The sequence below is a fragment of the Streptomyces sp. NPDC019890 genome (assembly GCF_044903445.1).
Taxonomy (GTDB): Bacteria; Actinomycetota; Actinomycetes; order Streptomycetales; family Streptomycetaceae; genus Streptomyces.
This window is the reverse complement of sequence record NZ_JBJDQK010000007.1, coordinates 345,492-400,426: the sequence shown is the minus strand read 5'-3', so window position 1 is coordinate 400,426 and position 54,935 is coordinate 345,492. Positions and strand designations below refer to the sequence as shown.

Genomic DNA, 54,935 nt, shown 5'->3' with positions numbered 1-54,935 from the left:
CGGGCGGCCGAGCCACTGCCGCGCCCCCCAGGTCGTCGCCGACAGGGCCTGCAGCGGCGGGATTCCGGCCTTCACAAGCTCGGCGACCTCGGCCGCCACCAGGCCGTGGGCGAGCGAGCCGCCCGCGTCGGTGCCGACGAAGACCGGGATGCCCGCGTCGTACGCCGCGCGCACCGTGTCGTAGCGGCGCTGGTACAGCCGCCGCATATGGGCCGACCACCGGGGGAACTTGGACTCGCCGCCCGCCGCGAGATCCGGGAACGTGGCGATGTTGACCAGGGTCGGCACAATCGCGACGCCGCGCTCGGCGAAGAGCGGGATGGTGTCCTCGGTGAGGCCGGTGGCGTGCTCGATGCAGTCGATACCCGCCTCGACCAGGTCCCGCAGCGAGTCCTCGGCGAAGCAGTGCGCGGTCACCCGCGCGCCGAGCCGGTGCGCCTCGGCGATCGCCGCCTCGACGGCGCCACGCGGCCAGCAGGCGCCCAGGTCACCCGCTTCGCGGTCGAGCCAGTCGCCGACGAGCTTGACCCAGCCGTCCCCGCGCTGTGCCTCCCGCGCGACATGGGCGACGAGCTCGTCCGGCTCGATCTCATGGGCGAAGTTACGGATGTAGCGGCGGGTGCGCGCAATGTGACGGCCGGCCCGGATGATCTTCGGCAGGTCCTCGCGGTCGTCGATCCAGCGGGTGTCGGCGGGAGACCCCGCGTCCCGGATGAGCAGGGTGCCCGCGTCCCGGTCGGTCAGCGCCTGCTTCTCGCTGGTCGCCTCGTCCACCGCGCCATGGGCGTCGAGCCCGACGTGGCAATGCGCGTCGACCAGGCCGGGGAGCGCCCAGCCCTGCACGGTGACGGCCTCGGCACGCGGCCGCTCGTACGAGATCCGGCCGTCCACCACCCACAGCTCGTCCCGCGCCTCCTCGGGCCCGACGAGCACTCGCCCCTTCACATGCAGCACCACGTGATCGCTCATAGCCAGCACTGTACGAGGCCCCCGGCGCCCGCGGCCGAGCGGCTGCGCGGTCACCGGCGCCCGGCGCCGGACCGGCCGCGCTCCCGGTGAACTCAATTCCTCAGGCCATAAAAGTCCGCGTTAATTAAAGAATGCCGGAAGCTGCTTTATTACGGGCAGCTTCCCGTATTCTTCTGCCCCCGTTCCCGGATCCTAAACGCCAAGATTTCAACAAGATCAGACGGCATAATTCGAGCGGGTCTCGCGACAGTTACGGATATGTGACCGACCCCACAACGCGCCCGGTTCATCGCTTATTTCCGCTGCAAATCGCCCGAAAAGGCCGCCGTCCACCACTAGCGCACGCGCCCGCGCGATAACACAGAGAGCCGCTCCACCCAACCCCTTCCGGCAATGCAATTTCAGAATTAGCTCGGTAAATTACCTCGGCATGACCGCCGCACAGGAAGACCTTGTACGAACCAGCACGCCGAGCGAATTCACGACGATTGACACCCCACGAGTGGAGGACGGAGCCGCGATCTGGCGCATCGCCCGCGACTCCCAGGTCCTGGACCTCAACTCCTCGTACAGCTATCTGCTGTGGTGTCGCGACTTCGCCGCCACCTCCGTGGTGGCGCGCGACGTCGACGGAGCACCCATCGCCTTCGTCACCGGCTATGTGCGCCCCGAGCGCCCGCAGGCCCTGGTCGTCTGGCAGGTCGCCGTCGACCACGCGCACCGCGGCCGGGGCCTGGCCGGTGTGCTCCTCGACGCGCTGACCGCCAAGGTGACCGGCAAGAGCGGGGTGCGTGAGGTCGAGACGACCATCACCCCCGACAACACCGCGTCCGACCGGCTCTTCACTTCGTACGCGAAGCGCCACGACGCGCCCCTTGCGCGCGAAGTCCTCTTCGACGGCGGGCTGTTCCCCGAAGGAACCCACCAGCCCGAAGTCCTGTACCGCATTGGCCCCCTCTCCGCCTGACACCCCCCACCTCTGGAGACTTGCTGTGACCATCACCCCGCCCGCCCTGAGTGTCTTCGAGACCCTGGAGTCGGAGGTGCGCAGCTACTGCCGCGGTTGGCCGGCCGTGTTCGACCGCGCGCAGGGCAGCTACCTTCACGACGAGGACGGCCACACCTACCTCGACTTCTTCGCCGGCGCCGGATCACTCAACTACGGACACAACAACCCGGTGCTGAAACGCGCGCTGATCGACTACATCGAGCGCGACGGCATCACCCACGGCCTGGACATGGCCACCACGGCCAAGCGCGCCTTCCTGGAGTCGTTCCAGAACGTGATCCTGCGGCCGCGCGACCTTCCGTACAAGGTCATGTTCCCGGGCCCGACGGGCACCAACGCGGTCGAGTCCGCGCTCAAGCTGGCCCGCAAGGTCAAGGGGCGCGAGTCCGTCGTCTCGTTCACCAACGCCTTCCACGGCATGTCGCTCGGCTCACTCGCCGTCACCGGCAACGCCTTCAAGCGGGCCGGCGCCGGCATCCCGCTGGTGCACGGCACGCCGATGCCGTTCGACAACTACTTCGACGGCCAGGTCCCGGACTTCCTGTGGTTCGAGCGCCTGCTGGAGGACCAGGGCTCCGGCCTCAACAAGCCGGCCGCTGTGATCGTCGAGACCGTGCAGGGCGAGGGCGGCATCAATGTCGCCCGCGCCGAGTGGCTGCGCGCGCTCCAGGAGCTGTGCCACCGCCAGGACATGCTGCTGATCGTCGACGACATCCAGATGGGCTGCGGCCGCACCGGCGGCTTCTTCTCCTTCGAGGAGGCGGGCATCACGCCGGACATCGTCACTCTGTCGAAGTCCATCAGCGGCTACGGACTTCCCATGTCGCTCTGCCTGTTCAAGCCGGAGCTGGACATCTGGGAGCCGGGCGAGCACAACGGCACCTTCCGCGGCAACAACCCCGCGTTCGTCACCGCCGCCGCCGCGCTCGACACCTACTGGGCGGACGGGCAGATGGAGAAGCAGACCCTCGCCCGCGGCGAGCAGGTCGAGCAGGCGCTGCTGGCCATCGTGGCCGAGAGCGCCGAGGACGGGGTGAGCTTCCGGGGCCGTGGCCTGGTGTGGGGCCTGGAGTTCCAGGACAAGGCGCGCGCCTCGGCCGTCTGCGCCCGCGCCTTCGAGCTGGGGCTGCTGCTGGAGACCTCGGGCCCGGAGAGCGAGGTCGTCAAGCTGCTGCCCGCGCTCACCGTCACGCCCGAGGAGCTGGACGAGGGGCTGCGCATCCTGGCCCGCAGCGTCCGCGAGACGGCCTGACGCCCCCGTAGGACAAGGAAAGGCAACAACTCACCGTGATCGTCCGATCGTTCAAGGACATCGAGAACACCGAGCGCCATGTGAAGGCCGCGTCCGGTACCTGGGAGAGCAAGCGCATCGTGCTCGCCAAGGAGCGGGTCGGCTTCTCGCTGCACGAGACCGTGCTGTACGCAGGTACGGAGACGTCGATGTGGTACGCGAACCACATCGAGGCCGTGCTCTGCGTGGAGGGCGAGGCCGAGCTCACCAACGACGAGACCGGCGAGACCCACTGGATCGAGCCCGGCACGATGTATCTGCTGGACGGCCATGAGCGCCACACCATGCGTCCCAAGACCGATTTCCGCTGTGTCTGCGTCTTCAACCCGCCCGTCACCGGACGGGAGGACCACGACGAGAACGGCGTCTACCCCCTGCTGACCGAGTCCGAGGAGGGCTGAGAGATGACCACCGCCGCTGTACGCGCCGACCTGTACCCGACCCGTGGCGTGGGCGAGGTGACGACCCCGCGCCAGGACCCGGTCGTCTGGTCCGCACCGGGCGCGCCGGGGCCGATCGTCCCGTCCGACCTGATGGGCTTCGAGCGGGACGGCTTCCTGACCGTCGACGAGCTGATCACGCAGGACGAAGTAGCCCTGTACCGCGGCGAGTTGGACCGGATGGTCGCCGATCCCGCCGTACGGACCGACGAGCGCTCGATCATCGAGCCGAAGTCCCAGGACGTCCGCTCGGTCTTCGAAGTGCACAAGCTCAGCGAGGTGTTCGCCTCGTTGGTGCGCGACGAGCGGGTGGTGGGCCGGGCCCGGCAGATCCTCGGTTCCGATGTGTATGTCCACCAGTCCCGGATCAATGTGAAGCCGGGCTTCGGCGCCTCGGGCTTCTACTGGCACTCGGACTTCGAGACCTGGCACGCGGAGGACGGACTGCCGAACATGCGCACCGTCTCGGTCTCGATCGCGCTGACCGAGAACCGTGACACCAACGGCGGCCTGATGATCATGCCTGGCTCGCACAAGACGTTCCTGGGCTGCGCGGGCGAGACGCCGAAGGACAACTACAAGAAGTCGCTGCAGATGCAGGACGCGGGCACACCGTCGCACGCGGCGCTGACGCGGTTCGCCGACCGGCACGGCATCCGCCTGTTCACCGGCAGGGCCGGGTCCGCGACCTGGTTCGACTGCAACTGCATGCACGGCTCCGGGGACAACATCACCCCGTATCCGCGCAGCAATGTCTTCATCGTCTTCAACAGCGTGGAGAACCAGGCGGTGGAGCCCTTCGCGGCGCCGGTGCCGCGTCCGGACTTCATCGGGGCGCGCGACTTCACGCCGGTGCGCTGACAGCGCGAAGGGGGCGGGGCCGGTCCGGTGGACCGGCCCCGCCCCCTTCGCGTGCGGGTCAGCTCGCGCTCAGCGCCGGGTAGTCGGTGTAGCCCTTGTCGTCACCTCCGAAGAACGTCGCCGTGTCCGGGGTGTTGTACGGGCCTTCGGCCTTGAGCCTGGCGGGCAGGTCCGGGTTGGCCAGGAACAGCGAGCCGAAGGCGAGAATGTCCGCGGTTCCGTCCTCGATGAGCCCGAGCGCCCCGTGGTCGGTCGGGCCCTCGGTCGCCGGGTTGAGGATGAAGGTGCCGCTGAAGTGCTTGCGCAGCGCGAGCGTCACGTCCCGGTGCCCGGAGGTCATCTCGACGACGTGCAGATAGCCGATGCCCAGCGGCTCCAGCTCCTTGACCAGCGCGGGGTAGGTCGCCTCCGGGTCGGTCTCGGCGATGTCGTTGTACTGGTTGCCGGGAGAGACCCGCAGTCCGGTCCGCTCCGGTCCGATCGCCGCGGCCACCGCCTTGGTCACCTCGACGGCGAACCGGATGCGGTTCTCGACGGAGCCGCCCCACTCGTCGGTGCGCCGGTTGGTGTTGGGGGCGAGGAACTGGTGGATCAGATAGCCGTTGGCGCCGTGCAGCTCGACACCGTCGAAGCCGGCCTCGACGGCGTTGCGGGCCGCCTCGACGAAGTCGTCGACGATGCCCGGTATTTCGGCCGCGGTCAGCTCGCGCGGGGCGATGAAGTCCTTGGGCCCCTCGTGCGTGAAGAGCTGGCCCGCGGCGGCGACGGCGGACGGAGCCACGCTGAGAAGTTCCTGGTCCGGCCAGAGCACCGGGTGGCCGATGCGGCCGGCGTGCATGATCTGGGCGAAGATCTTCCCGCCCTTGGCATGCACGGCGTCGGTGACCTTGCGCCAGGCGGCCACCTGCTCGGCGGTGTGCAGGCCGGGGGTGTCCGGGTAGCCCTGGCCCACGACGGAGGGCTGGATGCCTTCGGTGACGATCAGGCCGGCCGACGCGCGCTGGCCGTAGTACTCGACGGTGGAGTCGGTGACGGTGAGGCCGTCGCCGTACGCCCTGCTGCGGGTCATGGGCGCCATGGCGATCCGGTTGACGAGCTGCGTACCGGCGAGGTCGATCGGGTCGAATGCGGTGGTCATGGATAGCCCCTCGAAACTTATGTGGTCGGCCAAGTAATCACGCCGGGGTTACTGTAGCCCATTACTTGGTCGACCAAGGTAAAGTTTTTGGAGACACTGTTCCGGACCCCGACCGGTCAGCCAGTCACCCCTCCTGAGGAGGCCCGATGAAACCCGAGACCGCGGCCGACCCGGCCTGTACCGAGCCGCTGCCGAGCGCCGCGCTCGGCGGGCCCCTCAGCCATGCCGTCTCCCGGGTCGCCCGGCTGCACCGCATGGCCGCCGGCAAGGTGCTCAAGGGACTCGGCCTCTACCCGGGCCAGGAATTCGTGATGATGCATCTGTGGGACGCGGGCCCGGTGCGCCAGTCGGAGCTGATCAAGGCTGTCGAGCTCGACCCGTCCACCGTGACGAAGATGCTCCAGCGCCTTGAGCAGGCCGGACACGTCCGCCGCCGCCCCGACCCGGGCGACCGGCGCGCGGTTCTCGTCGAGGCCACGGAGGAGAGCTGCGCGCTGCACTCGGCGGTGCAGGCGGCGTGGGCGGAGCTGGAGGAACACACGCTGACCGGGCTGGACGCGGACGAGCGCCGCGAGCTGACCAGACTGCTCGCCAAGGTCGAAGCGAATCTGTGCACCCAGACGGCGGGCTGCCCGGAGATGGCCCACCGGGCCGCGGCCGAGGTCTGACGGGACCCGCCCGGCGCCGTCGGGCGCCAGGCCGGACGGGACCCGGCGCCGTCACCCCGGATCAGGTGGACAGGAGTTCCAGCACCCGGTCCACGTCCGCCGACGAGTTGTAGAGGTGGAACGAGGCCCGCAGATTGCCCGCACGGTCCGAGACGATGACCCCCGCAGCGGCCAGTTCCGGGGCGCGGTGGCCCAGCTCCGGCACGGCGACGACGGCCGAATCCCCCGGCACCGGCGCGTACCCCAGCTCCGTCAGGCCCGCCCTGAACCGTGCGGCGAGCGCCGTGTCATGCGCGTGCACCGCGTTGATGCCGATCTCTTCGAGCAGCGCGAGTGACTCCTTGGCCCCGTGGTACGAGGGGAAGGCCGGAGGTTCGTCGTACCGGGCGGCCGAGCGCGCCAGTTCCTCGATCGGACCGTACGTGGTCGCCCACAGATCCTCCGCCGCGAAGGTACCGGCGTGGATCGGCGTCACGGACTCCTGCGCCTCCTCGCTCAGCGTGAGGAACGAGACGCCGCGCGGGCAGAGCAGAAACTTGAAGCCGCCGGTGACCGTGAAGTCCCACGCGCCCGCGTCCAGCGGCAGCCAGCCCGCCGACTGGCTGGCGTCGACGAGCGTACGGGCCCCGTGCGCCCCCGCTGCGGCGCGTACCGCCGCCAGATCGGCGATCCGGCCGTCCGCGGACTGCACCGACGAGAACGCCACCAGCGCGGTGCCCGGACGCACCGCGTCGGCCAGGCGCTCCAGTGGCGCGTACCGCAGCTTGAGATCACCGCGCACGAGGAAGGGCGTGATGACCGAGGCGTACTCCCCCTCCGGAAAGAGGACTTCCGCGCCCGGAGGCAGTGAGGTCGCGATCAGTCCGACATGCACGGACACCGAACCGCCGACGGCGACCCGCGACTCGTCCACGCCGGTCAGCCGGGCGAAGGACTGCCGGGCGGCAGCCACCGCCGAGTACTCGCCGGCGCCGCCCGGACGCCCGGCAGCGAGCTCGTCGGCAAGCAGCTTCACTGCCGCGACGGCCCGGCGGGGCAGCAGCCCGCAGGTGGACGTGTTCAGATACGTCATCTCCGGCGCGAACTCGGCGCCGCCCAAGGTCTCCATGTGATCACCCTGCGGTGCCCTCAACGGCAGGTCAATCGCGAATCGTTGAGGGACACCTCTCAGCAACGCTTATGCATGGGCCCCGGGCTGCGGGACCTCGCAGGCTCCGTCGGCGTCACAGGCGGCGGCATCCGCGCCGATGGGGGTGAGGATCCGGCCCTGCCACGCCTGCTCCAGCGCCTGGGTGAACAGCTCGGCCGGCTGCCCGCCCGAGACCCCGTACCGCCGGTCGAGTACGAAGAACGGCACGCCGGTCGCGCCCAGCTCGGCGGCCTCGTGCTCATCGGCCCGTACCTCGTCAGCGTACGCGCCCTCGTCGGCGAGCACCGCCCGCGCCTCGTCCGCGTCCAGACCCGCCTCGACCGCGAGATCCACCAGGACCTCGGGGTCGAATACGGACCGCTCCTCGGCGAAGTTGGCCCGGTAGGCGAAGTCCAGCAGCTCACTGTGACGGCCGCGGGCCTTGGCCAGGTGCAGCAGCCGGTGGATGTCGAAGGTGTTGCCGTGGTCGCGGCCGTCGGTGCGGTAGTCGAGCCCCTCGGAACGCGCGTTGGAGGCGACGTGCTCCTCCATCGCCTGGGCTTCCTCGATGGTGCGCCCGTACTTCTTCGCCAGCATGGGGACCACCGGGCCGGTCTCGCCCTTGGCGCGGTTCGGGTCGAGCTCGAAGGAGCGGTGCACGACCTCGACCTCGTCGCGGTGGGCGAAGGCGGCGAGCCCCTTCTCGAAGCGTGCCTTGCCGATGTAGCACCAGGGACAGGCGATATCGCTCCAGATCTCGACGCGCATCTTCTTCATCACTCCAGGGTCGTGCGGGACAACGGGGTGCGGAGGCACCCTCCGCCGGCAGGTCAACGCTCTGCGGCACCCGCTCATTCCCATAGCCGCGGGCCTGCCACCCCATCCGATATCCGCAGCTGCAGTGGAGCACAGCCGGGAGGACGGGACGAACCGGTCGGCCTCTTCCTGCCGTCGTCCGGGACCGCCAAGTGATCCGCTCACTGGGCCGGGCCCTGCAGCAAGGGAGGTGAACCCAGGACCGCACCGCTGAATCCGCAGATCTCCTCCACCCGGCAACGCCAACCGAGTTCCCCGCGATTGAGACGGGGGGTGTGAAGCGGGCGATGGTGTGGTGCCACCACGCCCGATCGCCGTCCTGGCAAGATAGCGGCATGGAACGTGTGCTTGGAATCGGTGGATACTTCATGCGGTCCGCCGACCCGGCTGCCCTGGGCGCGTGGTATCGCGATTGCCTAGGCCTGGACGCCGATGAGAACGGCCTGTGGCGTCAGGGAGCCGGGCCGACGGTGTTCGCGACGTTCGAGTCCGAGACCGACTACTTCGGGTCCCGCGCCCAGCAGACCATGCTCAACTTCCGGGTCCGCGACCTGGATGCGATGCTCGCGCAATTGCGCGCCAAGGGAGCGGACGTGGCCAAAGAGACGCAGGACATGGAGGGTGTCGGTCGATTCGGCTGGGTCACCGATCCTGAGGGCAATCGGGTCGAGCTGTGGCAGCCCGCGTGACCGCGTCTTCACACAGGCAGTGACGTGCTGGTGGCCCACGAGGTGGTGACTCATCCTCGTAGACGCAGAATGTCTGGCAGGAGCGACACCGCCGAGCAACACGCGATCGCGTAGCGCGTCGCCCCCCAGCACGCGGCCGAGATCGACTCTCGGGTTGTCTATGTACACTCACGCCCATGGCATGCCGCATCAGTGAGCTGGTCATCGACTGTGCCGGCCCCGACCGGCTCGCCGCATTCTGGAGCAAGGTCCTCGGCTACGTCGAACTCGGCCGGGAGGACGACGGAAGCATCGCGATCGGGCCGCCCGATGCCGGCTTCGGCGGCCCGCAGCCCACCCTCGTCCTCAGCCCCAGCAGCGAGCCGCGGACCGGGAAGCTCCGACTGCACATCGACGTCAACGCCACCGACCGCGACCAGGGCGCCGAGCTGGAGCGGCTGCTCGCTCTCGGCGCCAGGCCCGTCGACGTCGGCCAGACCGGCGCCGAGAGCTGGCACGTCCTGGCCGACCCGGAAGGCAACGAATTCTGCCTCCTGCACACCCGGCTCCAGCCCCTCTGACGTGGACCATCTCGACGGACGACCTGCCGCGCTACCCCTAGCCGGTGCTCACCGGCGCGCCCAGCGGGTGGGGACAGCAGCGACCACGGCCGTGGCGACGGCGAGGCCGGGGCTGGGGCTGGCCCAATGACCGACCGCTGATCGGCGACGACCGGCCCGCAGCTCAGCCAGTACGCCGTCGGTACTGGCCCGGTGCCATCCCGTACTCCCGCTTGAACGCCTTTGCGAAGGCGAACTCGGAGGTGTAGCCCGCGCGCTCGGCCACCGTGCGCAGCGGGGCGTCGTCCGCCCTGAGCAGCCTCCCGGCGCACGTCATGCGCCACCAGGTGACATACGCCAGCGGGGGCTGGCCGACGAGTGAGGTGAACCGGCGGGCGAAGGCGGCGCGCGACAGACCGGCCGCGGCGCCCAGCTCCCCGACGGTCCAGGGCCTCGCCGGATCGCGGTGGATGGCGTGCAGCGCGGCGGTGACGGCGGGATCGTTGAGGGCCCCGGCCCAGCCCGTCGGCTCGTCGGCACGCTCCCGGAGCCACCAGGCGCGCAGCAGATACAGCAGCAGGGTGTCGAGGAGTGCGGGCACGATCGCGTCGGATCCGGGCTGCGGGTCGGCGAGTTCGGCGCCGAGCAGCTCGACGGCGGAGCGCAACGATGCGTACTGGCCGACCCGGGCCGGGAAATGGATCACCGGGGGCAGATCGGTGAGCAGCGGATGGGCGCGCGCCTTGCTCAACTGGTAGGCGCCGCACAGCAGCACGGTCGCCGGGTGCCCATTGCCGGATCGCGGCTCAGGGGCGGCGGGCCAGCTCCCGTCGGGCTCCGGCTCGACAGGGTCGAGCGGTGAGTCGGGGTGGTCGGCGAGGGCATGGTGGTAGCCGTGGGCGAGGAAGACCACATCGCCGGGGCCGAGCAGGACGGGATCGGCGCCCTCCGGAGGCAGCAGCCACGCCGAGCCCTGGAGTACGACATGGAAACCCGCACCCTCGCTGGTCGGGAACCGGACGCCCCAGGGCGCGTACTTGACGGTCCGCGCGGAGTGGGGCCGCCCGGTGCGCATCGCGGCGATCGCATCGCTGAGTACGTCCATGTCCGCACCGTACACAGGAGAGACGATCAGACATGAACCCGAGGTTCTGAGACATGGATCGTCCCGGAAGTGGTCCATAGCGTCGTACCCATGACAACTACCCCCTTGGCCAAGGCAGTTCTTTTCCATGAGCTCGGCGGCCCCGACGTTCTGACGATCGAGGACGTCGCACTGCGCGAGCCCGGCCCGGGCGAAGTCCGCTTCCGTGTGGAGGCGATCGGTCTCAACAGGGCCGAGGCACTCTTCCGCGCGGGCACCTATTACTACCCGCCGACCCTGCCCGGCTCGCGGCTCGGCTACGAGGCGGCCGGTGTCGTCGACGCGGTCGGCGCAGGCGTGACCGAGTTCGCCTCGGGCGACCTTGTGATGGCAGCCGCCAACTTCGACTTCGGTGTGCACGGCGTGTACGGAGAGCGGGTCGTCCTGCCCGTCGATTCGGTGGTCCGCCGTCCCGAGGGCGTGGATGCGGTGACATCGGCGGCCGTGTGGCTGACGTACTCCACCGCCTACGGCGGCCTGTTGGAAACCGCCGGACTGCACCCCGGCGACCATGTGGTGATCACCGGCGCCTCCAGCGGCGTCGGCACGGCGGCGATCCAGACCGCCGCCCGGATCGGCGCGATCCCCATCGCCACCACCCGTACCGAGGCCAAGAAGCAGCAGCTGCTCGACCTGGGCGCGGCCCATGTGATCACCACCGGGAGCCAGGACCTGGTGAAGGAGGTCAAGCGGATCACCGGCGGGCGCGGTGCCGATGTGGCCTTCGATGCGATCGGCGGGCCGGGCTTCCGGGCGGTGAGCGACGCGGTCGTGCCCGGTGGCACGGTGGTGCTCTACGGCTGGCTGGACCCGCGGCCGATCGAGTTGTCGATGAACTGGCCGCTCACGGTGCACACCTACGCCAACGGCGTGCCCACCGGCACCGAGGAGTACAGGCGCCGGGCCACGGCCTTCATCGGCTCGGGTCTGCGCGACGGTTCACTGGCCCCGGTGATCGCCGAGACCTTCGACGGTCTGGAGCGGATCGTGGACGCCCACCGGCTGATGGAGACCTGCACCCATACCGGCAAGATCGTGGTGCGCCTCTGATCCTCAGCTGCCGTCCCGCAGGCCCTCCGGCCAGCCCGGCCGGAACTCGATCCGGTCGAACGTCACCACACAGCCCTCGCCCACCGGCGACTGCGCCAGGAAGCCGACCAGCGCGGCCCCGGCCTGCTCCTCGGTCCCCAGCGCGAAGATCCGTACGAAGGTCCACCGCTCGCCGTCCGTCGACGCGTGGAAGGCGAAGGCCTTGCCGGTGCGGCTGATCCGCAGCCACACGCTGTCGCCGTCCACCACAAAGGAGTTGGCGTCGTCGGAGTGGCCACGGGTGACGACCGTGCAGATGGTGGGCGTGTCCGGGGAGAGCTCCAGACAGAGCTTGGCCCACTCCCGCTCGCCGACGTGCAGATAGAGCACGCCCGCGTCGAAAGCCGCGGCAAAGCCCACCGTGACCCGCGCGATGAGCTGGAAGTCGCCCGCCGGCGCGCCGAGCAGCCGGGGCGCGTCGGAGGCGGGCTCCAGGGCCTCGCCCGCGGGCGGCACGAAGCGGTCCTGCCGGGCGCCGGCCCAGCCGGTCAGCACGCCCTCGTCGTAGGACCAGTTGGCCTCGGGGCCGTACGGCCGCAGCGGGAAGGGGAGTTCGGGCAGTTCGATCTGGTCGCTCACACGCTCAGCTTCCCGGAGTCTCCCGGCGGCCGTCCACCCGACGCGGCACTGAGAGCGGATTGTCGTCGCGCAGCTCGGGCGGGAGCAGCGCCTCGGGGGTCGTCTGGTACGTGACCGGGCGCAGCCAGCGCTCGATGGCGGTGGCCCCGACCGAGGTGGCGGTGGAGGTGGTGGCCGGGTAAGGGCCGCCGTGGTGCTGGGCGGGGGCGACGGCGACGCCGGTCGGCCAGCCGCCGACCAGGACGCGGCCCGCGAGCGGGGTGAGCTCGGCGAGCAGTTCGGCGCCCCGGCCCTCTCCCGCGGCCTCGCCGTCGGAGAGGTGCAGGGTGGCGGTGAGATTGCCGGGCAGCCGGCCGAGTACGGCGGTGATCTCGGCGTCCGACTCGTAGCGTGCGACGACGGTGACCGGGCCGAAGCACTCCTCGAGGAGCAGGTCGTGCGGTCCTTCGGCGGCCAGCAGCCGGGCCGGTACGGACAGGAAACCGGCGCTCACGGTGTGCTCACCGCCCGCGCCGGGGGTGATCGGGGCCTGAACGTCCGGCAGTGCGGCCCTGACCCGTACGCCCTCGACGAAGGCCGAGCGCATCCGCTGGTCGAGCATCACACCGGGCTCGGTCTCGCTGACCGCGGCCGTCAGTGACGTGAGCAGCCGGTCGCCCGCGTCGCCCGCGGGTGCGAGCACAAAGCCGGGCTTGGTGCAGAACTGGCCCTCCCCGAGGGTCATCGAGCCCGCGAGCCCGGCCCCGAGCTGCTCGGCACGCTCCCCGGCCGCCGCCTCGGTGACGACGACGGGGTTGAGGGAGCCGAGCTCGCCGTGGAAGGGGATGGGCGCGGGCCGGGCGGCCGCGGCGTCGAAGAGCGCGCGCCCGCCGCGTACGGATCCGGTGAAGCCCGCCGCGGCGACCAGCGGGTGCCTGACCAGCCCGACGCCCGCATCGAAGCCGTGCACGAGAATCACGACGTCGTCGGGCAGGCCGACGCGGCGGGCGGCCCGGCGCAGAACGGAGGCGCACAGTTCCGCGGTGGCGGGGTGGTCGGGGTGCGCCTTGACGACGACCGGGCAGCCGGCCGCGAGGGCGCTCGCGGTGTCGCCGCCGGGCACGGAGAAGGCGAGCGGGAAGTTGCTGGCGGCGTAGACGGCGACGACACCGAGGGGGATCTTGTAGCGGCGCAGGTCCGGCCAGGGCGGGGTCCGCGTGGGATCCGCGTGGTCGATGTGGATGTCGAGGAAGGCGCCCTCGTCGACGACATCGGCGAAGGCGCGCAACTGGGCAGTGGTGCGGGCGAGTTCACCGGTGAGGCGGGTGGGGCCGAGCGCGGTCTCGGCGTCGGCGGCCTCGATGACGTACTCGCGGGCCTCGTCGAGCAGGTCGGCGGCGGTGCGCAGCAGGAGCGCGCGTACACTCCGGTCGGCGAGCGCGGGGCGGGCGGCGTCCGCCGCGCGGACCGCACGGTCGATCTCTTCGGCGGTGGACTCCACCGCAACCTGCTCACGCGGGTTCCCGGTTCGGGGGTCGACACTCCAGACTGGTGCTGCTGCCACCGCGGCTTCCTTCCCGGTCTACTGCCACCCAGGAGTTGTTCGGTATTCTGAACAGCGTTCCCGATGGTGAATGTGTGGGGACTCTATTTCCGGGCGTTCTGCGCGGTCAAGAAGGTCAGCGGGTCAAGAAGGGGCGAAGAGCAATGTCGACTGCCGATTCCGGTGGGGCACAGGTCAAGTCCGCGGTGCGGACGGTGGAGTTGCTCGAGTACTTCGCCGGACGCCCCGGCATGCACTCGCTCGCCGCGGTCCAGGAGGCCGTCGGCTATCCCAAGTCCAGCCTCTACATGCTGCTGCGCACGCTGGTCGAGCTCGGCTGGGTGGAGACGGACGCGACGGGCACGCGGTACGGCATCGGCGTACGGGCGCTGCTCGTGGGCACCTCGTACATCGACGGCGACGAGGTGGTGGCGGCGGCCCGCCCCACCCTGGACCGGCTCTCCGACGACACCACCGAGACCATTCACCTCGCCCGCCTCGACGGCACCAATGTCGTCTATCTCGCCACCCGCCAGTCGCAGCACTATCTGCGCCCGTTCACGCGCGTCGGCCGCCGGCTGCCCGCGCACTCCACCTCGCTGGGCAAGGCGCTGCTCGCCACCCACAGCGACGAGCAGGTGCGCAAGATGCTGCCGGAGACCCTGGCGTCGCTGACCGAGCACACCATCACCGACCGCGAGCAGCTCATCGAGGAGCTGCATGTGATCCGCGAGCAGGGCTATGCCGTGGACCGCGAGGAGAACACGCTGGGGCTGCGCTGCTTCGGGATCGCGATCCCGTACCGCACCCCGGCGCGCGACGCGATCAGCTGCTCGGTGCCGGTGGCCCGGCTCACCCCCGGCCACGAACAGATGATCAAGGACGCGCTCTTCGACGCGCGCGACCGGCTCACACTGGCGACCCGGAGGCTCTGAATGTCTGTGCACGTCACCCTGCGCGAGGTCGTCGACAGTGATCTGCCGGACTTCTTCCGGCACATGAGCGACCCCGAGTCGAACCGGATCGCCGCCTTCACCTGCGAGGACCCCACCGACCGGGCCTACTTCGACGCGCACTGGGCGCGGATCCGCGCCTCGGACGCCGTCATACGGACCGTGCTCGCCGACGACGTGGTCGTGGGCCACGCCTCGGTGTACGGACCGCCCGAGGAGCGCGAGGTCACGTACTTCATCGACCGCGCCCACTGGGGCCGCGGTGTGGCCACCGCCGCGCTGCGCGCGCTGATCGAACTCGTACCGCAGCGTCCGCTGCACGCGCGCGCCGCGGCCGACAACGCGGGCTCGATCAGGGTCCTTCAGAAATGCGGCTTCACCGTCACCGGCACAGACCGGGGGTACGCGCATGCCCGCGGCGCGGAGACCGACGAGGTGCTTCTCACCCTGGCGGGCTGACACCTCTCCCCCGCACGGCGGAGAGGGATCGTCGCAGCGCAGGAGGTGCGAGGCTCCGGGAGCCGGGAGCGTAAGCGGCATGAGCCCGCACAGTGTTCCCCGATCCGGCCCCTTCCCGAAGGCGGGGGCAAGCCCCCGCACCCCCGAGCGCCGACTTCGCGGCGCGCCCGAGCGGCACGGCCCCGCACACCGAGTGCTGCGCGCCGTCGCGATCGCCTCCTGCGTTCCCTATCTCTCGCTCAAGATCGCCTGGATCGCGGGCAGCCGGATCGGCATCCCCGACGCCAGCGTGCTGCTCGACAACCGGGCCCTGATGGCCGTGGCCAACAGCGTCACCGTTCTGATGGACGGTGCCGTCATCGTGCTGGCGCTGCTGCTCACCCAGGGCTGGGGCAGGCGGGTCCCCGCCTGGCTGCTCGCAGTCCCCATGTGGGTCGCGGGCGGACTGCTGCTCCCGATCATGGTCGGCTTCCCGGTCCAGCTGCTGGTCAAAGCCTTCACCGACGGTGGGATCGAGCGCTCCACGAGCGAGCCCTTCCTCGACGAGTGGGTCTTCGGCGTCGTCTACTCCGGCTTCATCGTCCAGGGTCTGACCCTCGGCACGCTCTTCGTGCTCTATGCGAAGGAGCGCTGGGGGCATGTGTGGCGGGGCCGGGTCTGGGATCTGCCCTCGGCCGCCGCCGGCCGGCCGCTGAAGGTGTGCGCGGTGGCCGCCGCCGTGCTCGCGCTCTTCCCTGTCACGATGCGTCTGCTCTGGGCGGGCGGCGCGGCGACCGGTCTGAGCCGGACGGGCATCGAGCGGCGCACGGCCGACTTCTATGTACTCGAAGGGGTAAGCGCCCTCTTCGTGGCCGTCGCCGTGGTGGGAGTGCTGCTCATCGCCTTCCGCCCGGCCCCGGCACTGCCGCTGAAGGCGCCGCTGGCCATGGCCTGGCTGGGGTCGGGCGCGGTGGGCTGCTGGGGCATCTGGCTGCTGATCGCCGCCGTACTGCCCGGGCCCGAAGACGGTGAGCAGGCAACAGGGTTGATGGCCCTGACCTACGCTGTGGGCATGATCGTCGGGCTGCTCGTCGCCACCGGCACCGCCTCCTTCCTGCGCCGGCGCGGCGCATGAGGAAAGTGCCGTGAGGAAAGTGCTCGGGGCGCTGCTGGGAGCGCAGGCCAGACTACGCTGGCTCCATCTGATCCTGGGCGGCGCGCTGTTGATGCCGTACTGGCTGGTGGGCACCGTCGTTGTCGGGCCCCTCGTCGGCGCGTCGAGCATCTTCTCCGACTCCCTGGCCATGCAGTTCGGTGCGTACGGCGTCGCCCTGCCGCTGGCCGCCATCAGCGCACTGTTCCCGCTGGCCAGGCCGCTGTCGGTGGCCGCGGCCCGGGCGTTGTGCGGGGTGCCGGCCGAGCTGTTCGCGGACGGGCCCGCGCAGTCGAGGGCCGCGCGGTCGCGGACCTCGGGCTGGTTCACCCTGCATCTGGGGCTCGGCGCGCTGGTCAGCGGGGCCTCCCTCGCGCTGCCGCCGTTCGCGGTGAGCCTGATCGTGGTGCCACTGCTCCCCCCGGTGCGGGACCTCCTCCGGGTGCCCCACTTCCCGGCCTGGCAGCTGGCCCTGTTCCCGCTCGCCGGGATCGCCATGCTGATCGCGCTCGCCGGCTGCGCGGCCGCGGCCGGGGCACTGCTGGCCCGCCAGGCCCCGGTTCTCCTCGGCCCGACGCCCTCGGACCGTCTTGCCGCCGCCGAACGCCGGGCCACCGAGCTGGCCGAGCGCAACCGACTCGCCCGCGAGTTGCACGACTCGGTGGGCCATGCCCTGAGCGCCGTCACTCTCCAGGCGGGTGCGGCCCGCAGGGTCCTGGACAGCGATGTGGAGTTCGTGCGCGAGGCCCTCGCCGCGATCGAGGAGACCACTCGGCGCACGGTGGGCGAACTCGACTCCGTGCTGGGCCTGTTGCGCCAGGACGAGGACGGAGCGGCCCGGCTCACCGGGCCGACCCTCACGACCCTGGACGGTCTGATCGCCCGCAGCGGCGTGCCGGTCTCGCTCACCGCCGACGGCGACCTGGCCGCCGTCCCGGCGCCCGTCTCGCGCGAGGCGTACCGCATCGTCCAGGAGGGGCTGAGCAATGCCCTGCGCCACGCCGGGGCGGCCCCGGTGTCCCTGTGGATCGCCCTGCACGGCGAGGAGTTGGAGATCACGATGGAGAACCCGCTGCCCGACAGGGCCCCGGTGGTCCGCCCGGGAGGCGGCCGCGGAGTGCGCGGCATCGCCGAGCGTGCCGCGCTGCTGGGCGGACACGCGCAGGCGGGCCCGCAGGACTCGGTGTGGCGGCTGTCCGCGCGCCTCCCCCTGGGCGGCGGACGGTGAGCGCGATCCGGGTCGTCCTCGCCGACGACGAACGGATGGTCCGTACGGCGCTGCGCGTGATCCTCGACGCCGAGCCCGACCTGGAGGTCGTCGGCGAGGCGTCGACCGGTGCCGAGGCGGTGTCGGTGGTCCGCGAACTACGCCCCGACGTGGTCCTGATGGATGTGCGGATGCCTCAGATCGACGGCATCCGGGCCACCGAGCAGATCCTGGGCACGCTCGCCGAAGCGCCACGCATCGTGGTGGTGACGACCTTCGAGAACGACTCGTACGTGTACGACGCGCTGCGTGCCGGAGCCGCCGGCTTTCTGCTCAAGCGGGCCGCGGCGGAGGAACTCGTCCAGGCGGTACGGCTGGTCGCCCGCAGCGATTCGCTGCTCTTCCCGTCCGCGGTGCGTTCGCTGGCCGCCGAGTACGGCAGCCGCCGGCCCGCCGCTCCCCCGCCGTGGGCGGCCCGGCTGACCGAGCGCGAGGCCGAGGTGCTGCGGCTGATGGCGACGGGTCTGACGAACGCGGAGATCGCCGGGCGGATGGGCGTGGGTCCGGCGACGACGAAGACGCATGTGGCGTCGGTGCTGGCGAAGACGGGCGCCAGGGACCGTACGCAGGCGGTGATCGCCGCGTACGAGTCGGGGTTCATCTCGCCGGGCTGACGCGGGGACGGCGCGTCTCGCGGATGAAGGTTTCCTGAGAAGGAAGATGATGGCCGCGTCCCTGAGGTCCTGATGACCGGCTCGTGACGCCCCCGGGGCCCAGCTCCTCGCGCTGCGGCGGTCAGGCCAGGCCCGACAGCTCGTCCGCCACCGTCGCAAGGTCCGCGTCGGACGCCAGCCCCGCGTGGTAGAGCCGCAGTTGGTTCGCGCCGAGCCCGGTGGCTCGGGCCGCGTCCTCCGCCAGCGTGCCTGGGCTGCCGCCCATGCCCCGCACGACGGTGAGGTTGGCGGCCAGCACCGCCCCGTCCACCCGGCGCTCCGCGAAGGGGGTGAGCAGCCGGGCGCCGCCCGTGCAGGGCACCACCACGCCGTCCGCGACGGACAGGATGTGCGCCGGGTCGACGCCCGCGTTCGCCCCGCAGTGGTACGCGACAGGGTCGGCGTGCAGCAGCACCTGGAAGCCGTCGGGAGCCGCCGCCCGCACCGCGGCGACGGCCGCTTCCTGGAGGGTACGGGCCGTGCGCGTCCGGAACTCCAGCGTGGCTGCGGTCAGTTCGGCGCCGAGCAGCTTCTCGACCGGGGCGTCGGCCGGGGCGGTGCCCGCCCAGACCGGCTCCAGCGCGCCCCGTACCGCTGCGGCCAGCAGGTGCGGTTCCAGGCCCTGTTGTCCGTACCCCTGGCGGCAGGCGGGGCAGAAGCACAGCGACATCAGATACTGCGCGGCCTCGCCGATGCCGATACCGGCGATCTTGTCGTGGGCGTGCAGATGCGCGAGGCCGTACCAACCGCAGGACTCCAGCTCGGTGCCGTACGCGCCTCCTCTGGTCGCCGCCTCGGCGGCGAGGTCCAGCAGCAGGGCGCGGACGGCCGGCTGGGCGATGCAGGGCGCCCAGGGGTAGCGGTCGCCGTAGGCGTTGACGACCGAGGTGTCCGGATGCTCGGCGCCCAGGCGGGAGTTGTGGGCGAGGACCACCCAGGTGTGGACCTCGAGTCCGGCGTCGGTCAGGGCCGCTGCGGCTTCTGCGTAGGTGTCGCCGGGGGCCCAGTCCCCGGCGGGATACGGCCGCAGCTCGCGGCCCGCCCAGCGCTGCTGGTCCACTTCGTAGAGCACGGCGGCGTGCTGCGCGGTGACGATCCGGTGCCGGGGGTGGCGCGGGGTCAGGGCCCGCGTCGAGTGGTAGGCGGCGGCCAGGGTGACCTGCTGGACGCCGAGGCCGGCGATACGGGCCGCGGCGTCCGGGTCCCCGGTGATGTCCCAGGGGTAGAGGTACGCGGAGACCTTCACGCGCCCTCCGCCAGCAGGGCGCGGCCGCGCTCGATCAGCGCCGCGAGTGCCGTGATGTGGATGTCGAGGGGCTCGCTCAGCGGCGGCCGCACCTCGCCCACGTCCAGGCCGCCGAGGCGTACGCCCGCCTTGACGAGCGATACGGCGTAGCCGCGGCCGAGACTGCGCAGTTCGACGAGCGGCACGAAGAAGCCGTCGAGCAGCCGGCTCACGGTCTTGTCGTCGCCCGTGGCCAGCGCGCGGTGGAAGGCGAGCGCGATGTCGGGGGCGAAGGCGAAGACGGCGGAGGAGTACAGGGTGATGCCGATGGCGCGGTAGGCGAGGCCGGTGAGCTCGGCGGTGGGCAGCCCGTTGAAGTAGAGGAAGTCCTGATCGGGCAGTCCGTGGCGGACGGCGCTGACGATGCGCTGCATCAGATCGAGGTCGCCGTAGCCGTCCTTGAGGCCGATGATGCCGTTGACCTGGGCGAGTTCGACAACGGTCTCGGGGGTGAAGACGGCGTTGTCGCGCTGGTAGACGATGACGTCGAGGGAGGTGCCCTCGGCGAGCGCGGTGTAGTGGCGCAGAAGTCCGGGCTGGTCGGCGACGACGAGGTAGGGCGGCATGGCGAGCAGCCCGTCGGCGCCCGCGGCCTCGGCGATCCTCGCGTACTGGAGGGCGAGCGCGGTGCCGTAGCCCGTGCCGGCGACGACGGGCACCTCGCCGGCCGTCTCCGTCACGGCCGCGGCGACGCACTCGCCGAACTCCTCGGGGGTCAGCGCGTGGAACTCGCCCGTTCCGCAGCACGCGAAGACCGCTGCCGCGCCGGAGTCGATGCCGTTTCTCACATGGGCGCGGAAGGCATCGAGGTCGAGGACGCCGTCCGTTCCGTATGCGGTGACGGGAAAGAACAGCGGTCCTTGGACCCGGGTGAGCCGGGCGGCGAGCGGGGCTGAGGTCACGGGCGCTCCCTGGGCCGTGCACCGAGCCTGCAGACTCGTGCACAATTCTGATCGACGTCCATATTTCTGAACGCCCGTCACGCTAGGGCAGCCACACGGGACAGGTCAAGACGGAACGCCGCAACTCAGGGGCAGATTCGGCCCCTCCGCGGGACACTTGACGGTGTGCGGACCACTCCCTAGCGTGTCCATACATGTGAATGCCGTCCACGGACCTGAGCAGTTCAAGGAGATCCATCCATGCCCGCTCCCCGCACCGTCCTGCTCACCGGCGCCGCCGGCGGCCTCGGCACACTGATGCGGGGGCTGCTGCCCGCGTACGGCTACGAGCTCCGCCTCTTCGACGCCACCCCCATCGAGGGAGTGCCGGACGCGATCACCGCCGACCTCGCCGACAAGCAGGCGCTGCGCGCAGCGGTACGGGGCGTCGACGCGATCATCCATCTCGCGGGCATCTCCCTGGAAGCCTCCTTCGAGAAGATCCTCCGCGCGAACATCGAGGGGACCTACAACCTCTACGAGGCGGCCCGCGAGGAAGGCATCCGACGCATCGTCTTCGCCTCCAGCAATCACGCGGTCGGCTTCACGCCGCGCCCGCACGGCCGGCCGCCCTTCGCGCCGGACCAGCTGATCCCCATCGACACCCCGCGCCGCCCCGACACGTACTACGGACTCTCCAAGTGCTTCGGCGAGGACCTGGCCCAGCTCTACTGGGATCTGCACGGTCTGGAGACCGTCTCCGTCCGGATCGGCTCCTGCTTCATGGAGCCGACGTCGGTACGGATGCTCTCGGTGTGGATGAGCCCCGGCGACGGCGCGCGCCTCTTCCACGCGGCCCTCACCGCCGAGAACGTCGGCCACGCCGTCGTCTACGGCTCCTCCGCCAACACCCGGCTGTGGTGGGACCTCACGACGGCACGCGCCCTCGGCTACGAACCGCAGGACGACTCGGAGCAGTACGCCGAGAAGCTCATCGCGGAACAGGGCGAACTCGATCCGGACAATCCGGACCACGCATATCTGGGCGGCCACTTCACGACCAATCCGCCCCGGTGGCCGTACTGAGCGCCACCGGCTCGGCAAGACGGAGCGGCAAGGTAAGGGAACGGTAAAGCGCCCTCGCTCGTTACGTCTGGCATGACAGCTATGACCCCCGGCTCGAACATCCCTCTCACCGCCGCCCGCGTGGCGGTGGACGTCGCCGCCCCGGTGCGGCTCGACGTATCGGGCCTGCTGCTCACCGCCGACGGCAAGGTGCGCTCAGACGACGACTTCATCTTCTACAACCAGCCGGCGGGCCCCGGCGTCAGCTATCGCTCGGGCGGCGGCACCGCCCCCGACGCGATCGTGGTGGACACCGCCGCCGTCCCGCCCGGCATCGAGAAGATCGTCGTCACGGCGAGCCCGGATGCCGCGGGCCAGACCTTCCAGGGCATCGAACCCACCGCCACGATCCGTAACGCCGACGACGGAAGCGCGCTCGCCACCTTCACCCCGCCGCGGCTCGGCGCCGAGACCGCGCTGGTCGTCGTGGAGATCTATCTGCGGGGCGGCGCCTGGAAGGCCCGCGCGGTCGGCCAGGGCTATGCGAACGGCCTGGCGGGCATCGCCACGGACTTCGGCGTCTCGGTCGACGAGGAGCCCGCAGCCGCTCCGGCCGCGCCCGTGCCCCCCGTCCCTGCGGCCGCGCCCGCCGACCCGCGGATCGCCACTGCCACACCGCCGCCACCCGCCGCGCCCCCGGCCGCACCCGCCCCCGGCGCCGGGAAGATCAACCTGGACAAGGGCCGGGTCAGCCTGCAGAAGAACCAGACGGTCTCGCTGGTCAAGGGCGGCCGCCCGCTGCTCTCCCAGGTCAAGATGGGCCTCGGCTGGGAGCCCGCCTTCCGCGGCAAGGACATCGACCTCGACGCCTCCGTCATCGCCTACGGCCCGAACCGCAACCACCTGGACAGCTGCTACTTCGGCAAGCTCTCGATCCTGAACGGCGCGATCAAGCACTCCGGCGACAATCTGACGGGCGAGGGCGCGGGCGACGACGAGGTGATCGTCGTCGATCTGGGCCGGCTCCCGGCCGATGCGACGGGCCTGGTCTTCACCGTCAACTCCTTCTCGGGACAGAAGTTCACCGAGGTCGCCAAGGCCTACTGCCGACTGCTCGACGCGGCGACCGGCGAGGAGCTGGTCCGCTTCGACCTGACCAGCGCCGAACCGCAGACCGGCGTGATGATGGCCAAGCTGATCAAGCAGTTCTCGGGTGAATGGGAGATGACCGCCCTGGGCGACTTCGTGAAGTCCCGCACCGTGCGAGGCATGGTGAAGCCCGCCGCCCAGGTGCTGTGACGACGCCGCCGGGCCCCCCATCGACCCCGATTCAGGTGATGGCGGGCCCGGTGGCCACGGTCCTCAGAGTTTGGCCAGCTTCGAGTAGGGGCTCAGGATTCTTCCCTGACGCCCGGAGAAGTCGACCAGTACGGCGGCATTGTCACCTTCGACTGCGATGACTCTGCCGAGCCCGAACTGGTCGTGCGAGACCCGGTCACCCACTTCGTACTGCTCGATCGGCGGCGCAGCTGCGGCCGGTCGGTTGAAGGGGCTGGAGGGCAAATGGCGGCGGGATCCGGCTGATTTAGTCATTACCTGGAGTATGGGGCCTCGGGACCCCGCCACGCCACGTCAGAACAGCGCGCTGTAGGCATTGAGTGCGGGCTGCCCGCCGAGATGGGCATAAAGAACCCTTGCCCCGGAACCGATCTCACCGCGTGTGACCAGGTCGATCAGCCCCGCCATCGACTTTCCCTCGTACACGGGGTCCGTCACCATCCCCTCCGTACGGGCCGCGAGCCGCATCGCCTCCAGCGTTGTTTCGTCCGGAATGCCGTACGGCCCCGCGTGGTAGCGCGCTCCAGTTCGATGTCCGTATCGCGCAGTTCACGCTCCACTCCGATGAGTGAGGCGGTGTTGCGCGCGATACGCCCGATCTGCTCCCTGGTGCGCTCCGGCGCCGCGGACGCGTCGATGCCGATCACGCGCCTCGGCCGGCCACCCGCCTCTTCGAGCGCGGCGAAGCCCGCGACCATCCCGGCCTGGGTACTGCCCGTCACCGAGCAGACCACGACGGTGTCGAAGAAGATCCCCGACGCCCGCTCCTGCTCGACCACTTCGTACGCCCACTGCGCAAAGCCGAGCCCGCCCAGCGGATGGTCTGAGGCACCGGCCGCGATGGCGTAGGGCCGCCCGCCGCTCTCCGGATCAGGCTCGGATCAGATGACCGAGGCTTCGTCCGCAAGCTCTTCGAGTGCGCGCCAGATCCGGGCGGTGATACGGGCCGCCTCGTCGGCGTCCGGTCCGGCGCAGGCGTCGATGAGCCGCTCATGCAGCTCGGCCGACTCCAGGGCGGTCGCCTGGGCGAACTGCCGCCACTCCAGTCGGCGGATCAGCGGGGTGTAGCGCGCGATCGTCGCCGCGACGGCCCGGTTGCCACAGGCCCTCACGAGCACGTCGTGCAGCTCGTCGTCCGCCTGAAGCGCCTCGCCGACCGCGCCGCTGCGGGTCGCGTCCTCGAAGCGGGCGTTCGCGGCCCGCATCGCGGCGATGTCCTCGGGCGTGAGCAGCGGCACGGCAACGCGGGCGGCCAGTTCGTGCATGGCCCGAACGACTACGGCGGCCTCGCGCACGGCCCGCGGTTCCAGCCGCGTCACGCGTGTGTAGCTCTGCGGCTTGGTCTCGACGAGCCCTTCGTCGGCGAGCCGCGCGAGCGCGTCGCGCACCGGGGCGCGCGAAAGCCCGAGCCGCTCGGCGAGGTCGGCATCCCGCACGGGCTCTCCCGGTGGGAGCTCGCCGCGCACAATGGCGTCGCGGATGGCCGCGTACGCCGTGTCGCGCAGCAGGGTCCTCGGTAGCGGTCGCAGTGCCCCCATGGACTGAAATGTTAGATGTCAATCCATGGGAGCACAACGGCGAGCACATCGGAGCGGGATTCGCCGCTACCCACAGAACATGGAGGTTGTCCCTCCGTAAACGGCGGTGTCAGTCGCGGTGCGAGTGGCGCTTCCAGGGGCCCGTGATCGCGAGCATGATGCCCGGGGTCTGGATATTGGCGTACAGCGTCTTTCCGTCGGGCGAGAAGACGACTCCCGTGAACTCGCTGTCGTTGAGGTCGTTGCGGGCTATCGGGTACGTCCGCCCGCGCTCCGTCGCGCCGAAGAGGTGCTGGACGCCCTCGCCGTCCTCCGCGATGACCAGACCGCCGTACGGCGAGACGGTGATGTTGTCGGGACCGTCGAAGGCGCCGTCCTTGACCGGGTCCGGGTTGACGCCGAGCAACACCTTCAGGGTGAGGGTGCGGCGCCGCGGGTCGTAGAACCAGACCTGGCCGTCGTGCTGGACGGGGCTCTCCTCACGGGCGTACGAGGAGACGATGTACACGCCGCCGTCGCCCCACCACATGCCTTCGAGCTTGCGGGCGCGGGTGATGTCCTTGTCGGCGAACTGCTTGCGTACGGGCGCGGTGCGGCCGTCGCGGTCGGGTACGTCGACCCAGTCGACGCCGTAGACCGTGCCGATCTTCGTGGCGCGCGAGAGGTCGTCGACGAACCGGCCGCCGGAGTCGTAGCACTTGGTCGCCTGGAGCACGCCCGCGTTGTCGGCGAGCGTCCTCAGCCGGCCGCGGCCGTGCTTGAAGCCGTGCGGCGGGACCCAGCGGTAGAGCAGGCCGTTGGGGCCGGAGGCGTCCTCGGTCAGATAGGCGTGGCCGCGCTTGGGGTCGATGACGACGGCCTCGTGGGCGTACCTGCCGAAGGCCTTGACGGGCTTCGGGTCCTGGTTGGCGCGCCGGTCGCAGGGGTCGACCTCGAAGACATAGCCGTGGTCCTTGGTCATGCCGTTCTTGCCGGCGAGGTCCTCGGTCTCCTCGCAGGTGAGCCAGGTGCCCCAAGGGGTACTGCCACCGGCGCAGTTGGTGGAGGTGCCCGCGATGCCGACCCACTGGGCGACCTCGCCGCTGCGGTGGACCTCGACGACCGAGCAGCCGCCGGACGCGGCAGGGTCGTAGACGAGTCCTTCGATGAGCGGGACGGGGTACTGCCAGCCGGACCGGGGGCCCTTGAGTTCGTGGTTGTTGACCAGGAGCGTCACCCCGCGCGGGCCTTCGAAGGTGGCGGTGCCGTCGTGGTTGGAGGGGGTGAACTCACCCGACTCCAGCTTGGTCACGCCGCTCTCGGTGATGATCCGGTACCTGAATCCGGCGGGCAGCGCGAGGATGTTCTTGGGGTCGGGGAGCAGCGGACCGTAGCCGGGCTCGTGGTGGTGGCCGGCGGTCTCGGCGGTCTCCGCGGTGTCCTCCGCGGCGAGGGCGCCGGGCGCGGTGGCGAACGCGCCGACGGCGCCGGTGAGGGCGACTCCAGCGCCGGTGATCGCGGACTGTCTGGCGAATTCCCTGCGGGTGAGCGGCATCGAGTACTCCTGAAGGAACACATCCGGCTGGCTGATGACGGCCACACCCTCCCGCCCGCGCATAAACGGCACTTGAACGCAGGCCGACAACGAGAGGCCCCGCTGCCGATGAATATCCAAGCCACCGGCCACCGCGGCCTGGTGGGCGGAGCCTCCCGGGGCCGCGGCCGCGCCGTCGTGCAGGCGGCCTCGGTCTCAACGACGTCTCAGGTCAGCGCACCTGACGGCCCATCCGAAGAATATTGGTAAACATCTCAACAGGAACGGATCACTACCAATCCCAAGATTTAGTGCAGAACTCCTTGACCCCCGAGGGGCCTGGCAATAGACATGCCCTACACCTGCATCACCTGCGGGGGAGGCGAGCCGCTCGGATGAATGCGAAACGGGCTCGCGAACTCCATGAGAGCCGGCTCATGCGGCTGGCCAATGTGACCGGTGTCGGTACCGGGAGGGACGAGCACTCGGGCGTGGACGTGATCGTCGTCTTCGTCGCCCGCAAAGTGCCCCTTGACCGGCTCCGGGAAGAAGACGTGGTTCCCGCACAGCTCGAAGGCGTACCGGTGCGCGTGCTCGCCGTCGGTGAAGTCGGCGCCCACGACCAGGAGCTGTGAGGAGCCCCTTCGAACCAGGGGAAGAGGTGGTCTGGCGTGACCAGCCAGCCCGAAATGATGCGAGGACCGACCGGCGGACAGCTCAGTGACAGCTCCCGCCAGCAAGCGATGAGTGACTTCCTGCGGCCGCAGGCGCCGCTCGCCAATGTCGTGGGCTTCGGCCACGGCGTGAAGTGGAGCGACGGCCGGCCGACCGGCGAAGAGGCGGTGCTCGTCTTCGTGACCCAGAAGGTCCCGGAGTCGATGCTGCCGGAGCGCGATGTGATCCCGCAGCAGATGGACGACGGAACGCCGACCGATGTGATCGCGGTCGGTCATGTCTCCGCGCAGCGCCGACAGCAGCAGTCGCGGCGCGCGGCGGAGCCGGAAGCCGGCCACCGGCCGGACGGCAGCGTCGCGGGCCAGCTCGCGCAGCTGTCGCAGCCGCTGCTCGAAGAGCTCCGTGAGATGGGCACGCTGGAGCCGCAGCTGCTGCGGCGCCGGTTGCGGCCCGCGCCCTCGGGGATCTCGGTCGGCAATGTGAACGTGACGGCCGGGACGCTCGGCAGCGTGGTCTACGACTTCCTGCCCGGCGCCACGACGGACCCGCCGGGGCCGGGGCTGGGCGTGCCGGGGAAGTTCTACATCCTCTCCAACAACCATGTGCTCGCGGACTCCAACCGCGCGCAGCTGGGCAGCCCGATCGTGCAGCCCGGTGTGTTCGACGGCGGGCAGGACCCGGCGGACCGGATTGCGACGCTGGACCGGTTCATCACGATCCAGTTCGCGCCGCAGATCCCGCTCGACCGGCACAACAACGTGGTCGACGCGGCGCTCGGCAAGGTCGAGTTCGAGGACGCGACGCGCGAGCAGTACTTCGGCGCCGCGCCTCGGGCATGGCGGCGCAAGGCGAATGTGGCGGTCGGTGACCTGGTGAAGAAGACCGGGCGTACGACGAACGTCAGCTTCGGCCGGATCATCGCGGTGGACGCGACGATCGACGTCAACTACGGCACGGCGGGGACGGCTCGCTTCAAGGACCAGATCCTGACGACGAACATCTCGGCGGGCGGCGACTCCGGTTCGCTCGTGACGTCGTTCGACAACGTCGCGCTCGGTCTGCTGTTCGCGGGGTCCTCCGTGGTGACCGTGGCCAACCACATCGAGAACGTCCGCGCGCTGCTGCGCGTCGAAATCGCCGAGCAGCTGGCCTGAGGAGAGGACGCACGATGACCACGCAGGCGCGTAAGCAGAAGGGTCAGGCGCGGGCCGAACACCGCTACCTCAACCCGCAGGGCGCGGAGGTCAAGACGCGCGACGAGGCGTTCGCCAGGCCGATGGAGGTCGCGGCGGAAGCGCTCCAGACCACGGCGAAGCTGGAACTGCACAACGGTCAGGTCACCTTTGCCATCGAGGTGAAGTACAACCCGAACACATACCCGCACGTGGTGACGGGCGGCCAGATCACATCGGGCATCTGTGGCGCGCCGTGGAACATCACGGGCGGCACGATCGGCGACCAGTTACGACTGGACGCGAAGCGGGCGGGCCAGGGTTCGTGTGCGAACACGATCACGATCGTGGGCGAGTACCAGAACCCGCCGGCCTACAGGGGTACGTACGGTTTCGAGGGAGCGACGTCGTCGTTCAAGCACACGACCAGGTACGAGTGCTGACGGACCATCACGGACTGGGCGTCGTCCCTTCGCGGGGGCGGCGCCCGCCACTTGCCCCTGGGTGAGTGGGGGCTTCGCCCCCTGGACCCCCGGTACGCGCTTCGCGCGTGTCCCGAAGCGCCGGACGGGCTGAAATTCAACCCCGCCGGCGATTGAGGCGTGGGGCCCCCACGCCCGCAGGGCGTAGGGGGGAGGGTCCGGCGGAGCCTCAACCCCCCGACCGCGACCGCGCCTTGAACGCCGCCTTGCGTGCTTCCTTAGCCGCCCTCTTGTCCCGGTGCAGCCGCCCCATCGCCTCCAGCACATCGGCCGTCGCCGGGTGCTCCACCCGCCACGCCGCGTCGAAGAACCCGCTGTGCTGACCGACCAGACCCTCCACCAGGCCCTGGAGTTCCTCCAGCTCCCCCTCCGCGTCCAGCTGCGCCGCAATCGTGTCGATCGCCAGCCAGAAGATCATCGACTCCGGCGGCGCCGGCACATCACTCGCGCCGCGCTCCGCCAGCCACACCCGCGCCAACCCGCCGAGCTCCGCGTCGTCGAGGACCGCCCGGACCTCCGGTTCGGCCTGCGGGCCCACCAGGGCCAGCGCCTGCTGGCAGTGCAGGCGGCGCAGCGGACCGCCCGAGTCCGCGCCCCTCGCCGCCGCGAGCATTTCGCGCGCGGCATCGGCCTGCCCTCGCCGGGCCAGCCACTGCTCCGTCTCCGCCCGCGCCGCCAGCTCCGGGAAGTGCGCAAGACCGTCCAGCAGCACGTCCGCGCCCTTGTCCGCCAGCTCACCCACCGCCGGCGCGTCGATCCCCGCCTCCAGCATCCGCGCCCTGATGCCGTAGAGACCGAGCGGGGTGAGCGTGACCATCCCGTACCGGGAGACGTCCTCGTCGTCCACCGGCGGTGCGGGCTCTTCGCCCTCCTCCGCCATCAACGCCTCGTCCACCGGCCGGTATGCGACCAGGCCCACCTGCTCGAAGAGGCGGAACTGGTCGTCCAGCCGCATCATCGCCACCGACACCTGCTCCAGCACGTCGTCCGTGGGCTCGCCCATGTCGTCCGGCACGATCATCGACGCGGCGAGCGCGGGCAGCGGCACCGGCCCCTCCGCCCCGCCCTCCGTGACGGTCAGCAGATACAGATTCCCGAGGACCCCGTCGAGGAACTCCGCCTCCGCGTCCGGGTCCCAGTCCAGCGCCCCGTAGTCGATCTCGCCGTTCTCGGCGATCGCATCGGTCAGCTCGTCCAGGACCGGCGCGACGGCGTCGGCGTGCACGACTTCGAGCGCGTCCAGCCAGATGGCGAGGATGTCCTGCGGCCCGCCGGAGATGATCACCGCAAGGGCCTCCCCCGCGGCGGCCGTGCCGTACTCGGCGTCGTCGTCGGCCGGGTCCTGGACCTCCACCAGCCCGGTGTCGACGGCGGTACGCCAAGCCTCACTTGCGTACGCCGGGCCGTCGTCGTCGGACCCGAGGCCCAGCTCTTCGGCTGCCGCGGGCAGCTGCTCGTCGACGAGTTCGCCCCCCGCGCCGACCCGCGTGTCCGGACCCGCCCAGCGGGCGAGCCGTACGGCCCTGGTCAGCAGTGGCGTGGCGAGCGCGTCCCGCGCCAGTTCCGCATCCGAGTGCAGCCGCACCGGCGGCAGGGTGGGGCGGTCTTCGGGCATCTGGTGGTTCTCCTCGGCGCGTACGGGGTTCCGGGCGGCGGCCCTGTGGGCGGCCCCAAGCGTAGACGTATTTCACCGGGTTTCGCCGCGCACAGCCGCGAAGCGCAAGCAGCCCGGCCGGGGTGTGCGGATCGGCCGGCACACGCGGCGCAGGACGGCCTGCCCTCGCTGCGTGAGACAGCCTGCGCACGCTGCGCAAACAGCCCCGCCCTGCGCGGTCCCGCTGCGCGGGGGCAGCCCGGTTCACCCGCCCTTCGGTCTGTGTACACCCGTCAACTCTTGACAACTCCCCTGTGCAACCAAGAGATTGACGCGCGTAGACCAAATGCACCGCACTGCATCACCCCTCATCCCTCACACTTCCGGAGTTCCTTGATGCCTTCCTCCGTCGTACCGAGAACGGCCGCCGTCGCGGCTGTCGTGGCCGCCGCGCTGGCCGCCGGCCTGCTCGCCGGATCGTCCGCCGCCTCCGCAGACTCCGCCGCCGAGGTCCGGATCCATGACATCCAGGGCACCACCCGGACATCCCCGCTGGCCGGACAGCAGGTGACCGGCATCCCCGGCATCGTCACGGGCGTACGGACCTACGGCTCCAAGGGCTTCTGGTTCCAGGACCCGCAGGCCGACGCCAACCCGGCGACCAGCGAGGGCATCTTCGTCTACACCGGGTCCAACCCGACGGTCGCCGTGGGCGACAGCGTGCTGGTCGGCGGCACTGTCGGCGAGTACATCCCCGGCGGCACCTCCTCCGGCAACCAGTCGCTCACCCAGATCACCAAGCCGGCCGTCACCGTGGTCTCCTCCCAGAACCCGCTGCCCGCGCCGGTCACGATCACCGCACGGTCGGTGCCCTCCGCGTACGCCCCGTCCGGCGACGCGGCGGCCGGCAACAGCATCAACGCGCTCCCGCTCGACCCCGGTACGTACGCCCTGGACTACTACGAGTCCCTGGAGGGCACGAACGTCCGCATCGGCACTTCGCGCGTCGTCGGCGCCACCGACCCGTACGCCGAGCTGTGGGTGACGGTGAAGCCGCACGAGAACCCGAACCGACGCGGCGGCGCGGTCTACGGTTCGTACACCGCCCAGAACACCGGGCGCCTGCAGATCCAGTCGCTGACGCCGCTCGCCCAGCAGCCCTTCCCCAAAGCGAACGTCGGCGACGTCCTCACCGGGACGACCGAAGGTCCCCTGGACTTCAACCAGTTCGGCGGCTACACGATCACGGCACGCACCCTCGGCACGGTCACCGACCGGGGCCTGAAGCCCGAGGCGACGTGCAAGCAGGGGCGCGGCGAACTCGCGGTCGCCACGTACAACGTGGAGAACCTCGACCCGACCGACCCGCAGGAGAAGTTCGACGCGCTGGCCAAGGCCGTCGTCAACAACCTCGCCTCGCCCGACATCGTCGCCCTGGAGGAGATCCAGGACAACAACGGCGCCAAGAACGACGGCACGGTCGCCGCCGACGAGACGGTGAAGAAGTTCACCGCGGCGATCGCTGCGGCCGGCGGTCCGGCCTACGACTGGCGCTCGATCAACCCCGAGAACAACAAGGACGGCGGCGAGCCCGGCGGCAACATCCGCCAGGTCTTCCTCTTCAACCCGCAGCGGGTCTCCTTCACCGACCGCGCGGGCGGCGACGCGCAGACGGCGACCGGTGTCGTGGCGGAGAAGGGCCACGCTGCCCTCACTCTCTCCCCCGGCCGGATCGACCCGGCGAACTCCGCCTGGGAGAGCAGCCGCAAGCCGCTCGCGGGCGAGTTCACCTTCCGCGGCCGCACGGTCTTCGTGATCGCCAACCACTTCGGCTCGAAGGGCGGTGACGAGGGGCTGACCTCGCACCACCAGCCGCCGAACCGTTCCTCCGAGGCCAAGCGTCTGCTGCAGGCGCAGACCGTGAACGCCTTCGTCAAGGACGTCCTCAAGACCGACCGTCGCGCCGACGTCCTGGTCCTCGGCGACATCAACGACTTCGAGTTCTCGGCGACGACCAAGGCGCTCACCGACGGCGGCGCGCTCTACCCGGCGGTCAAGTCCCTGCCGCGCAGCGAGCGTTACTCGTACGTCTACCAGGGCAACAGCCAGGTCCTGGACCAGATCCTGATCAGCCCGTCGATCGACGACTTCGCGTACGACAGCGTGCACATCAACGCGGAGTTCGCGGACCAGAACAGCGACCACGACCCGCAGGTGCTGCGCTTCCGTCCGTAACCGTCCTGACTGCTACGCGCCCGCGCCGAGGCTCCTGAAGCTCGGTGCGGGCGTGCAGCGGCTCACGCCGCCGCCGGTCACGCCGGGGTGGCTCCGCACCGTCGCCCACTGCGGCGTGGGTGAACCGACCCCGAAGCCGTGCTGAGCCAGTGCCTCGCGGTGCGCGTCGTCACTGTTCAGCCTTGCTTTCCCCTCACCCCAAGAAGAACTAAGTAGACCTTCACAGTTGTGGGGTTGAGACTGCGGAGCATGACCACACCACGCCCTTTCGGGCGCGCGCTCTGCGCAATGATCACGCCCTTCAGCCCCGCCGGTGAACTGGACCTGGAGGCGGCCGGGCGGCTCGCCGTCCGCCTGGTGGCCGAAGGCTGCGACGGACTGGTCCTCAGCGGCACCACCGGCGAGTCCCCGACCACCAGCGACGCCGAGAAGGCCGCGCTGGTACGGGCCGTGCGACACGCGATCGGAGAGAGCGCGTACGTGGTGGCGGGTGTCGGCACCTCCTCCACGCGCCACACCGTCGAGCTGGCCCGCGCGGCCGAAGAGGCCGGCGCGGACGGCCTGTTGGTGGTCACTCCGTACTACAGCAGGCCGCCGCAGGACGCGGTCGAGGCACACTTCCGTACTGTCGCCGACGCCACCGGACTGCCGGTGATGCTGTACGACATCCCCGGCCGTACCGGCACACGTATCGAGGTGGAGACCCTGCTCCGGCTGGCGGACCATCCGCGTATCGTGGCCGTCAAGGACTGCGCGTACGACCTGCTCGGCTCGGCCAAGGTGATCGCGCGCACCTCGCTGGCGTACTACTCGGGCAGTGAGGAGCTGAATCTGCCGCTGTACGCGGTGGGTGGCGCGGGCTTTGTGAGCACGGTGGCGAATGTGGCCGCGCGACAGCTGCGCGCGGTGCTCGACGCGTACGACAAGGGCGACACCGCCGAGGCCACACGCCTCCATCAACTCATCCTCCCGCTGACCGAGTTGATGATGGCGTCGGGACTGCCGGGCACGGTGACGGCCAAGGCGCTGCTGGCCGCGGGCCCGGTCCGGGAACCGCTGCAGCCCGCCGGCCGCGAGGCGGTCGACGGGCTGCGCAAGGCATACGAGGAGCTGCTCAGCGCCTAGGGTGTCTGCCCTAGTTGTGGCTGTGCAGGACTTCGTTGAGACCGCCCCAGACCGCGTTGTTCGGGCGGGCCTCGACCGCGCCCGTGACCGAGTTGCGGCGGAAGAGGATGTTGCTCGCGCCGGAGAGCTCGCGGGCCTTGACGATCTGCCCGTCGGGCATGGTGACGCGGGTGCCGGCCGTGACGTACAGACCGGCCTCGACGACACACTCGTCGCCGAGCCCGATGCCGACGCCCGCCTCGGCGCCGATCAGGCAGCGCTCACCGATGACGATGCGGACGTTGCCGCCGCCGGAGAGGGTGCCCATGGTGGACGCGCCGCCGCCGATGTCCGAGCCGTCGCCGACGACGACGCCCGCGGAGATGCGGCCCTCGATCATCGACGTGCCGAGCGTGCCGGCGTTGAAGTTGACGAAGCCCTCGTGCATGACGGTGGTGCCCTCGGCGAGGTGCGCGCCGAGCCGGACGCGGTCGGCGTCGGCGACGCGTACGCCCTTGGGCGCGACGTAGTCCGTCATCCGAGGGAACTTGTCGACGCTCGTCACGGCGAGGTGCAAACCCTCGGCGCGGGCGTTCAGCCGCACGGTCTCCACCTGGTCGACGGCGACCGGGCCGAGCGAGGTCCAGGCGACATTGGCGAGCAGCCCGAAGAGGCCGTCCAGGCTCTGGCCGTGCGGCTTGACCAGCCGGTGGCTCAGCAGGTGCAGCCGCAGATACGCGTCGTGGGCGTCCAGCGGCTTGTCGTCGAGCGAGGCGATGACCGTGCGGACGGCGACGATCTCGACGCCGCGGCGGGCGTCCGGGCCGATCGCCTTGGCGGCGCCCTCACCGAGCAGCTCGACGGCCCGCTCGGCGGTCAGCCGCTCGGTCCCGGCGGGCCCGGGCGCGGCGACGAGCTCGGGGGCGGGGAACCAGGTGTCGAGGACGGTGCCGTCGGCGGCGAGGGTGGCGAGTCCGGCGGCGACGGCGCCGGTGGTGCGGGTAGCAGTGGTGCTGTCGGGCGAGTCAGTCATGGTCGAACGCTAACCGCCCGGGGCCCGCGGGGGCGAACCGGTCTCAGTTCCCGGTCGCCCACGCAGCGCCCGGCGGTCTCCGGCAAGGGCGCCGCGCCGGGGCCGGCGGCCGGGCATCGGGTGCCAGAACCGGGGAGTCACGCCGCGGGCGTACACGAGCAGAGCCGCGACTGAGCACTGGGTGCCCGGCCGGGGCGTCAGGCCGTCCGGCGGGGGCCCGGCGCTGCGCGTCACGTCACGCGCTCGCGTCGATGATCCGCGCCAGCATCTCCCGCGCGTACTCCTCTTCGTACCGTGCATCCGTCAGCAGCACCTGCAGACAGATCCCGTCCATCAGCGCCACCAGGGCCCGCGCCGTGACCGGATCGGTCCGCCTGGCCAGGGGCTCCGCCAGCCCCTCGCACCACTCCGCGGCGACCGGCCGCAGCGCCGGCCGCCGCAGGCCCGCCAGGTAGAGCTCGTACTCCAGCTCCACCCCGGTGCGCTCCCCCGCGAGCCACTCCCCCATCAGCCGGGCGAGCTCCCCGGCGAGGTCCGCTTCCGGGTCGGCGAGCGCGCCGCTGTTGCGCACCGCCGCCGCGAAGCCCTCATTGGCCTGGCGCAGCGCGGCGACCAGCAGTTCGTCGAGGGAGGCGAAGTGGTACGTGGTCGAGCCGAGCGGCACATCCGCCGCCGCCGCTACCGAGCGGTGGCTGAGCCCGGCGATCCCCTTGCTGCCCACCACCCGGATCGCAGCGTCGATGATGCGCTGACGCCGCTCGGGGTCGTACCGCCGCCCCATCAGTGGGCACCGCCCATGTTGAGCACGACGACCCCGGCGATCACCAGCGCGATGCCCGTGATCTTGGCCAGGCTGGTCGACTCGCCCATGAAGACCATGCCGATCGCGGCGATCGCGGCGGTGCCGGCACCGGCCCAGATCGCGTACGCGGTGCCCACCGACAGCGTCTTCAGCGTCTGCGCGAGCAGCGAGAAGGCGAGCACATAGCCCGCGACGGTCAGCAGCGAGGGCCAGAGCCTGGTGAAGCCCTCGCTGTACTTCATGGCCGTCGTCCCGGCCACCTCCGCCGCGATCGCCGCAGCCAGCAGTCCGTATCCCATGCGTACGAGTGTACACATCGTTGCGTACGCCCGTACACAACTCCTCGGGACGCAGAATCGGACTAACCTTGCTTGCACACATGCAATGGACGGGATGGAGCGCCATGTCCAACCAGGACCGCGGACCGCTGCTCGGGCGGCTCGCCGACATCTACCGCGGCTATCTGACCGCCGTCGTCCTGCACGGCCAGGCGGCCGCCGACACCCTCGGGCAGAACCCCACGGATGTGTACGCCCTCAACGCCCTGGAGCTCGCGGGCCCCCTCACCACCGGCGCACTCGCCGAACGCATCGGCCTCTCGCAGAGCGCCACCACCCGGCTGGTCGACCGGCTGGAGCGGGCCGGCCGGGTCCGCCGCGGGCCGGATGCAGCCGACCGCCGACGCGTCGTCGTCGAGGCCGTGCCGCTCACACGCGAACAGGACGAGGCGGCCTTCGGGGCGGCCCGCAGCCGGATGGCCGAGGTCTTCGAGGGCTTCAGCCCCGACGAACTGCGCGTCCTGCTCCGCTACTTCGAGCAGGCGACGCCCGCGCTGCGCGAGGCGACGGCGGAGACAAGGAGCGAGACGCGGCGCGAGGCAAGAGCCGAGGCAAAGACCGACGCGAGGAGCGACGCGAGGAGCGACGCGAGGGGGCCGCGGTGACCCCACCGGCGCCGCCCCGCTACGGTGTCCCGTCCGATCAGGCACACCAGACATGCGACGCGCGGGAGACAGCTCAGTGGCTTACGGAAACATCCCCCCGGCCGGCCCCCCTCCCGGCTGGGGCGGCTGGACGCCCCCGCCGCCGCCCAAGCCCGGGGTGATACCCCTGCACCCGCTCGGCCTCGGCGACATCCTGGGCGGGGCGTTCGCCACGATGGGCCGCTACTGGAAGCAGCTGCTCGGCATAGCCGTGGCCGCGTACGGAGCCGCGGCAGCCGTCGCCGGCGTGGCCCTGGCGATTGCCTACGCCCTCGTCGGCGACCACGTCGACAGGATCAAACACCTCGACGAGGGGCAGGCCCCGGCCTGGGAGGACATCCGGCCGCTGCTCTTCGCCTTCCTCGCCGTATGGGGCGTCGCCATGATCGCGATGCTGCTGGCCACCGCGATGGTCTACGCCGCCTGCCCGGCGACTCTCCAGGACGCCGTGCTGGGCAAGCCCACCACGTTCGGCGTGGTCTGGCGACGGGCCGCGGCGGGCGTACCGGCCGTCATCGGCACGGTGTTCCTCACCTCACTGATCTTCCTGATCCCGCTCGCGCTGTTCTTCACGGCCTTCGTCACGCTGGTGATCGCGTTCATCGCGATGGGCACCGGGCCGCTGATCGTGCCCCTGCTTGCCTTTCTCGGCGCCCTGTCCACCGCGCCGGTGGCCGTCTGGCTCTGGGTGAAGTTCAGCCTCGCCCCCGCGGCCGCCGTCTTCGAAGGCCAGGGCGCCCTCGCGGCGATGCGCCGCTCCTCGCACCTGGTCCGCGGCGACTGGTGGCGGATCTTCGGCATCACGCTGCTCGCCGCGGTCATCGCGGGCGTGGCGAGCTACATCATCCAGCTGCCGGTCAACCTGCTGGGCGTGGTCCCCGGCACGATGGGCACTTCGGACCTCGGTCCCGATCCGACTGCTTCGCAGGTCCTGGTCTCGCTCGGCGGCGTACTGATCGTGCTGACGGTGACCCAGCTGATCGGCCAGATCTTCGTCGCCGTGTTCCCTCAGCTGGTGACGAGCCTGCTCTACGTCGACCAGCGCATCCGCAGGGAGAACCTGGCCCCGGCCCTGGCGGAGGCGGCGGCCACCACGCCGCCCTCGCAGCCCTCGTACTAGTCGAGCAGCGTCTTCTTCGGCCGCAGCACGCAGAACTCATTGCCCTCGGGATCCGCCAGCACCACCCACGTCACGTCCTCCACCTGCCCGACGTCCGCCCGTCGCGCCCCGAGGGCCAGCAGCCGCTCGACCTCCGCGGCCTGGTCGTCGGGCGTCAAGTCGAGATGCAGCCGGTTCTTGACCGTCTTCGGCTCGGGTACGGGGAGGAAGACGATCCCCGGCAGGGCGGTCTCGGCCGCGCCGATGACGACCTCGTCATGGGCCTGGTAGACGACCTTCCAGTCCAGGACCTGACACCAGAAGCGCGCCAGGCCCTTCAGGTCGTGTGCGTCGACAGCGATCTGATACAGCTTCAGCCCCATGCCCCCAGCGTGGCACGCACACATACGTGCAGGGCCCCCGGCTCACCGCCGAGGGCCCTGCACACACCAGCAAACAGACTCAGACGTTGAAGCCCAGCGCGCGCAGCTGCTCGCGGCCGTCGTCCGTGATCTTGTCCGGGCCCCACGGCGGCATCCAGACCCAGTTGATCTTCAGCTCATTGACGATGCCGTCCGTCGCCGCCTTCGCCTGGTCCTCGATGACGTCGGTCAGCGGGCACGCCGCGGACGTCAGCGTCATATCCAGGGTCGCGATATTGGAGTCGTCGATGTGGATGCCGTAGATCAGGCCGAGGTTGACCACGTCGATACCCAGCTCGGGGTCGACGACGTCGTACAGCGCCTCGCGGACCTCCTCCTCGGAGGCCGGCTTCACCGTGGCGGTCTCGTTGTCAGTCATGCCGTTTTCCCTTCGGACAGCGCCTGGGCCGTCGCGTCCTTCCATGCCATCCAGCTCAGCAGCGCACACTTCACCCGGGCCGGGTACTTGGAGACACCGGCGAACGCGACCGCGTCCTCCAGCACCTCTTCCATCGCGTCGTCCGGCTCGATCTGGCCCTTCGACTGCATCAGCTCCAGGAAGGTCGCCTGGATCTTCTGCGCCTCGGCGAGCTCCTTGCCGACCAGCAGCTCGTTCAGTACGGAGGCGCTGGCCTGGCTGATGGAGCAGCCCTGGCCCTCGTACGAGACGTCCGCGATCAGCGAACCCTCGTACTTCACACGGAGTGTGATCTCGTCGCCGCACGTCGGATTGACGTGGTGCACCTCGGCATCGCCATCCCGCAGACCACGCCCGTGAGGGTGCTTGTAGTGGTCCAGGATGACTTCCTGGTACATCGAATCAAGCTTCACCAGTCACCCAACCTCAGCCGAAGAAGTTCCGGACGTGCTCCAGCCCGTCGATCAGCGCGTCGACCTCCGACGGCGTGGAGTACAGATAGAACGACGCTCGCGTGGTCGCAGGAATTCCGTACCGCAGGCAGACGGGCCGCGCGCAGTGGTGGCCGACCCGGACCGCGATGCCCTGCTCGTCCAGGACCTGGCCCACGTCGTGCGGGTGGATGTCCCCCAGCGTGAAGGAGATCGCCGCGCCGCGGTCCTCGGCCGTGGTGGGGCCGATGATGCGCAGGTCGGGGACCTCCAGCAGCCGCTTCACCGCGTACTCGGTGAGGGCGTGCTCATGCTCGGCGACCTTGTCCATGCCGATCGAGGTGAGGTAGTCCACGGCCGCGCCGAGGCCGACGGCCTGGGCGATCGGGGGCGTACCGGCCTCGAACTTGTGCGGCGCAGGAGCGTATGTCGACGAGTGCATCGACACCGTCTCGATCATCTCGCCGCCGCCGAGGAACGGCGGAAGATCCTCGAGCAGCTCCTGGCGGCCCCACAGCACGCCGATGCCCGTCGGGCCGCACATCTTGTGACCGGTGAAGGCCACGAAGTCGGCGCCGAGCGCCTGAACGTCCAGCGGCATGTGCGGCGCGGCCTGTGAGGCGTCGAGCAGCACCAGGGCGCCGACGTCCTGCGCACGGCGGACGATGGCCTCGACCGGGTTGACCGTGCCCATGATGTTGGAGACCAGCGTGAAGGAGACGATCTTCGTCTTCTCGGTGATGATCTCGTCGATGTTGGACAGATCGAGGCGGCCGTCGTCGGTGAGGCCGAACCACTTCAGCTTCGCGCCGGTGCGCTGCGCCAGCAGCTGCCACGGGACGATGTTGGAGTGGTGCTCCATCTCCGTGATGACGACCTCGGTCTCGTGGTCCACGCGGTAGGGCTCGTCGGCCCAGCCCAGCATGTTGGCCACGAGGTTGAGCGACTCGGAGGCGTTCTTGGTGAAGATCACCTCGTCGCGGCTCGGCGCGTTGATGAAGGCGGCGACCTTGTCGCGGGCACCCTCGTACAGCGCCGTGGCCTCCTCGGCGAGTACGTGAACACCGCGATGGACGTTGGCGTTGTGCTGTTCGTAGTACTCGCTCAGCACATCGAGCACCTGGCGCGGCGTCTGTGACGTCGCCGCGTTGTCCAGGTACACGAGCTTCTTCCCGTCGTGGATCAAGCGGTCCAGGATCGGGAAGTCCTTGCGGATCGCCTCGGTGTCGAGGAGGCCCGGCAGCTGTGTCACGCGGATACGCCACCCTTCGTGTATGCCTCGTAGCCCTCGGCCTCGAGCTTGTCCGCGAGCTCGGCGCCGCCGGACTCGGCGATGCGGCCGTTCGCGAACACGTGCACGAAGTCGGGGTTGATGTAGCGCAGAATGCGCGTGTAGTGCGTGATCAGCAGGGTGCCGACCTCGCCACTCGCGTGGACGCGGTTGACGCCCTCGGAGACCTGGCGCAGCGCGTCGACGTCCAGGCCGGAGTCGGTCTCGTCGAGGATCGCGATCTTCGGCTTGAGCAGCTCCAGCTGAAGGATCTCGTGGCGCTTCTTCTCACCGCCGGAGAAGCCCTCGTTCACATTGCGCTCGGCGAAGGCCGGGTCCATCTGGAGCGTCTCCATCGCGGACTTGACCTCCTTCACCCAGGTACGAAGCTTGGGGGCCTCGCCGCGGATCGCCGTCGCCGACGTACGCAGGAAGTTGGAGACCGAGACGCCGGGGACCTCGACCGGGTACTGCATGGCCAGGAACATGCCGGCGCGGGCACGCTCGTCGACGGTCATCTCCAGGACGTCCTCGCCGTCGAGGGTGACGGTGCCGCTGGTGATCGTGTACTTGGGGTGGCCCGCGATCGAGTACGCGAGGGTCGACTTGCCGGAGCCGTTGGGGCCCATGATGGCGTGGGTCTCACCCTGCTTCACGGTCAGGTCGACGCCCTTGAGGATCTCGCGGGGGCCGTTCTCGGCCTCGACGGAAACGTGCAGGTCGCGGATTTCAAGCGTTGCCATGGGTGACTCAGGACTCCTGGGTGACGGAGACGAGCACATCGTCCCCTTCGATCTTTACGGGGTATACGGGGACGGGGCGCGTCGCGGGCAGGCCATTCGGCTTACCGGTACGGAGGTCGAAGCTGGAGCCGTGCAGCCAGCACTCGATCGAGCAGTCCTCGACCTCGCCCTCCGAGAGCGAGACGTTCGCGTGCGAGCAGATGTCGTTGATCGCGAACACCTCCCCCTCGGCGCGGACGACGGACACGGGCGTGCCGTCGAGTTCCACCCGCTTGGGGGTGCTCTCCTCCAGCTCGCTCAGCCCACAGGCTCGGACGAAGGCCATCAGACGGATGCCTCCAGCTCCGCGTCGATCTTGGCGAGCAGGCGCTCCTCGACGTCGGGCAGGCCGATCTTCTGAACCAGCTCGGCGAAGAAGCCGCGGACCACGAGGCGGCGGGCCTCGTCGGCCGGGATGCCGCGGGACTGCAGGTAGAAGAGCTGCTCGTCGTCGAATCGGCCGGTGGCGGAGGCGTGACCGGCACCGACGATCTCGCCGGTCTCGATTTCCAGGTTCGGCACGGAGTCGACCCGCGCGCCGTCCGTGAGGACGAGGTTGCGGTTCATCTCGTAGGTGTCCGTGCCCTCGGCCTTGGCCTCGATCAGGACGTCGCCGATCCACACCGCGTGCGCGTCCTGGCCCTGCAGCGCGCCCTTGTAGGCGGCGTTGGAGCGACAGTGCGGGGCGTTGTGGTCGACCAGGAGGCGGTGCTCCTGGTGCTGGCCGGCGTCGGTGAAGTACAGACCGAGGAGCTCGGCCTCGCCGCCGGTGCCCGCGTACTGCACGCGCGGGTGCAGACGTACGACGTCGCCGCCGAAGGTCACCACGATCGACTTGAAGGAGGCGTCCCGGCCGACCAGCGCATTCTGCTGGGAGACATGGACGGCCTTGTCGTCCCAGTCCTGGACGGAGACCACAGTGAGCTTCGCGCCGTCGCCGAGCAGATAGTCGACGTTGGCGGCGAGCACCGCGTCACCGGTGTGGTCGATGACCACGACGGCCTCGGCGAAGGCGCCGAGCTCGATGACCTGGTGGGCGAAGGCGGTGCCGCCCTCGCCGTGCACGGCGATCCGGACCGGCTCGGTGAGCACGGTCTCCTTGGGCACGGTGACGACCGAGGCCTTCTCGAAGGAGGAGTACGCCTGGGCGGCCACCCGGTCCACCGGGGTGCCGGCCCTGCCGAGCCGCGCGTCGTCACGGCCGACGGTCTCGATGATGACGCCCTCGGGCGCGTCGATGTCGACCTTGATGCCGTTGCCGGTCGCGATCGCGGTGCCGTCGTGCAGACCGCGCAGCCGCTCCAGGGGAGTGAAACGCCACTCCTCCTCGCGGCCGTGCGGCACCGGGAAGTCCGCCACGTCGAAGGACGGGGGCGCACTCATACGGGTGGCGACGGTCGACTCGGCGGCCACCGCGACGGCTCCCGCCGTGATGGAGCCGGAGGTGGTGGCACCCGCCGGGATGTTCTGGGCCTGAGCCATGGCTGTCGTACTGCTCGCTTTCTGCCTCGTCGTACTCGCCCGCCGTCGGCGGCGGGGCCGGCGGCGCCTTTCGGCGCTGCTCTGCCCTGCCGCCGTGCGGCGCGCTCGGGGCTCAGCGGCTGAGCCCGGGGTCGTTGGTCGTCGCTGCCGGGCGCTCAGCCCACGGAGCCCTCCATCTGCAGCTCGATCAGCCGGTTGAGCTCCAGCGCGTACTCCATCGGCAGTTCCTTGGCGATCGGCTCGACGAAGCCGCGCACGATCATCGCCATCGCCTCGAACTCGGTCATGCCACGGCTCATCAGGTAGAAGAGCTGGTCCTCGGAGACCTTGGAGACGGTCGCCTCGTGGCCCATGGACACGTCGTCCTCGCGGACGTCCACGTAGGGGTAGGTGTCCGAGCGGGAGATCGTGTCGACCAGCAGCGCGTCACAGAGCACATTGGACTTCGCGCCCGGCGCGCCCTCGCCGATCTCGATCAGACCGCGGTAGGAGGTGCGGCCGCCGCCTCGCGCCACCGACTTGGAGACGATGTTGGAGGAGGTGTTCGGGGCCATGTGGACCATCTTGGCGCCGGCGTCCTGGTGCTGGCCCTCGCCCGCGAAGGCGATGGACAGGGTCTCGCCCTTGGCGTGCTCGCCCATCAGGTAGACGGCCGGGTACTTCATCGTCACCTTGGAGCCGATGTTGCCGTCGACCCACTCCATGGTCGCGCCCTCGTAGGCCACGGCCCGCTTGGTGACCAGGTTGTAGACGTTGTTCGACCAGTTCTGGATCGTCGTGTAGCGGCAGCGGCCGCCCTTCTTGACGATGATCTCGACGACGGCGCTGTGCAGCGAGTCGGAGGAGTAGATCGGCGCCGTACAACCCTCGACGTAGTGGACGTAGGCGTCCTCGTCGACGATGATCAGCGTCCGCTCGAACTGGCCCATGTTCTCCGTGTTGATGCGGAAGTAGGCCTGCAGCGGGATGTCGACGTGCACACCCTTCGGCACGTAGATGAACGATCCGCCGGACCACACGGCCGAGTTCAGCGAGGCGAACTTGTTGTCGCCGACCGGGATGACCGTGCCGAAGTACTCCTGGAAGAGCTCCGGGTGCTCCTTCAGCGCGGTGTCCGTGTCGAGGAAGATGACGCCCTGCTCCTCCAGGTCCTCACGGATCTGGTGGTAGACGACCTCGGACTCGTACTGGGCGGCGACGCCGGCGACCAGGCGCTGCTTCTCCGCCTCCGGGATGCCGAGCTTGTCGTAGGTGTTCTTGATGTCCTCGGGCAGGTCCTCCCAGGACTCCGCCTGCTTCTCCGTGGAGCGCACGAAGTACTTGATGTTGTCGAAGTCGATGCCCGACAGGTCAGAGCCCCAGCTCGGCATGGGCTTCTTGTCGAACAGCCGCAGCCCCTTCAGGCGCAGCTTCAGCATCCACTCCGGCTCGTTCTTCTTCCCCGAGATGTCGCGTACGACGTCCTCGGAGAGACCGCGCTTGGCCGCGGCGCCTGCCGCGTCGGAGTCGGCCCAGCCGAATTCGTACGTACCCAGACCCTCGAGTTCGGGGTGGGCAGTCTCCGTGGGGAGAGTCATGCGGGGTTCCTCCCGGCCGTGCTTTCAGATGCTGGTGGTGTGGTGGTCTGTGGGGCGCCGTGCGGGATGAACGTGGTGCAGACGCCGTCGCCGTGGGCAATGGTGGCGAGCCGTTGCACATGCGTTCCCAGGAGGCGGGAGAAGGTCTCCGTCTCCGCCTCGCACAGCTGTGGGTACTGCTCAGCGACATGGGCGACCGGGCAGTGGTGCTGGCAGAGCTGTTCGCCGACCGGTGCGCTACGCGCCGTAGCAGCGTACCCGTCGACGCTCAAGGCCTTGGCCAGCGCTTCGGCGCGCTCCTCGGGTGGCGCGGCCTCGATCGCCGCGCGGTAGGCCCTGGCCGGTGCCTCGAGCCGGTCCCGGGCGAAGGCGGCGACGGCCGCCTCTCCCGCTTCCCCGCCGCCGGCGGACCGCTCGATCCAGCGGAGCGCGTCGACGGCCAGCGTGTCGTAGGACTGGTCGAAGGCGTCCCGGCCGCAGTCGGTGAGGGCGAACACCTTCGCGGGCCGCCCGCGCGTACGCGCGCCGTAGATCCGCTGTTCGCGGGGCTCGATCACATTGTCGGAGACGAGTGAGTCGAGATGGCGGCGTACGGCTGCCTGGGTGAGGCCGAGCCGGGTCGCGAGATCGGCGACGGTGGACGGGCCGTGGTCCAGGATGGAGCGCGCGACCCGGTTGCGTGTGGAACGCTCTCCGGTCGCGAGTTCCTCGTGGGGAGCCTCGCCAACGTTTTTCACAACACCATTGTTGCGTAATTCCTCTGGCGCTGACAACTGCCGTCCAAGGCGTGAGCCGGTGCGCTTCATCACTAAGGGTCACCTAAGCAAGGAGCCCGCCCGGCTTCGCCGGACGGGCTCTGACCAGGTATTTCCCTGAGAATCAGCCCACCAGATCGGGGCGGTCGGTGACCCTGATCGAATTCACCAGAGTCTTGCCTGAATTCGCCACGAATCGCAGGTTGAGCCGGCCGTCCGTCACCTGGACCGTGAAGGCGCGGTCGTGCGCCGTGCGGACGCCCGCTTCCAGCGCCAGATCGAGGTTCGGTACGTACTGCGTCCCCTCGGCCATCACGTCGAAGACCCGGTCCGTCGGGTCCTTGGAGCTGAGCTCGGCGAAGCCCAGCTCGATCCGGTAGGTGCCGGCCGGCAGCCCGTCGAAGCAGTATTCGTACATGCCCTGCCGGGCGGTCCGGTAGAGCCTTGGGTCGGCAGCCCCGGTGATCGCCCGGCTGGTGGAGAGCTCACTTGCGCTGCCCAGATATCCGTACGCGCCGGTGGCGTACTTGCGGTCCGGGCTCCAGGTGTCACCCAGCGCGTCCACCGAGGACGTGGCCGTGCCGGTGTCAATGGCCGTCTGGTAGGCGGGAACGACCACCTTCACCGGGATGTCGATCACGGGTCTGCGGCCGCTCTCGGACTTCACCTGAAGTGTCCCGGTCAGGACCGTGCCGGGAGCGGCTCCCGTGGTGTCGACGCTCAGAGCCACCTTCTGCGCGGCCCCGGCCGCCAGCTGTCCGGTGCCGGGCGCCACCTTGATCCAGCTCTTGCCGTCCTTCTCGGCGATCGTGAAGGGCGTGTCGGAACCGGTGTTGGCGAGGGTGAGCGTGCGGGTGCGCTGCTGAGCCGCCGGTACGACCACAGTCAGCGAGGCGCTGTCGGCGGCCACCCGGCCGGTCTTGAGCACGGCGTCCGACACCGCGATCTCGCCGGGCTTCGGGGTCTGCCGGGCGCTCGCCCCGGTGTAGGCGGCGGCGGAGACGGCGATGTCGTACGGGGCGTCGGCGGGCACCTGGAGGAGATAGCCGCCGTCGGCGCCGGTGACATCGCTGCCGGTGGGTGCCCCGCCGCTGCTCACGGCCACGGATGCGCCCGCGACCGGCCTGCCGTCGTTGGCGTCGGTGATCCGGCCGGCCACGACCGCGCTCTTGGTGGTACGGAAGCCGATGCTCAGGCCCTCGCGAACGGTGCCCTCGTTGAAGGAGTAGAGCAGCGCGTCGGTGCCGGTCGCGTTCTCGGCGCCGATGGTCGCGCCCGAGCCGTTCTCGAAGCCGGCTCCGGAGATGTCCTTGTAGTGGAAGGACGCGGAGCCGTCCTCGCCGAGGACCGCCGCGAAGGAGACCCGCTCGGAGGTGGTCGCCGCGATCAGCGCGTTGCGCCACTCGACGACGATCTTCCGGTGCGGGGCGGTGCCGGTGGCGGACCAGTACACGCCCGCGTCGGCGTCGACCGTGAGGTTGTCCCAGAACGGATAGAGCGAGCCGTTCGGGGCGAAGCTGGTGGGCAGGGTGCTGTTGCTGCTGGATGTGGAGGCGGTCCCGAAGGAGAGCACCCCGTCGATGGACGCGGTCGCCGCCCGGTAGGTGCGGCCGTAGAACGCCACCGGGAACGGCAGCTCGAAGGAGGCCGTGCCGAAGGTGGTGCTGGTGTACGCCAGCTTGGTGGCGCCGGCCGGGAAGTCGCCGCCGCCCAGTGCGCAGGCGGTGCCGAAGGTGTCGGTCCGGTCGGGCAGCACGATGTCCTTCGCCGTACTGCCGCTGACCTCGACGCGCACGCTGGTCACCGATGCACAGCGGTGGCCGGGAGTGACGGCGAGGTCGTACGTGCCGACCGGGAGGCGCAGCGTGTAGCTGCCGTCGGCGGCGGACGTGGTGGTGACCGGGGTGCCCTGGGCGGTGACGACGGCGCCCGCCTCGGCACCGGCGTAACCGGTGATCTTGCCGCTGACATCGGCGGAGGCCGCCTCGTCGAGCGCGAAGTCCCTGACCGTGCTGCCGTTCTCGACGACGGTGACGGAGCCCTGCGCGGTGACGTATCCGAACTTGGCGACGCTCACCTTGTAGTCGCCGACCATCACCTTGGGCAGGGCGTAGCCGCCGTCGGCGCCGCTGGTGACCGTCGTGTTCATCGGGCCCTCGAAGCGCAGGGTGGCGTCGGCGAGCGGGCCCGCGGCGGTGGTGACCTTGCCACTGACCGCGCCGAGCGCGCCGCGCGGGGTGGCCGTGACGGCGGCGTACGCGTCGAGGCGGCCCTCGCCGAAGACGTTGTTGTCGGCGGCCGTGCCGCCGCACGTGGTGTTGTCCACGTCGACGGCGGCGGCGTCGAGGAGCTTCTCGGTCTCGGCGACATTGCCGCGGATCGCCGGCGCGGCCGACCACATCAGCGCCACGGTGGCGGCGGTGTGGGGTGAGGCCATCGACGTACCGGAGATGGAGTTGTAGCCTCCGCCGGTCCAGGAGGAGCGGACGTTGACGCCCGGGGCGGCCAGATTGGGCTTGAGGCCGCCGGCCTCGCCGGTGCCGCGCGAGGAGAACGACGCGATGGTGTTGTTGATGTCGAAGGCGCCGGAGGAGTACGAGTTCGTGTACGCGCCGGGCGATCCGGAGGTGTTGCAGCCCGGACCGCTGTTGCCGTTGGAGAACGCCGGGAAGATGCCCGCGTCCCGCCAGGACTGCACGACCTCCTTGTACCAGGGGTCGATGACGGCGCTGCCCCAGGAGTTGTTCACCACGTCGGGTGCGAGGTCGGGGCGGGGGTTGGCACCAGCGGGGTCGGTGGGCGCGACGATCCACTGGCCGGAGCGGAGCAGCGAGTCGCGGCTGCAGGAGCTGGTCTCGCAGCCCTTGGCGGCGATCCACTTGGCGCCGGGGGCGACGCCGATCTGGTTGCCCGCGCCGTCGTCGCCGACCATGGTGCCCATGGTGTGGGTGCCGTGACCGTTGTTGTCGCAGGGTGCGGCGGTGGTGCAGATCTTGGCCGGGTCGAACCAGTTGTAGGCGTTGTCCAGGCTGCCGTCGGACTTCAGCCCGCGGTACTTGGCCTTCACAGCCGGGTGGTCGAACTGCACGCCGGAGTCGATGCTGGCGACGACCACGCCCTCGCCGCGTATGCCGAGTTCGGACCAGACCTTCGGGGCGTTGATCCGGTCGACATTCCACTCGACGGCGTCCAGGCGCGCTTCGTTCCGTCCCGGCAGCGGGTCGGGGATGGTGATCGGGTCGTCTGCCTCCAGCGCCGCGACGTCGGAGCGGGCCGCGATCTTCTCGGCGAGCGCCTTGCCTGCGGTCACCTTGAGGGTGTTGGCGATCCAGAACGACTCGTAGCGGACGCCTGCGCCGTCCAGCAGGGCCCGCAGCCCGGCCTGGGACTTCTTCGCGTAGGCCAGCTTCGTTTCGTACAGGGTGCGCGCCTTGGCGGTCTTGCCCTTGGCCCTGCGGGCGGCGGATGTGTCGGCCTCATGCGTCAGGGCGACCCAGAAGGTCGCCCTGTCCCTGGCGTCGAGCTGCGCGAGGACGCCGGACTCGGTCTTGGTCCCATACGCGGACGGTGCGGCGGACAAGGCCGCGTCGGGTTGCTGTGCCTGGGCCGGGGCGGCGCCGAGCGCGATGGGCAGGGCCACGGCCACTGCGGTCAGGGCGGCTAAGGCTCTGCGCCGTCCCGGGGTGCGTCTAGCCACGAACTCTCCTTCGTGAGTGGGTCCGTACCGACACTCGATCGTGAAGGAATTGGCAGGTTCATGTGAAGAACGCCTCAGGAGTCAGTTCAGGCCATTCCGCCCCCGGCATCCCATGCGTCCCGGCCCCGCTCCTCGGGGGCCTTCGACCCCCGCCTAGACTTCCCGGCATGCGAAGCGAGTCCGTCGTCCAGATCCGGGGCCTGGTCAAGCGGTACGGATCCAAGACGGCCGTGGACGGGCTCGACCTCGAGGTCCCCCACGGCTGCGTGACCGCCGTCCTCGGCCCCAACGGAGCGGGCAAGACCACCACGATCGAGACCTGCGAGGGCTATCGCCGTGCCGACGCGGGCACCGTGCGGGTCCTCGGCCTCGATCCCGTGGCCGACGCGGCGAGGCTGCGGCCCAGGATCGGCGTGATGCTCCAGTCCGGCGGGGTGTACTCGGGCGCCCGCGCCGACGAAATGCTCCGCCACATGGCGAAGCTGCACGCCCACCCCCTCGATGTGGACGCGCTCATCGAACGGCTCGGCCTCGGCAACTGCGGCCGCACCACCTACCGACGGCTCTCCGGCGGCCAGCAGCAGCGGCTCGCACTGGCGATGGCCATCGTCGGCCGCCCCGAGCTCGTCTTCCTGGACGAGCCGACCGCGGGCCTCGACCCGCAGGCCCGCAGATCCACCTGGGAGCTGGTCCGCGAGCTCCGCGCAGACGGCGTCTCCACCGTCCTGACCACGCATTTCATGGACGAAGCCGAAGAACTTGCGGACAATGTCGCGATCATCGACGCGGGCCGGGTCATCGCCCAGGGCAGCCCGGAGCAGCTCTGCCGGGGCGGCGCCGAGAACACCCTGCGCTTCACCGGCCGACCGGGCCTCGACGTCGGCTCACTGCTGAAGGCACTGCCGGACGGCACGGAGGCGGCGGAGCTCACGCCCGGCGCGTACCGCATTACGGGCCAGGTCGACCCGCAGCTGCTGGCAACCGTGACGTCCTGGTGCGCGCAGCACGGTGTGATGCCGGACGGCATCTCGGTCGAGCGCCACACCCTTGAGGACGTGTTTTTGGAGCTGACCGGTAAGGAGCTGCGCTGATGAGCGCCGGTACGTACACGCCGAACCCCGGGGCGGCTCCGGTCGGGCGGATGATCGCGGCGCAGGCGGCGTTCGAGACGAAGATGCTGCTGCGCAACGGCGAGCAGCTGCTGCTCACTGTGATCATCCCGTCGCTCCTGCTGGTGCTGTTCTCGACGGTCGACATCATCGACACGGGAGCAGGCAGTGCGGTCGACTTCCTGGCACCCGGTGTCATCGCCCTCGCCGTGATGTCCACCGCCTTCACCGGCCAGGCCATCGCGACGGGCTTCGAGCGACGGTACGGCGTCCTCAAGCGGCTCGGCGCATCGCCGCTCCCCCGCTGGGCGCTGATGACCGCGAAGACCCTGTCCGTGCTGGTCACCGAGGTGCTGCAGATCGTCCTGCTGACGGTCATCGCCTTCGCGCTCGGCTGGTCGCCGCAGGGCAACCCGCTCGCCGTACTGCTGCTGCTCGTTCTCGGCACCGCCGCCTTCTCCGGCCTCGGGCTGCTGATGGCCGGGACGCTCAAGGCCGAGGCGACGCTGGCCGCCGCCAACCTGGTCTTCCTGCTGCTGCTGGTCGGCGGCGGAGTGATCGTGCCGCTGGACAAGTTCCCGGACGGCGTCCAGTCGGTCCTCGCGCTGCTGCCGATCTCGGCGCTCTCGGACGGTTTGCGCGATGTGCTCCAGCACGGTGCAGCGATGCCGTGGGGCGATCTCGGCATCCTCGCCGCCTGGGCGGTGCTCGGCCTGGGCGCGGCTGCCCGGCTGTTCCGCTGGGACTAGGCCCGGAGCCCGCAGGTCTTGGGAGTAGGCCCACAGGTCTTCCACTGGGCCAGGTGTCTTCCGCTCGCACTGACTCACGGGCCAGTATGAGCCTGCCAAGATCCGCCCGGGATCCGCACGGTGGGAGGCCTCGATGGAGCGGACTGCCGCACTGCGACTGGACGCGGAATGGGCCAAGGTCAGGTCCGGCAGGCCCGGCGTCTCACCCCACGCCCGCGAGCGCATGCTGACGGAGCTGATCGCCGCGCTCGCCCCGCACGCCGAGGACGACCTCTCGCTCACCGCGAGGCTCAGCCTGCGCTACGGCGATCTGGCACGCCACCACTTCGACACCGGCCGCCGCGCGGAGGCCCTGACCGCCGTCGACGAGGCGGTCCTGCGCTGCGAGGAGCCCGCCCGGCACGACCCGGAGCACGCCCGCTGGTACGCCAGGGCGCTGATCAGCCAGGCCGTCTATCTCGCCGAGCCGCTGAGCGACGAGCTGGGCCTGCCGCGGTACGCGTTCCAGCCCGACGGTGAGCAGCCACCGCCCGGCGATCGCGAGGACGGGCTGGCCGCGCTGGCGGCCACCCGTCGGGCCATCGAGGTCTGGGAGGGTCTTGACCCGTCGGACCCGCAGAACCAGGAGGGCCTTGCCCAGGCCCATGTCTTCCTCGGCGACCGGCTGGAGGAGCTGGGGCAGCCGGTGGAGGCCGCGGCCTGGGCGGTACGGGCGGAGCGGGAGTTCCACGCCCTGTGGCCGGACTCCGAGGCGAGCGAGTCCAGGCATGCCGCCGCCCTGGAACACCTCGGCGACCAGCTGGAACGCAGGCTGCGGCGCTGCCCCTTCGACGGCGGGCTGATCCGGCTGCGTACCCAGGAGCTGCTTCCGGCACGGCTGCTGCCGCTCGCCGTGGTGGCGGCGCGCATCGAGGGCGTGGAGCCGGATGCGATCGCCAAGGGGCTGCGGCTGGAGGCCGCGGAGGTCCGCAGGATCCTGCGGGCGCGGTGCTGGCGCGCGGTGTGGCGGTTCGACATACGGGATACGGCGGACGGGACCTGGCGCCCGATGACGTATCCCTGGCGCGGCATGGACGCCGTCACGGACCGCAGCGCGGAGGCGGTGGCGGCGGAGCTCACGGACGCGTTCCTGAACTCGCCGTACCGGCCGCCGACATCGGCGCACTGGCGGATCGCGGTGTGGTGGGAGGAGGAGGACCATCTGGACGGCTCATGCTTCCGCAGGACGTACGCACCGTCCTGACCCCGAACCGGCGGGACCGACCCAGGAACCACCGGGCCACGCCCCGGAAACCCGCCCCGAACCAGCCGGGACCCGACCCCTCGTGAAAACGTGCACAATCCCCGCTCTACGATAGAGCCCGTGCAAACCCCCCTCGCCTACATCGCCAAGCGCTGGACGCCCACCCCTGAGACGGTCCGGCGCGCCGCGCTCTCCGCCGTCGTCATGAGCGTGGTCATCATCGTCACCGGCGGCGCGGTCCGGCTGACCGGCTCCGGTCTCGGCTGCGACACATGGCCCAAGTGCACGGACGACAGCCTCTTCGCCACGCCCGCGCAGGGCATCCACGGCGCGATCGAGTTCGGCAACCGGATGCTGACATACGTCCTGTCGGCCGCCGTCGGCTGGACGATCATCGCGGCGAGCGCGGCCAGGCCGCGGCGACGGCGGCTGACCCGGCCGGCCTGGGCGCAGTTCTGGATCGTGATGGGCAACGCCGTTCTCGGCGGCATCACGGTCATGGCGGGCCTCAACCCCTGGACCGTGGCGGGGCACTTCATGCTCGCCACCGGGCTCCTCACGGTTGCCACCGTCACCTGGCAGCGGGCTCGCGAGGGCGACGGCACACCGCGCCCGCGCGTCCCGCGCCCGGTCCGCAAGCTGTCGTGGGCGATCGTCGTCACCTCGGCGCTGCTCATCGCGCTGGGCACCTCGGTGACCGGTTCGGGCAAGCACGCCGGCGACAGCAGCGAGGTACCGCGCATGCCCTGGGACTGGATGGACGCCGCACATGTCCACGCGGCCGCCGCCTGGGTGGTCTGCGCGCTCGCCGTCGCGATGTGGCTGGTGCTGCGGGTGGTCGACGCCCCCGACGACACCCGGGCGCGCGCCCGGGACCTGCTGCTCGTGCTGCTCGCTCAGGGGGCCGTGGGCTATGTGCAGTACTTCACGCATGTCCCCGAGGCCCTGGTCGCCGCCCATATGCTCGGCTCCGCGCTGATGTGGATCGCGGTGGTGCGCCTCGCGCTGAGCCTGCGCGAGCGCCCCGAGGAGACCGCGGAGGTCCCGGCCCAGGCCGACCCGGCGCTCTCGAACGCCTGACAGCACCCCGCCTCCCACACCGGGCGCGCGCCCCGTGGACACTCAGCCGTCCGACAGTCCGTAGATACGGCGGGCATTACCCGCCGCGATCATCGCGGCTACCCGGTCCGCGTCCGCACGGGCCCAGGCCCCGTCGCCGACCCACCCCCCGAGCACCCGCGCGAGCGCCTCGCGGAAGATCCGCGCGCCCACGACATGCAGCTCGGGCAGCCCGCGGGCACCGCTGGAGAAGAGCAGCTTCCCGAACGGCGCGAGCTCCAGGATCTCCGCGAGGACGGCCGCGGCCCGCGCCCCCGTATGCACGAGGGCGGGCCCCAGATCGGCGTACACATGCGGAAAGACGCTCGCCAGATGTGCGGCATGGCGGTGGTACGGATAGCCGTGCAGCAGCACCAGATCGGTGCCGAGCCCCGCGGTGGCGGCCGCGAAGCCTGCCATCAGCATCGGGTCCTCCACGCCGACGTGCAGTTGGAGCGGCAGCCCTGACGCGACCGCGATCCACAGGAGATGCCGCACCAGTACGGGATCGGTGATCCGGCCGCCGACCTGCCGTCCGGCCAGCCAGCGTCCGGCCGCCCCGCGGACCTCGCCAGGACCGGGCGGCTCGGGGGCGAGGGCGAGCCCGTGTCCCACCGCGGCGACGGAGGTGAAGGCGACGGCGGACGCGGCGGCTCCGTGGACGCCCTCGGCAAGGTTGGCGAGGAAGCTGTCGACCGTCCCCGAGGTGTCGGCGACCTGTTCCGCGACCAGTTCCAGACGCACGATCTCCCGCGCCTCGGCCGCCCCCGCCGCGGCGATCTCGGGCGGCCCGGTCAGATCCCCCGGCAGCCCGGTGTCCACCAGATAGGTGGAGATTCCGCTGCCTCTGAGCAGCCGCCTGCCCGACTCCAGCACGCCCAGCTCACGGCGGCGGGCGAGATAGCGGGCGGGCGGGCAGTGCGGCTCAAGACCCAGCAGCGGCGGGCACCAGCGCCGTACCGCGAAGCCGGTCTGGGTGTCGAAGAAGGTGGTGCCGGGGGCGGGCGGTCCCGCGGTCCTGCCCAGATGCGCCTCGAAGGTGCCGAGGCCCAGCTCCGTGCGGAGCACTCCGTGGCAGTACTGGTCCACGAGGGTCGGTGTGTCGATCATCCGGGCTCCCAGTCATGGACTGTGTTTCCACAGTCCTAACGTGGGACACCCGGGTGAGGTGTTGCTCAGCCGTTGGACGGGCCGCCGAGCTGGATGCCTGCCATCCGCTTCCACTCGTACGGACCGGTGCGGACCTTCGCCGCGAAGTCGCCGTCGAACGACTCGTGCAGCGTGATCCCGGCCTGCTGTGCGGCGGCCTCGGCGATGGCGTGGCTCGGCGCGACGAGGTCGCCCCAGCCGCCGTCCTCGCCGACGAGCACGATGCGGGTGCCCATCTGACCGATGTACGCGAGCTGCCCCTCGGCGCCGCCGTGCGCCTTGGCGAAGGCGCTGATCTGCTTGGCGAGCTTGGCCGCCTTCCGCTCCGCGCGGGCTGCCTGCTTCTCGTCCACCTGGGTCTCTGCCATACCCAGGATGCTACCGATGGGTAGATCGTCTGGCGATACCCGGCTGCGTGGCGTGAGCCACTGAAGCTCCGCCCGGACCTCGATCGAGGACCGGAGAAAGTGCTACCGCAGGAAGGGGTCCACCGCGACCGCCACGAAGAGCAGCGAGACATAGGTGATGGACCAGTGGAAGAGCCGCATCTCCTTGAGCTTGCCGCCCGTCACCCCGCTCTTCGCGCGGTTCTGCAGGGAGTGCGCCTCCCACAGCCACCAGCCGCCCGTCACCAGCGCCACCGCGGTGTAGAACCAGCCGGTGTAGCCGAGCGGCGTCAGCAGCAGGGAGACCGCGACCATCACCCAGCTGTAGAGGACGATCTGGCGGGCCACGACCCGGTTGGAGGCGACGACGGGGAGCATCGGGACGCCCACGCGCGCGTAGTCCTCCTTGACCTTCATCGACAGCGGCCAGTAGTGCGGCGGCGTCCAGAAGAAGATGACCAGGAAGAGGATGACCGCGGCCCACGACATCGAGTCGGTGACGGCGGACCAGCCGATCAGCACCGGCATACAGCCGGCGATGCCGCCCCAGACGATGTTCTGCGCGGTGCGGCGCTTGAGGATCATCGTGTAGACGATGACGTAGAACAGCAGGGCGCCCAGCGACAGTGCGGCCGACAGCCAGTTGACCAGCAGACCGAACCAGAGGGTGGAGACGACCGCGAGGACAAGGCCGAAGACCAGGCCCTCGCGCGGGGAGACCATCCCGGTGACCAGAGGGCGCTGCGAGGTGCGGTCCATCAGGGCGTCGATGTCGCGGTCGATGTACATGTTGAGGGCGTTGGCGCCGCCCGCGGAGAGGTAACCGCCGACGCACGTGGTCAGCACGAGCCAGAGGTCGGGCACATCCTGGGCGGCGAGGAACATCACCGGGACGGTGGTGATCAGCAGCAGCTCGATGATCCGCGGCTTGGTCAGCGCAACGAATGCCTTGACGCGGGCCCCGAACGGCCGATGGCCCCCCGGGCTGGGAGTCAAGACGACCCCTGCGGGTCGGGACTCGACGGCCGTCACGCACACCCCTGACAGAGAAATCCCAGCAAGCTCCGGGAGTGAAGACCCGGTAAAGACTTGCGCGTACCACGCCACTCTAGACGTTGCCCAGACACCGATCTTCGCGGGGGTGGGCTCGTGTTGAGCCGTCGCCGCACGGCGCGCGTATACATCGCCGACAGGCGGAGATCCGGCCGGGACGGCACCCTGG

55 protein-coding genes and 1 pseudogene (1 of these 56 only partly in view) are annotated in these 54,935 nt (G+C 70.4%); 26 read left to right on the top strand and 30 right to left on the bottom strand.

Annotated features, from left to right (window positions below):
* Nucleotides 1-969 carry the 5' portion of an amidohydrolase family protein gene (locus ACI2LP_RS21805; protein ID WP_404726136.1) on the bottom strand. The gene continues 117 nt to the left of window position 1, outside the view, so 969 of the gene's 1,086 nt are visible here — the first part of the coding sequence; it begins with the start codon at nucleotides 967-969; its stop codon lies beyond the left edge, outside the window.
* A 430-nt stretch (nucleotides 970-1,399) separates the two neighbouring features.
* Between ACI2LP_RS21805 and ectA the strand changes: the two genes are divergently transcribed.
* The 4 genes from ectA to thpD are packed head-to-tail and all read left to right on the top strand — an operon-like array spanning nucleotide 1,400 to nucleotide 4,570.
* Complete coding sequence (gene ectA, locus ACI2LP_RS21800) at nucleotides 1,400-1,936, top strand: diaminobutyrate acetyltransferase (protein WP_404726135.1); 537 nt, start codon at nucleotides 1,400-1,402, stop codon at nucleotides 1,934-1,936.
* A 25-nt stretch (nucleotides 1,937-1,961) separates the two neighbouring features.
* Complete coding sequence (gene ectB, locus ACI2LP_RS21795; RefSeq protein ID WP_404726134.1) at nucleotides 1,962-3,230, top strand: diaminobutyrate--2-oxoglutarate transaminase; 1,269 nt, start codon at nucleotides 1,962-1,964, stop codon at nucleotides 3,228-3,230.
* Between the two features lie 35 nt (nucleotides 3,231-3,265).
* Nucleotides 3,266-3,670 carry an ectoine synthase gene (locus ACI2LP_RS21790; RefSeq protein WP_360879399.1) on the top strand — a complete coding sequence of 135 codons (405 nt, stop codon included), beginning with the start codon at nucleotides 3,266-3,268 and terminating at the stop codon, nucleotides 3,668-3,670.
* Between the two features lie 3 nt (nucleotides 3,671-3,673).
* Nucleotides 3,674-4,570, top strand: a complete 897-nt coding sequence (thpD, locus tag ACI2LP_RS21785; RefSeq protein WP_404726133.1) for an ectoine hydroxylase — start codon at nucleotides 3,674-3,676, stop codon at nucleotides 4,568-4,570.
* Between the two features lie 58 nt (nucleotides 4,571-4,628).
* Here the strand turns inward: thpD and ACI2LP_RS21780 are convergent, their stop codons facing one another.
* Complete coding sequence (locus ACI2LP_RS21780) at nucleotides 4,629-5,708, bottom strand: alkene reductase (RefSeq protein ID WP_404726132.1); 1,080 nt, start codon at nucleotides 5,706-5,708, stop codon at nucleotides 4,629-4,631.
* 146 nt (nucleotides 5,709-5,854) lie between these two features.
* Here ACI2LP_RS21780 and ACI2LP_RS21775 point away from each other — a divergent pair, with 146 nt between their 5' ends.
* Complete coding sequence (locus ACI2LP_RS21775) at nucleotides 5,855-6,376, top strand: MarR family winged helix-turn-helix transcriptional regulator (protein ID WP_404726131.1); 522 nt, start codon at nucleotides 5,855-5,857, stop codon at nucleotides 6,374-6,376.
* Between the two features lie 61 nt (nucleotides 6,377-6,437).
* Here ACI2LP_RS21775 and ACI2LP_RS21770 read toward each other — a convergent pair whose 3' ends face one another.
* Nucleotides 6,438-7,484, bottom strand: coding sequence for an aminotransferase class V-fold PLP-dependent enzyme (locus ACI2LP_RS21770; protein WP_404726130.1), 1,047 nt, complete (start codon nucleotides 7,482-7,484; stop codon nucleotides 6,438-6,440).
* Nucleotides 7,485-7,553: 69 nt separating this feature from the next.
* Nucleotides 7,554-8,273, bottom strand: a complete 720-nt coding sequence (locus ACI2LP_RS21765; protein ID WP_404726225.1) for a DsbA family oxidoreductase — start codon at nucleotides 8,271-8,273, stop codon at nucleotides 7,554-7,556.
* Nucleotides 8,274-8,656: 383 nt separating this feature from the next.
* On the opposite strand from ACI2LP_RS21765, the gene ACI2LP_RS21760 reads away from it, so the two are divergent.
* Nucleotides 8,657-9,010: a VOC family protein gene (locus ACI2LP_RS21760; RefSeq protein ID WP_404726129.1), complete on the top strand. Its 354-nt coding sequence runs from the start codon at nucleotides 8,657-8,659 to the stop codon at nucleotides 9,008-9,010.
* 176 nt (nucleotides 9,011-9,186) lie between these two features.
* Nucleotides 9,187-9,570, top strand: coding sequence for a VOC family protein (locus tag ACI2LP_RS21755; RefSeq protein ID WP_404726128.1), 384 nt, complete (start codon nucleotides 9,187-9,189; stop codon nucleotides 9,568-9,570).
* Between the two features lie 163 nt (nucleotides 9,571-9,733).
* Here the strand turns inward: ACI2LP_RS21755 and ACI2LP_RS21750 are convergent, their stop codons facing one another.
* Nucleotides 9,734-10,654 (bottom strand): AraC family transcriptional regulator, encoded by a 921-nt coding sequence (locus ACI2LP_RS21750; protein WP_404726127.1) that lies wholly within the window; start codon nucleotides 10,652-10,654, stop codon nucleotides 9,734-9,736.
* A 90-nt stretch (nucleotides 10,655-10,744) separates the two neighbouring features.
* On the opposite strand from ACI2LP_RS21750, the gene ACI2LP_RS21745 reads away from it, so the two are divergent.
* On the top strand, nucleotides 10,745-11,743 hold the full coding sequence (locus ACI2LP_RS21745) for a zinc-dependent alcohol dehydrogenase family protein (protein WP_404726126.1): 999 nt from the start codon (nucleotides 10,745-10,747) through the stop codon (nucleotides 11,741-11,743).
* Nucleotides 11,744-11,746: 3 nt separating this feature from the next.
* Here ACI2LP_RS21745 and ACI2LP_RS21740 read toward each other — a convergent pair whose 3' ends face one another.
* Complete coding sequence (locus ACI2LP_RS21740) at nucleotides 11,747-12,361, bottom strand: DUF1349 domain-containing protein (RefSeq protein WP_404726125.1); 615 nt, start codon at nucleotides 12,359-12,361, stop codon at nucleotides 11,747-11,749.
* A gap of 4 nt (nucleotides 12,362-12,365) precedes the next feature.
* Entirely contained in the window at nucleotides 12,366-13,904 is a 1,539-nt protein-coding gene (locus ACI2LP_RS21735; RefSeq protein ID WP_404726124.1) for an aldehyde dehydrogenase (NADP(+)), read from the bottom strand.
* Nucleotides 13,905-14,047: 143 nt separating this feature from the next.
* On the opposite strand from ACI2LP_RS21735, the gene ACI2LP_RS21730 reads away from it, so the two are divergent.
* The 5 genes from ACI2LP_RS21730 to ACI2LP_RS21710 all read left to right on the top strand — a co-directional run bounded on the left by ACI2LP_RS21730 (nucleotide 14,048) and on the right by ACI2LP_RS21710 (nucleotide 18,308).
* Complete coding sequence (locus tag ACI2LP_RS21730; RefSeq protein WP_360883824.1) at nucleotides 14,048-14,818, top strand: IclR family transcriptional regulator; 771 nt, start codon at nucleotides 14,048-14,050, stop codon at nucleotides 14,816-14,818.
* On the top strand, nucleotides 14,819-15,295 hold the full coding sequence (locus ACI2LP_RS21725) for a GNAT family N-acetyltransferase (RefSeq protein ID WP_404726123.1): 477 nt from the start codon (nucleotides 14,819-14,821) through the stop codon (nucleotides 15,293-15,295). It abuts the gene before it with no gap.
* A 79-nt stretch (nucleotides 15,296-15,374) separates the two neighbouring features.
* A complete protein-coding gene (locus ACI2LP_RS21720) occupies nucleotides 15,375-16,409 on the top strand; it encodes a hypothetical protein (RefSeq protein WP_404726122.1) in 1,035 nt (344 codons plus the stop codon).
* A 10-nt stretch (nucleotides 16,410-16,419) separates the two neighbouring features.
* A complete protein-coding gene (locus ACI2LP_RS21715) occupies nucleotides 16,420-17,655 on the top strand; it encodes a sensor histidine kinase (protein WP_404726121.1) in 1,236 nt (411 codons plus the stop codon).
* A 35-nt stretch (nucleotides 17,656-17,690) separates the two neighbouring features.
* Nucleotides 17,691-18,308, top strand: coding sequence for a response regulator (locus tag ACI2LP_RS21710; protein ID WP_404726224.1), 618 nt, complete (start codon nucleotides 17,691-17,693; stop codon nucleotides 18,306-18,308).
* A 121-nt stretch (nucleotides 18,309-18,429) separates the two neighbouring features.
* On the opposite strand, the gene ACI2LP_RS21705 is transcribed toward ACI2LP_RS21710, so the two are convergent.
* Both ACI2LP_RS21705 and ACI2LP_RS21700 read right to left on the bottom strand, forming a co-directional pair.
* On the bottom strand, nucleotides 18,430-19,593 hold the full coding sequence (locus ACI2LP_RS21705) for a hypothetical protein (RefSeq protein ID WP_404726120.1): 1,164 nt from the start codon (nucleotides 19,591-19,593) through the stop codon (nucleotides 18,430-18,432).
* Nucleotides 19,590-20,534 carry a 5-dehydro-4-deoxyglucarate dehydratase gene (locus tag ACI2LP_RS21700; protein ID WP_404726119.1) on the bottom strand — a complete coding sequence of 315 codons (945 nt, stop codon included), beginning with the start codon at nucleotides 20,532-20,534 and terminating at the stop codon, nucleotides 19,590-19,592. The genes ACI2LP_RS21705 and ACI2LP_RS21700 overlap by 4 nt, the downstream gene beginning before the upstream one ends.
* A 240-nt stretch (nucleotides 20,535-20,774) precedes the next feature.
* On the opposite strand from ACI2LP_RS21700, the gene ACI2LP_RS21695 reads away from it, so the two are divergent.
* Both ACI2LP_RS21695 and ACI2LP_RS21690 read left to right on the top strand, forming a co-directional pair.
* Nucleotides 20,775-21,599 (top strand): NAD-dependent epimerase/dehydratase family protein, encoded by an 825-nt coding sequence (locus tag ACI2LP_RS21695; RefSeq protein ID WP_404726118.1) that lies wholly within the window; start codon nucleotides 20,775-20,777, stop codon nucleotides 21,597-21,599.
* A gap of 72 nt (nucleotides 21,600-21,671) precedes the next feature.
* Nucleotides 21,672-22,877, top strand: a complete 1,206-nt coding sequence (locus ACI2LP_RS21690; RefSeq protein ID WP_404726117.1) for a TerD family protein — start codon at nucleotides 21,672-21,674, stop codon at nucleotides 22,875-22,877.
* A gap of 63 nt (nucleotides 22,878-22,940) precedes the next feature.
* Here ACI2LP_RS21690 and ACI2LP_RS21685 read toward each other — a convergent pair whose 3' ends face one another.
* The 4 genes and pseudogenes from ACI2LP_RS21685 to ACI2LP_RS21670 all read right to left on the bottom strand — a co-directional run bounded on the left by ACI2LP_RS21685 (nucleotide 22,941) and on the right by ACI2LP_RS21670 (nucleotide 25,988).
* A complete protein-coding gene (locus ACI2LP_RS21685) occupies nucleotides 22,941-23,171 on the bottom strand; it encodes a hypothetical protein (RefSeq protein ID WP_360883843.1) in 231 nt (76 codons plus the stop codon).
* 39 nt (nucleotides 23,172-23,210) lie between these two features.
* Nucleotides 23,211-23,782, bottom strand: a pseudogene (locus ACI2LP_RS21680) (pyridoxal-phosphate dependent enzyme); the annotation flags it as partial.
* A gap of 15 nt (nucleotides 23,783-23,797) precedes the next feature.
* Complete coding sequence (locus ACI2LP_RS21675) at nucleotides 23,798-24,454, bottom strand: GntR family transcriptional regulator (RefSeq protein ID WP_404726116.1); 657 nt, start codon at nucleotides 24,452-24,454, stop codon at nucleotides 23,798-23,800.
* A 109-nt stretch (nucleotides 24,455-24,563) separates the two neighbouring features.
* Nucleotides 24,564-25,988 carry an alkaline phosphatase PhoX gene (locus tag ACI2LP_RS21670; protein WP_404726223.1) on the bottom strand — a complete coding sequence of 475 codons (1,425 nt, stop codon included), beginning with the start codon at nucleotides 25,986-25,988 and terminating at the stop codon, nucleotides 24,564-24,566.
* A gap of 374 nt (nucleotides 25,989-26,362) precedes the next feature.
* Here ACI2LP_RS21670 and ACI2LP_RS21665 point away from each other — a divergent pair, with 374 nt between their 5' ends.
* From ACI2LP_RS21665 to ACI2LP_RS21655, 3 genes are read left to right on the top strand one after another with little or no spacing between them, the layout of a single operon-like run.
* Nucleotides 26,363-26,602: a hypothetical protein gene (locus ACI2LP_RS21665; protein WP_404726115.1), complete on the top strand. Its 240-nt coding sequence runs from the start codon at nucleotides 26,363-26,365 to the stop codon at nucleotides 26,600-26,602.
* 36 nt (nucleotides 26,603-26,638) lie between these two features.
* Nucleotides 26,639-27,796 carry a hypothetical protein gene (locus ACI2LP_RS21660; RefSeq protein WP_404726114.1) on the top strand — a complete coding sequence of 386 codons (1,158 nt, stop codon included), beginning with the start codon at nucleotides 26,639-26,641 and terminating at the stop codon, nucleotides 27,794-27,796.
* 14 nt (nucleotides 27,797-27,810) lie between these two features.
* Nucleotides 27,811-28,257: a hypothetical protein gene (locus ACI2LP_RS21655; RefSeq protein WP_360883859.1), complete on the top strand. Its 447-nt coding sequence runs from the start codon at nucleotides 27,811-27,813 to the stop codon at nucleotides 28,255-28,257.
* Between the two features lie 208 nt (nucleotides 28,258-28,465).
* On the opposite strand, the gene ACI2LP_RS21650 is transcribed toward ACI2LP_RS21655, so the two are convergent.
* Nucleotides 28,466-29,911 (bottom strand): hypothetical protein, encoded by a 1,446-nt coding sequence (locus tag ACI2LP_RS21650; protein ID WP_404726113.1) that lies wholly within the window; start codon nucleotides 29,909-29,911, stop codon nucleotides 28,466-28,468.
* Nucleotides 29,912-30,286: 375 nt separating this feature from the next.
* Here ACI2LP_RS21650 and ACI2LP_RS21645 point away from each other — a divergent pair, with 375 nt between their 5' ends.
* Complete coding sequence (locus ACI2LP_RS21645; protein WP_404726112.1) at nucleotides 30,287-32,125, top strand: endonuclease/exonuclease/phosphatase family protein; 1,839 nt, start codon at nucleotides 30,287-30,289, stop codon at nucleotides 32,123-32,125.
* 249 nt (nucleotides 32,126-32,374) lie between these two features.
* Nucleotides 32,375-33,250, top strand: a complete 876-nt coding sequence (gene dapA / locus ACI2LP_RS21640) for a 4-hydroxy-tetrahydrodipicolinate synthase (RefSeq protein ID WP_404726111.1) — start codon at nucleotides 32,375-32,377, stop codon at nucleotides 33,248-33,250.
* A gap of 10 nt (nucleotides 33,251-33,260) precedes the next feature.
* On the opposite strand, the gene dapD is transcribed toward dapA, so the two are convergent.
* The 3 genes from dapD to ACI2LP_RS21625 all read right to left on the bottom strand — a co-directional run bounded on the left by dapD (nucleotide 33,261) and on the right by ACI2LP_RS21625 (nucleotide 35,363).
* Nucleotides 33,261-34,262 carry a 2,3,4,5-tetrahydropyridine-2,6-dicarboxylate N-succinyltransferase gene (gene dapD, locus ACI2LP_RS21635; RefSeq protein ID WP_404726110.1) on the bottom strand — a complete coding sequence of 334 codons (1,002 nt, stop codon included), beginning with the start codon at nucleotides 34,260-34,262 and terminating at the stop codon, nucleotides 33,261-33,263.
* 235 nt (nucleotides 34,263-34,497) lie between these two features.
* Entirely contained in the window at nucleotides 34,498-35,043 is a 546-nt protein-coding gene (locus tag ACI2LP_RS21630; RefSeq protein WP_404726109.1) for a TetR/AcrR family transcriptional regulator, read from the bottom strand.
* On the bottom strand, nucleotides 35,043-35,363 hold the full coding sequence (locus ACI2LP_RS21625; RefSeq protein ID WP_404726108.1) for a DMT family transporter: 321 nt from the start codon (nucleotides 35,361-35,363) through the stop codon (nucleotides 35,043-35,045). The genes ACI2LP_RS21630 and ACI2LP_RS21625 overlap by 1 nt, the downstream gene beginning before the upstream one ends.
* 104 nt (nucleotides 35,364-35,467) lie before the next feature.
* Here ACI2LP_RS21625 and ACI2LP_RS21620 point away from each other — a divergent pair, with 104 nt between their 5' ends.
* Together ACI2LP_RS21620 and ACI2LP_RS21615 are read left to right on the top strand one after the other, a co-directional pair.
* On the top strand, nucleotides 35,468-36,007 hold the full coding sequence (locus ACI2LP_RS21620) for a MarR family winged helix-turn-helix transcriptional regulator (protein WP_404726107.1): 540 nt from the start codon (nucleotides 35,468-35,470) through the stop codon (nucleotides 36,005-36,007).
* Between the two features lie 76 nt (nucleotides 36,008-36,083).
* Nucleotides 36,084-37,166, top strand: a complete 1,083-nt coding sequence (locus tag ACI2LP_RS21615; protein ID WP_404726106.1) for a hypothetical protein — start codon at nucleotides 36,084-36,086, stop codon at nucleotides 37,164-37,166.
* Here the strand turns inward: ACI2LP_RS21615 and ACI2LP_RS21610 are convergent.
* From ACI2LP_RS21610 to ACI2LP_RS21565, 10 genes are all read right to left on the bottom strand, one after another.
* Entirely contained in the window at nucleotides 37,163-37,528 is a 366-nt protein-coding gene (locus ACI2LP_RS21610; RefSeq protein WP_404726105.1) for a VOC family protein, read from the bottom strand. The genes ACI2LP_RS21615 and ACI2LP_RS21610 overlap by 4 nt on opposite strands.
* A 79-nt stretch (nucleotides 37,529-37,607) precedes the next feature.
* Nucleotides 37,608-37,946 (bottom strand): metal-sulfur cluster assembly factor, encoded by a 339-nt coding sequence (locus tag ACI2LP_RS21605; RefSeq protein ID WP_404726104.1) that lies wholly within the window; start codon nucleotides 37,944-37,946, stop codon nucleotides 37,608-37,610.
* On the bottom strand, nucleotides 37,943-38,398 hold the full coding sequence (gene sufU, locus ACI2LP_RS21600; protein ID WP_404726103.1) for a Fe-S cluster assembly sulfur transfer protein SufU: 456 nt from the start codon (nucleotides 38,396-38,398) through the stop codon (nucleotides 37,943-37,945). Before sufU ends, ACI2LP_RS21605 begins: the two co-directional genes overlap by 4 nt.
* Nucleotides 38,399-38,411: 13 nt before the next feature.
* Nucleotides 38,412-39,668 (bottom strand): cysteine desulfurase, encoded by a 1,257-nt coding sequence (locus tag ACI2LP_RS21595; RefSeq protein ID WP_404726102.1) that lies wholly within the window; start codon nucleotides 39,666-39,668, stop codon nucleotides 38,412-38,414.
* Nucleotides 39,665-40,429, bottom strand: coding sequence for a Fe-S cluster assembly ATPase SufC (sufC, locus tag ACI2LP_RS21590; RefSeq protein ID WP_404726101.1), 765 nt, complete (start codon nucleotides 40,427-40,429; stop codon nucleotides 39,665-39,667). Before sufC ends, ACI2LP_RS21595 begins: the two co-directional genes overlap by 4 nt.
* A 7-nt stretch (nucleotides 40,430-40,436) precedes the next feature.
* Nucleotides 40,437-40,754: a non-heme iron oxygenase ferredoxin subunit gene (locus ACI2LP_RS21585; RefSeq protein WP_360873712.1), complete on the bottom strand. Its 318-nt coding sequence runs from the start codon at nucleotides 40,752-40,754 to the stop codon at nucleotides 40,437-40,439.
* Nucleotides 40,754-41,950: a Fe-S cluster assembly protein SufD gene (sufD, locus tag ACI2LP_RS21580; protein ID WP_404726100.1), complete on the bottom strand. Its 1,197-nt coding sequence runs from the start codon at nucleotides 41,948-41,950 to the stop codon at nucleotides 40,754-40,756. Before sufD ends, ACI2LP_RS21585 begins: the two co-directional genes overlap by 1 nt.
* A gap of 155 nt (nucleotides 41,951-42,105) precedes the next feature.
* The gene (sufB, locus tag ACI2LP_RS21575) at nucleotides 42,106-43,527 is read right to left on the bottom strand and encodes a Fe-S cluster assembly protein SufB (protein ID WP_404726099.1); all 1,422 of its coding nucleotides are present in this window, start codon (nucleotides 43,525-43,527) and stop codon (nucleotides 42,106-42,108) included.
* Nucleotides 43,524-44,264, bottom strand: a complete 741-nt coding sequence (locus ACI2LP_RS21570) for a helix-turn-helix transcriptional regulator (RefSeq protein ID WP_404726098.1) — start codon at nucleotides 44,262-44,264, stop codon at nucleotides 43,524-43,526. The genes sufB and ACI2LP_RS21570 overlap by 4 nt, the downstream gene beginning before the upstream one ends.
* Nucleotides 44,265-44,406: 142 nt before the next feature.
* The gene (locus ACI2LP_RS21565; RefSeq protein ID WP_404726097.1) at nucleotides 44,407-47,979 is read right to left on the bottom strand and encodes a S8 family serine peptidase; all 3,573 of its coding nucleotides are present in this window, start codon (nucleotides 47,977-47,979) and stop codon (nucleotides 44,407-44,409) included.
* 167 nt (nucleotides 47,980-48,146) lie between these two features.
* Between ACI2LP_RS21565 and ACI2LP_RS21560 the strand changes: the two genes are divergently transcribed.
* The 4 genes from ACI2LP_RS21560 to ACI2LP_RS21545 all read left to right on the top strand — a co-directional run bounded on the left by ACI2LP_RS21560 (nucleotide 48,147) and on the right by ACI2LP_RS21545 (nucleotide 52,160).
* Complete coding sequence (locus ACI2LP_RS21560; RefSeq protein WP_404726096.1) at nucleotides 48,147-49,070, top strand: ABC transporter ATP-binding protein; 924 nt, start codon at nucleotides 48,147-48,149, stop codon at nucleotides 49,068-49,070.
* A complete protein-coding gene (locus ACI2LP_RS21555) occupies nucleotides 49,070-49,837 on the top strand; it encodes an ABC transporter permease (RefSeq protein WP_404726095.1) in 768 nt (255 codons plus the stop codon). Before ACI2LP_RS21560 ends, ACI2LP_RS21555 begins: the two co-directional genes overlap by 1 nt.
* A gap of 133 nt (nucleotides 49,838-49,970) precedes the next feature.
* Entirely contained in the window at nucleotides 49,971-51,080 is a 1,110-nt protein-coding gene (locus ACI2LP_RS21550; protein ID WP_404726094.1) for a hypothetical protein, read from the top strand.
* Nucleotides 51,081-51,200: 120 nt separating this feature from the next.
* Entirely contained in the window at nucleotides 51,201-52,160 is a 960-nt protein-coding gene (locus tag ACI2LP_RS21545; protein ID WP_404726093.1) for a heme A synthase, read from the top strand.
* Between the two features lie 42 nt (nucleotides 52,161-52,202).
* Here ACI2LP_RS21545 and ACI2LP_RS21540 read toward each other — a convergent pair whose 3' ends face one another.
* The 3 genes from ACI2LP_RS21540 to ACI2LP_RS21530 form a co-directional block, all read right to left on the bottom strand.
* Complete coding sequence (locus tag ACI2LP_RS21540) at nucleotides 52,203-53,288, bottom strand: amidohydrolase family protein (RefSeq protein ID WP_404726092.1); 1,086 nt, start codon at nucleotides 53,286-53,288, stop codon at nucleotides 52,203-52,205.
* Nucleotides 53,289-53,353: 65 nt separating this feature from the next.
* A complete protein-coding gene (locus ACI2LP_RS21535) occupies nucleotides 53,354-53,695 on the bottom strand; it encodes a hypothetical protein (protein WP_404726091.1) in 342 nt (113 codons plus the stop codon).
* Between the two features lie 102 nt (nucleotides 53,696-53,797).
* Nucleotides 53,798-54,745: a heme o synthase gene (locus ACI2LP_RS21530; protein WP_404726090.1), complete on the bottom strand. Its 948-nt coding sequence runs from the start codon at nucleotides 54,743-54,745 to the stop codon at nucleotides 53,798-53,800.
* Between the last annotated feature and the right edge of the window lie 190 nt (nucleotides 54,746-54,935).

Coding starts and splice junctions, on each gene's coding strand:
- ACI2LP_RS21755 (WP_404726128.1), top strand. CDS start 9,187: ATGGCATGCCGCATCAGTGAGCTGGTCATCGACTGTGCCGGCCCCGAC.
- ACI2LP_RS21770 (WP_404726130.1), bottom strand. CDS start 7,484: ATGGAGACCTTGGGCGGCGCCGAGTTCGCGCCGGAGATGACGTATCTG.
- ACI2LP_RS21610 (WP_404726105.1), bottom strand. CDS start 37,528: ATGGGGCTGAAGCTGTATCAGATCGCTGTCGACGCACACGACCTGAAG.
- ACI2LP_RS21690 (WP_404726117.1), top strand. CDS start 21,672: ATGACAGCTATGACCCCCGGCTCGAACATCCCTCTCACCGCCGCCCGC.
- ACI2LP_RS21725 (WP_404726123.1), top strand. CDS start 14,819: ATGTCTGTGCACGTCACCCTGCGCGAGGTCGTCGACAGTGATCTGCCG.
- ACI2LP_RS21670 (WP_404726223.1), bottom strand. CDS start 25,988: ATGCCGCTCACCCGCAGGGAATTCGCCAGACAGTCCGCGATCACCGGC.
- ACI2LP_RS21775 (WP_404726131.1), top strand. CDS start 5,855: ATGAAACCCGAGACCGCGGCCGACCCGGCCTGTACCGAGCCGCTGCCG.
- thpD (WP_404726133.1), top strand. CDS start 3,674: ATGACCACCGCCGCTGTACGCGCCGACCTGTACCCGACCCGTGGCGTG.
- sufB (WP_404726099.1), bottom strand. CDS start 43,527: ATGACTCTCCCCACGGAGACTGCCCACCCCGAACTCGAGGGTCTGGGT.
- ACI2LP_RS21645 (WP_404726112.1), top strand. CDS start 30,287: ATGCCTTCCTCCGTCGTACCGAGAACGGCCGCCGTCGCGGCTGTCGTG.
- ACI2LP_RS21780 (WP_404726132.1), bottom strand. CDS start 5,708: ATGACCACCGCATTCGACCCGATCGACCTCGCCGGTACGCAGCTCGTC.
- ACI2LP_RS21745 (WP_404726126.1), top strand. CDS start 10,745: ATGACAACTACCCCCTTGGCCAAGGCAGTTCTTTTCCATGAGCTCGGC.
- ACI2LP_RS21710 (WP_404726224.1), top strand. CDS start 17,691: ATGGTCCGTACGGCGCTGCGCGTGATCCTCGACGCCGAGCCCGACCTG.
- ACI2LP_RS21675 (WP_404726116.1), bottom strand. CDS start 24,454: ATGGGGGCACTGCGACCGCTACCGAGGACCCTGCTGCGCGACACGGCG.
- ACI2LP_RS21535 (WP_404726091.1), bottom strand. CDS start 53,695: ATGGCAGAGACCCAGGTGGACGAGAAGCAGGCAGCCCGCGCGGAGCGG.
- ACI2LP_RS21730 (WP_360883824.1), top strand. CDS start 14,048: ATGTCGACTGCCGATTCCGGTGGGGCACAGGTCAAGTCCGCGGTGCGG.
- ACI2LP_RS21605 (WP_404726104.1), bottom strand. CDS start 37,946: ATGACTGACAACGAGACCGCCACGGTGAAGCCGGCCTCCGAGGAGGAG.
- ACI2LP_RS21630 (WP_404726109.1), bottom strand. CDS start 35,043: ATGGGGCGGCGGTACGACCCCGAGCGGCGTCAGCGCATCATCGACGCT.
- ACI2LP_RS21655 (WP_360883859.1), top strand. CDS start 27,811: ATGACCACGCAGGCGCGTAAGCAGAAGGGTCAGGCGCGGGCCGAACAC.
- ACI2LP_RS21750 (WP_404726127.1), bottom strand. CDS start 10,654: ATGGACGTACTCAGCGATGCGATCGCCGCGATGCGCACCGGGCGGCCC.
- ectA (WP_404726135.1), top strand. CDS start 1,400: ATGACCGCCGCACAGGAAGACCTTGTACGAACCAGCACGCCGAGCGAA.
- dapA (WP_404726111.1), top strand. CDS start 32,375: ATGACCACACCACGCCCTTTCGGGCGCGCGCTCTGCGCAATGATCACG.
- ACI2LP_RS21550 (WP_404726094.1), top strand. CDS start 49,971: ATGGAGCGGACTGCCGCACTGCGACTGGACGCGGAATGGGCCAAGGTC.
- ACI2LP_RS21685 (WP_360883843.1), bottom strand. CDS start 23,171: ATGACTAAATCAGCCGGATCCCGCCGCCATTTGCCCTCCAGCCCCTTC.
- ACI2LP_RS21620 (WP_404726107.1), top strand. CDS start 35,468: ATGTCCAACCAGGACCGCGGACCGCTGCTCGGGCGGCTCGCCGACATC.
- ACI2LP_RS21650 (WP_404726113.1), bottom strand. CDS start 29,911: ATGCCCGAAGACCGCCCCACCCTGCCGCCGGTGCGGCTGCACTCGGAT.
- ACI2LP_RS21625 (WP_404726108.1), bottom strand. CDS start 35,363: ATGGGATACGGACTGCTGGCTGCGGCGATCGCGGCGGAGGTGGCCGGG.
- ACI2LP_RS21585 (WP_360873712.1), bottom strand. CDS start 40,754: ATGGCCTTCGTCCGAGCCTGTGGGCTGAGCGAGCTGGAGGAGAGCACC.
- ACI2LP_RS21540 (WP_404726092.1), bottom strand. CDS start 53,288: ATGATCGACACACCGACCCTCGTGGACCAGTACTGCCACGGAGTGCTC.
- ACI2LP_RS21695 (WP_404726118.1), top strand. CDS start 20,775: ATGCCCGCTCCCCGCACCGTCCTGCTCACCGGCGCCGCCGGCGGCCTC.
- ACI2LP_RS21720 (WP_404726122.1), top strand. CDS start 15,375: ATGAGCCCGCACAGTGTTCCCCGATCCGGCCCCTTCCCGAAGGCGGGG.
- ACI2LP_RS21560 (WP_404726096.1), top strand. CDS start 48,147: ATGCGAAGCGAGTCCGTCGTCCAGATCCGGGGCCTGGTCAAGCGGTAC.
- ACI2LP_RS21760 (WP_404726129.1), top strand. CDS start 8,657: ATGGAACGTGTGCTTGGAATCGGTGGATACTTCATGCGGTCCGCCGAC.
- sufD (WP_404726100.1), bottom strand. CDS start 41,950: ATGGCTCAGGCCCAGAACATCCCGGCGGGTGCCACCACCTCCGGCTCC.
- sufC (WP_404726101.1), bottom strand. CDS start 40,429: ATGGCAACGCTTGAAATCCGCGACCTGCACGTTTCCGTCGAGGCCGAG.
- ACI2LP_RS21555 (WP_404726095.1), top strand. CDS start 49,070: ATGAGCGCCGGTACGTACACGCCGAACCCCGGGGCGGCTCCGGTCGGG.
- dapD (WP_404726110.1), bottom strand. CDS start 34,262: ATGACTGACTCGCCCGACAGCACCACTGCTACCCGCACCACCGGCGCC.
- ACI2LP_RS21765 (WP_404726225.1), bottom strand. CDS start 8,273: ATGCGCGTCGAGATCTGGAGCGATATCGCCTGTCCCTGGTGCTACATC.
- ACI2LP_RS21665 (WP_404726115.1), top strand. CDS start 26,363: ATGAATGCGAAACGGGCTCGCGAACTCCATGAGAGCCGGCTCATGCGG.